45 protein-coding genes and 1 other annotated feature (2 of these 46 cut by a window edge) are annotated in these 57,671 nt (G+C 46.8%); of the genes, 24 read left to right on the forward strand and 21 right to left on the reverse strand.

The genetic code is table 11. From position 1 onward, the window contains the following. From BS19_RS00265 to BS19_RS00275, 3 genes are all read right to left on the reverse strand, one after another. On the reverse strand, positions 1-652 hold the 5' portion of the coding sequence (locus tag BS19_RS00265; protein ID WP_038172504.1) for an outer membrane beta-barrel protein. It extends 2 nt beyond the left edge of the window; 652 of the gene's 654 nt are visible here — the first part of the coding sequence; it begins with the start codon at positions 650-652; its stop codon straddles the left edge of the window (only 1 of its three bases is visible, at position 1). A 154-nt stretch (positions 653-806) separates the two neighbouring features. After that, on the reverse strand, positions 807-1,184 hold the full coding sequence (locus BS19_RS00270; protein WP_038172506.1) for a hypothetical protein: 378 nt from the start codon (positions 1,182-1,184) through the stop codon (positions 807-809). A gap of 211 nt (positions 1,185-1,395) precedes the next feature. Beyond that, complete coding sequence (locus BS19_RS00275; RefSeq protein WP_038172507.1) at positions 1,396-3,741, reverse strand: helicase-related protein; 2,346 nt, start codon at positions 3,739-3,741, stop codon at positions 1,396-1,398. Positions 3,742-3,896: 155 nt separating this feature from the next. Between BS19_RS00275 and BS19_RS00280 the strand changes: the two genes are divergently transcribed. The 3 genes from BS19_RS00280 (at position 3,897) to BS19_RS00290 (ending at position 6,762) form a co-directional block, all read left to right on the forward strand. Further along, on the forward strand, positions 3,897-5,585 hold the full coding sequence (locus BS19_RS00280; protein ID WP_038172509.1) for an NAD-dependent malic enzyme: 1,689 nt from the start codon (positions 3,897-3,899) through the stop codon (positions 5,583-5,585). A 110-nt stretch (positions 5,586-5,695) separates the two neighbouring features. Continuing rightward, positions 5,696-6,016 carry a DUF3392 domain-containing protein gene (locus BS19_RS00285; protein ID WP_038172511.1) on the forward strand — a complete coding sequence of 107 codons (321 nt, stop codon included), beginning with the start codon at positions 5,696-5,698 and terminating at the stop codon, positions 6,014-6,016. Next, positions 6,016-6,762 (forward strand): SanA/YdcF family protein, encoded by a 747-nt coding sequence (locus BS19_RS00290; protein WP_038172513.1) that lies wholly within the window; start codon positions 6,016-6,018, stop codon positions 6,760-6,762. Before BS19_RS00285 ends, BS19_RS00290 begins: the two co-directional genes overlap by 1 nt. Here BS19_RS00290 and BS19_RS00295 read toward each other — a convergent pair. After that, positions 6,743-8,053, reverse strand: coding sequence for a GGDEF domain-containing protein (locus tag BS19_RS00295; protein WP_051686458.1), 1,311 nt, complete (start codon positions 8,051-8,053; stop codon positions 6,743-6,745). The two genes, BS19_RS00290 and BS19_RS00295, sit on opposite strands and share 20 nt — an antisense overlap. A gap of 285 nt (positions 8,054-8,338) precedes the next feature. Between BS19_RS00295 and BS19_RS00300 the strand changes: the two genes are divergently transcribed. After that, entirely contained in the window at positions 8,339-9,163 is an 825-nt protein-coding gene (locus BS19_RS00300) for a DUF2797 domain-containing protein (protein WP_038172515.1), read from the forward strand. 40 nt (positions 9,164-9,203) lie between these two features. Here the strand turns inward: BS19_RS00300 and BS19_RS00305 are convergent, their stop codons facing one another. Beyond that, complete coding sequence (locus BS19_RS00305) at positions 9,204-10,439, reverse strand: cysteine desulfurase-like protein (RefSeq protein ID WP_038172517.1); 1,236 nt, start codon at positions 10,437-10,439, stop codon at positions 9,204-9,206. Continuing rightward, complete coding sequence (locus BS19_RS00310) at positions 10,423-11,079, reverse strand: 2OG-Fe dioxygenase family protein (RefSeq protein WP_038172520.1); 657 nt, start codon at positions 11,077-11,079, stop codon at positions 10,423-10,425. Before BS19_RS00310 ends, BS19_RS00305 begins: the two co-directional genes overlap by 17 nt. A gap of 401 nt (positions 11,080-11,480) precedes the next feature. Between BS19_RS00310 and trxB the strand changes: the two genes are divergently transcribed. The 3 genes from trxB (at position 11,481) to cydC (ending at position 16,057) form a co-directional block, all read left to right on the forward strand. Continuing rightward, the gene (gene trxB, locus BS19_RS00315; protein ID WP_038172522.1) at positions 11,481-12,443 is read left to right on the forward strand and encodes a thioredoxin-disulfide reductase; all 963 of its coding nucleotides are present in this window, start codon (positions 11,481-11,483) and stop codon (positions 12,441-12,443) included. 112 nt (positions 12,444-12,555) lie between these two features. Beyond that, entirely contained in the window at positions 12,556-14,343 is a 1,788-nt protein-coding gene (gene cydD / locus BS19_RS00320) for a heme ABC transporter permease/ATP-binding protein CydD (RefSeq protein WP_038172524.1), read from the forward strand. Further along, positions 14,336-16,057 carry a heme ABC transporter ATP-binding protein/permease CydC gene (gene cydC, locus BS19_RS00325; protein WP_038172526.1) on the forward strand — a complete coding sequence of 574 codons (1,722 nt, stop codon included), beginning with the start codon at positions 14,336-14,338 and terminating at the stop codon, positions 16,055-16,057. Before cydD ends, cydC begins: the two co-directional genes overlap by 8 nt. Before the next feature lie 32 nt (positions 16,058-16,089). Here the strand turns inward: cydC and BS19_RS00330 are convergent, their stop codons facing one another. From BS19_RS00330 to rnm, 4 genes are all read right to left on the reverse strand, one after another. Further along, positions 16,090-18,369, reverse strand: a complete 2,280-nt coding sequence (locus tag BS19_RS00330; RefSeq protein WP_038172528.1) for a bifunctional diguanylate cyclase/phosphodiesterase — start codon at positions 18,367-18,369, stop codon at positions 16,090-16,092. A 235-nt stretch (positions 18,370-18,604) separates the two neighbouring features. Then, positions 18,605-19,543, reverse strand: coding sequence for a 23S rRNA pseudouridine(2605) synthase RluB (gene rluB / locus BS19_RS00335; protein WP_038172529.1), 939 nt, complete (start codon positions 19,541-19,543; stop codon positions 18,605-18,607). A gap of 106 nt (positions 19,544-19,649) precedes the next feature. Beyond that, entirely contained in the window at positions 19,650-20,270 is a 621-nt protein-coding gene (locus BS19_RS00340; RefSeq protein ID WP_038172530.1) for an L-threonylcarbamoyladenylate synthase, read from the reverse strand. Positions 20,271-20,306: 36 nt separating this feature from the next. Beyond that, positions 20,307-21,173 carry an RNase RNM gene (gene rnm, locus BS19_RS00345; protein WP_038172532.1) on the reverse strand — a complete coding sequence of 289 codons (867 nt, stop codon included), beginning with the start codon at positions 21,171-21,173 and terminating at the stop codon, positions 20,307-20,309. Positions 21,174-21,254: 81 nt separating this feature from the next. Between rnm and trpL2 the strand changes: the two genes are divergently transcribed. The 8 genes from trpL2 to BS19_RS00385 all read left to right on the forward strand — a co-directional run bounded on the left by trpL2 (position 21,255) and on the right by BS19_RS00385 (position 29,830). Next, on the forward strand, positions 21,255-21,380 hold the full coding sequence (gene trpL2, locus BS19_RS00350) for a tryptophan operon leader peptide (RefSeq protein WP_038172534.1): 126 nt from the start codon (positions 21,255-21,257) through the stop codon (positions 21,378-21,380). Next, positions 21,327-21,429: a sequence feature (Trp leader region), on the forward strand. Its footprint overlaps the gene before it by 54 nt. A 128-nt stretch (positions 21,430-21,557) precedes the next feature. Then, positions 21,558-23,120, forward strand: coding sequence for an anthranilate synthase component 1 (locus BS19_RS00355; protein ID WP_038172536.1), 1,563 nt, complete (start codon positions 21,558-21,560; stop codon positions 23,118-23,120). 7 nt (positions 23,121-23,127) lie between these two features. Then, positions 23,128-23,724 carry an aminodeoxychorismate/anthranilate synthase component II gene (locus tag BS19_RS00360; RefSeq protein ID WP_038172537.1) on the forward strand — a complete coding sequence of 199 codons (597 nt, stop codon included), beginning with the start codon at positions 23,128-23,130 and terminating at the stop codon, positions 23,722-23,724. Between the two features lie 5 nt (positions 23,725-23,729). Beyond that, the gene (gene trpD, locus BS19_RS00365; RefSeq protein ID WP_038172538.1) at positions 23,730-24,728 is read left to right on the forward strand and encodes an anthranilate phosphoribosyltransferase; all 999 of its coding nucleotides are present in this window, start codon (positions 23,730-23,732) and stop codon (positions 24,726-24,728) included. Positions 24,729-24,752: 24 nt separating this feature from the next. Beyond that, positions 24,753-26,180 carry a bifunctional indole-3-glycerol-phosphate synthase TrpC/phosphoribosylanthranilate isomerase TrpF gene (trpCF, locus tag BS19_RS00370; RefSeq protein ID WP_038172539.1) on the forward strand — a complete coding sequence of 476 codons (1,428 nt, stop codon included), beginning with the start codon at positions 24,753-24,755 and terminating at the stop codon, positions 26,178-26,180. Between the two features lie 54 nt (positions 26,181-26,234). Continuing rightward, on the forward strand, positions 26,235-27,425 hold the full coding sequence (trpB, locus tag BS19_RS00375) for a tryptophan synthase subunit beta (protein ID WP_038172542.1): 1,191 nt from the start codon (positions 26,235-26,237) through the stop codon (positions 27,423-27,425). Next, positions 27,425-28,231 (forward strand): tryptophan synthase subunit alpha, encoded by an 807-nt coding sequence (trpA, locus tag BS19_RS00380; RefSeq protein ID WP_038172544.1) that lies wholly within the window; start codon positions 27,425-27,427, stop codon positions 28,229-28,231. The genes trpB and trpA overlap by 1 nt, the downstream gene beginning before the upstream one ends. 339 nt (positions 28,232-28,570) lie before the next feature. After that, entirely contained in the window at positions 28,571-29,830 is a 1,260-nt protein-coding gene (locus BS19_RS00385) for a dicarboxylate/amino acid:cation symporter (protein ID WP_038172546.1), read from the forward strand. A gap of 77 nt (positions 29,831-29,907) precedes the next feature. Here the strand turns inward: BS19_RS00385 and BS19_RS00390 are convergent, their stop codons facing one another. The 5 genes from BS19_RS00390 to BS19_RS00410 form a co-directional block, all read right to left on the reverse strand. Next, positions 29,908-31,722 carry an ABC transporter transmembrane domain-containing protein gene (locus BS19_RS00390; protein ID WP_038172549.1) on the reverse strand — a complete coding sequence of 605 codons (1,815 nt, stop codon included), beginning with the start codon at positions 31,720-31,722 and terminating at the stop codon, positions 29,908-29,910. A gap of 120 nt (positions 31,723-31,842) precedes the next feature. After that, positions 31,843-34,017, reverse strand: a complete 2,175-nt coding sequence (gene katG / locus BS19_RS00395) for a catalase/peroxidase HPI (RefSeq protein WP_038172550.1) — start codon at positions 34,015-34,017, stop codon at positions 31,843-31,845. Between the two features lie 187 nt (positions 34,018-34,204). Beyond that, on the reverse strand, positions 34,205-34,696 hold the full coding sequence (locus BS19_RS00400; protein ID WP_038172551.1) for a porin family protein: 492 nt from the start codon (positions 34,694-34,696) through the stop codon (positions 34,205-34,207). A 124-nt stretch (positions 34,697-34,820) separates the two neighbouring features. Then, positions 34,821-38,750 carry an ATP-dependent RNA helicase HrpA gene (gene hrpA / locus BS19_RS00405; protein WP_038172552.1) on the reverse strand — a complete coding sequence of 1,310 codons (3,930 nt, stop codon included), beginning with the start codon at positions 38,748-38,750 and terminating at the stop codon, positions 34,821-34,823. A gap of 108 nt (positions 38,751-38,858) precedes the next feature. Further along, the gene (locus BS19_RS00410) at positions 38,859-40,142 is read right to left on the reverse strand and encodes a MipA/OmpV family protein (protein WP_245609245.1); all 1,284 of its coding nucleotides are present in this window, start codon (positions 40,140-40,142) and stop codon (positions 38,859-38,861) included. Between the two features lie 141 nt (positions 40,143-40,283). On the opposite strand from BS19_RS00410, the gene BS19_RS00415 reads away from it, so the two are divergent. From BS19_RS00415 to BS19_RS00440, 6 genes are all read left to right on the forward strand, one after another. Further along, positions 40,284-40,649, forward strand: a complete 366-nt coding sequence (locus tag BS19_RS00415) for a VC1380 family protein (RefSeq protein ID WP_038172554.1) — start codon at positions 40,284-40,286, stop codon at positions 40,647-40,649. A gap of 3 nt (positions 40,650-40,652) precedes the next feature. Beyond that, positions 40,653-42,554 (forward strand): alkaline phosphatase D family protein, encoded by a 1,902-nt coding sequence (locus BS19_RS00420; RefSeq protein ID WP_038172558.1) that lies wholly within the window; start codon positions 40,653-40,655, stop codon positions 42,552-42,554. 172 nt (positions 42,555-42,726) lie between these two features. After that, the gene (locus BS19_RS00425) at positions 42,727-43,209 is read left to right on the forward strand and encodes a tellurite resistance TerB family protein (RefSeq protein WP_051686459.1); all 483 of its coding nucleotides are present in this window, start codon (positions 42,727-42,729) and stop codon (positions 43,207-43,209) included. A gap of 376 nt (positions 43,210-43,585) precedes the next feature. Beyond that, positions 43,586-44,587 carry a C4-dicarboxylate TRAP transporter substrate-binding protein gene (locus BS19_RS00430; RefSeq protein ID WP_038172560.1) on the forward strand — a complete coding sequence of 334 codons (1,002 nt, stop codon included), beginning with the start codon at positions 43,586-43,588 and terminating at the stop codon, positions 44,585-44,587. A 77-nt stretch (positions 44,588-44,664) separates the two neighbouring features. Continuing rightward, the gene (locus tag BS19_RS00435; protein WP_038172562.1) at positions 44,665-45,279 is read left to right on the forward strand and encodes a TRAP transporter small permease subunit; all 615 of its coding nucleotides are present in this window, start codon (positions 44,665-44,667) and stop codon (positions 45,277-45,279) included. 10 nt (positions 45,280-45,289) lie between these two features. Then, positions 45,290-46,699 carry a TRAP transporter large permease gene (locus BS19_RS00440; RefSeq protein ID WP_211252978.1) on the forward strand — a complete coding sequence of 470 codons (1,410 nt, stop codon included), beginning with the start codon at positions 45,290-45,292 and terminating at the stop codon, positions 46,697-46,699. Positions 46,700-46,748: 49 nt separating this feature from the next. Here the strand turns inward: BS19_RS00440 and BS19_RS00445 are convergent, their stop codons facing one another. Together BS19_RS00445 and BS19_RS00450 are read right to left on the reverse strand one after the other, a co-directional pair. Continuing rightward, complete coding sequence (locus BS19_RS00445; RefSeq protein WP_038172564.1) at positions 46,749-47,279, reverse strand: 3'-5' exonuclease; 531 nt, start codon at positions 47,277-47,279, stop codon at positions 46,749-46,751. 86 nt (positions 47,280-47,365) lie between these two features. Continuing rightward, positions 47,366-48,895: a sensor domain-containing diguanylate cyclase gene (locus tag BS19_RS00450; RefSeq protein ID WP_038172565.1), complete on the reverse strand. Its 1,530-nt coding sequence runs from the start codon at positions 48,893-48,895 to the stop codon at positions 47,366-47,368. Positions 48,896-49,222: 327 nt separating this feature from the next. On the opposite strand from BS19_RS00450, the gene BS19_RS00455 reads away from it, so the two are divergent. The 3 genes from BS19_RS00455 (at position 49,223) to BS19_RS00465 (ending at position 54,717) form a co-directional block, all read left to right on the forward strand. Then, positions 49,223-49,855: a DUF2760 domain-containing protein gene (locus BS19_RS00455; RefSeq protein WP_038172567.1), complete on the forward strand. Its 633-nt coding sequence runs from the start codon at positions 49,223-49,225 to the stop codon at positions 49,853-49,855. Next, entirely contained in the window at positions 49,855-51,771 is a 1,917-nt protein-coding gene (locus BS19_RS00460) for an Hsp70 family protein (RefSeq protein ID WP_038172569.1), read from the forward strand. Before BS19_RS00455 ends, BS19_RS00460 begins: the two co-directional genes overlap by 1 nt. A gap of 138 nt (positions 51,772-51,909) precedes the next feature. Continuing rightward, positions 51,910-54,717 (forward strand): Hsp70 family protein, encoded by a 2,808-nt coding sequence (locus tag BS19_RS00465; RefSeq protein WP_038172571.1) that lies wholly within the window; start codon positions 51,910-51,912, stop codon positions 54,715-54,717. Between the two features lie 83 nt (positions 54,718-54,800). On the opposite strand, the gene vopD is transcribed toward BS19_RS00465, so the two are convergent. The 4 genes in view from vopD to BS19_RS00485 are tightly spaced (at most 11 nt apart) and all read right to left on the reverse strand, a layout consistent with a single transcriptional unit that may run on beyond the window. Further along, positions 54,801-55,808: a type III secretion system translocon subunit VopD gene (gene vopD, locus BS19_RS00470; RefSeq protein WP_038172573.1), complete on the reverse strand. Its 1,008-nt coding sequence runs from the start codon at positions 55,806-55,808 to the stop codon at positions 54,801-54,803. Between the two features lie 10 nt (positions 55,809-55,818). Next, on the reverse strand, positions 55,819-57,036 hold the full coding sequence (gene sctE / locus BS19_RS00475; RefSeq protein WP_038172575.1) for a type III secretion system translocon subunit SseC family protein: 1,218 nt from the start codon (positions 57,034-57,036) through the stop codon (positions 55,819-55,821). Between the two features lie 3 nt (positions 57,037-57,039). After that, positions 57,040-57,531 carry a SycD/LcrH family type III secretion system chaperone gene (locus BS19_RS00480; protein ID WP_038172576.1) on the reverse strand — a complete coding sequence of 164 codons (492 nt, stop codon included), beginning with the start codon at positions 57,529-57,531 and terminating at the stop codon, positions 57,040-57,042. 11 nt (positions 57,532-57,542) lie between these two features. Beyond that, positions 57,543-57,671, reverse strand: partial view of a virulence-associated V antigen gene (locus BS19_RS00485; protein WP_038172577.1) — the 3' portion only. 606 nt of this gene lie beyond the right edge of the window; 129 of the gene's 735 nt are visible here — the last part of the coding sequence; the start codon falls outside the window, past its right edge — the gene reads right to left on this strand; the stop codon is at positions 57,543-57,545.

Below are 57,671 nucleotides of genomic sequence, written 5' to 3' on the forward strand. Positions count from 1 at the left end.
AAAAAAGATAACGAAGTGATACTCCCCCTTCGTTAGTTGAAGCGTTACCATTAATTCGTGTCGTTTCAAAATCACCATCACGATGGGTATAAAATCCACCAACAGTAAAGCGTTCGGCAAATTGGTAATCCGCCCTAAAATGGAAGACGTTTTCTTCAAGGAAATCGCTATGGTTGATTTCACCTTGCGCGGCAACCTCCCACTTTTCATTAATGGCATACTTCAATGCTAAGGTCGCACTCAGCACAAAGTCATTGTCGCTAAATAATTTCTGCTGAGTATCATCTTTAGTTTGTGTCGCCCACAAGTAACCTAACCTAGCCCCGACGACCAGATCGAGTTTGTCAATAATAGGGTAGCGATAAGCCACACCTGGCAATAATGTGTATAGCTCAGTGGTGAAGCCTTCAGGATGAATGAAGCGTGCACTGTAATCGAGTGTCACTAACACATTATCAGCGAGTAGATAATTGCCCCCCACCGCTAACGCCGTGACATTGTTATTCACACCTAAATTTTCATTAAGCGAACCGGCACTTAAATCTGCATAGAGAAAATCATAATTGAGTTGATTTGTACCACCATTGGCAGTCGCCGATGCTGCGAAGGCGAGCAAAAATGGCGTGATAAAACGTGTGTACTTTACTTCCATTACAACCTCGTACAATCCATATACCCTGATAAGAGTCAGGTAGTTATGTCATTTAATATAGATCATAAGCGCTGCAAGTTATTGCCCCACAGTTGAGAACTATGATCTGATCCGAGCAAAAATAAAAAAAGACCTCTTGCGAGATCTTTTCAGTTTAAAAACGAATCATGAGCTCATCTTGAGTCAGTGCCAGAATCGATACGCCAGATTTACGGCGCATCCGCTCTATTTGCTCATCCTCTAACTCGTAGGGCATCACCAACTTAAGCTCTTCCACCCCTTCGAATTTTGCCAGTTCAAGCAGAGTGAGAATGTTGGACTCATCACTGCGATTCGCAGACAAGCTATTCATCGCCTGTTGCCACAAACGATCTTCAACCGTTATCGACTCTTTAATGGTGTTTTTCCACGCCAAGCTAAAAATGGGTGCAAAAGTACTCATTGCCTCTAAAAACGTCCATTTTTTAGTGCATGAAGCGCCAAGAAAAGAAGTATAGTCAAAAACAACGCTTGTCTTGCCCAGATGTTCCATATCATCCCCCGTGTTAACGGCAACACAATGTACCCAATATCCAAGATCCGCGTCCTTATGGCAATAGGATATAAAAGAATGGTCTTTTATACCCATTCTTTGTTTGAAAAAGCTATATAAAACGCCATAAAGTAACAATCTATGTACATCTCAGAGATATAAGTAACCGGTTGCGTAATATTTTGTTTATCGAATAATATCCCTGTACACATCAGCGGATGTCGATCACTTTGCTGGCTTTTTTAAACTGAATTCGCCAACCTGGCCACTTGGGTAACTCCCAGCGTTTAGGGTAGCCTTTTCTCAGCCCGTCGCGATAAACCACCTGAACCAACTTCTTATCCATGTGGTAATCAACATCTAAGTTCAGATCACCGAGCAACAGCTCAAACGGGTAACTTTGGGCAAACTCGGCATACTCCCAGTCAGGAATACCGTTAAACGCAAAATCTTGTGGCTCAAACAGCGCCAACTCTTCGATATCACTAATTTCAAGCAACGAGAGTTGTTGTGTAAACCAAGTTTCAAACGTCAGCTCGCAAGCTTCTTGTGGTGTCTCACTCAATCCTAAACCAAGATAGAGTTTCCAATGCTCTATTTCTTGGCCGCGCTGTTTGGCAAAGCCTGGAAATTGTTCGTTAGCCAGCACCGCTTGTACAATGGGGGTGACCGCCAACTCTCCTTTGGCTTCTTGTTGGCAAGTAGCAATCACCCTACCGGCATAATATAACTCACTCTCTACCCAGATCTTATCATCTTGATGGATCACATCGCCTTGCCGCCACTCACCGATGGCCAAATGTTGCAGTTGACTGAAAGCTAAGGGGACGGTGATAGTGGCAAGGTTCAGAGTCTGTTTAACGCCACGACCCGGCACACTGTGAGTATCTAACACCAACACCGCTTCTTGGTCCGATTTCAGTCGGCTTTCTCTAGCTAACAGCACCTCCATTTCACCGTTACCAAACGCTTCGCGACGCTTTTCACGGCGGACAAAAACCAATTCAGGGTGCAACTTTGCAATCGCTTCACTCAAGTGCGCATGCTGATAGCGAGAAGCAACACTCAACTGAGGTAACTCAAACGCCGCTCTCATTTGCTGCGAAAGTAAACGCGCTTCTTTTAGCACCTCTTGGTCAACAGTGAGTGCTGAAAACGTTTGACCACGCAGCAAGGCAATTGCTAGTTGTGCATCACAGCCCAATGGCTCTTGCTGATCCAATTGTTGGCGTTGTTGTTGATCATTATTGAGTCGGTATAACGTCGCTGGCGTGGCTAGCACCGCCGTTAAATCAACCATGGCCTCTTGCAGTGCCTTAGTTGGCATGCGAGTGGTTAAGTCGGCGTAAAGCGCATCAATGGGCAGTGGATAAAGGCGCTGGCCGTGCTCGGTTGCTAAGCCGTGTGGGTCAATCGCCCCCATTACGGTTAATATATGCTGCGCTTGCAAAAGTGACTTTGCCGGTAGTGGTTCAAGAAATTCGAGTTGATCCAATGAGTAACCACAACAAGCCGACGCCAACATCGCCTCAGTGAGCGCTTCACGGTGTAACTCAGGTGGTGTTGATTCTGATAACGCTGCAAATTCACCATATAAACGGATACAGACGCCGTTCATCACTCGTCCTGCGCGGCCGCAACGCTGCTTAGCACTGGCTTTAGAGATGGACTTGAGACTTAGTGTTGTTCTTCCGTTGCGTTGCTCGGTTCTTCGTTCTAACCCAGAGTCAATCACCAGACTTATATTAGCAATGGTTAACGAGGTCTCTGCCACATTGGTGGCCAGTACCACTTTTTTATACTCTTGTTGGTTGAGTGCGATTTCACGTTGCTGATCGGTAATTGATGCATGCAACGGAACGGCGACTATCTCTTTTATTGCTGCCAGTCGGCTCATGCACTGATTTATTTCTTTTTTCCCGGGCAGAAAGACCAAAATATCGCCAGGAGTATGCAGACTATTTTCAACTTCACCAACAACCCGTTGGTCTAAAGAACGGCTATCCGGTAACTGCTTGGTATCTTTTGCCCGATAGCCAATTTCAACGTCGAATTGGCGCCCCGGCGCTTGCAAACGCGACGCGCCAATGTAGTGAGCGAGCTTTTCACCTTCAATCGTCGCTGAGGTAATGATCAATCGATGTGACGAGCGCCCTTTTAACAGCGCGACTATTAGGTCGGTATCCCAACGTCGTTCATGAAATTCATCCACAATGACATGACTAAATTCTGCCAAACGGTTTTCGGCATACCAACGTAAAGCAACCCCAGGAGTAACAAAGACAACTTGGGTGTGCTCATCACAGCAGTTGTCGAGTTTTATCGCGTAGCCTATCGACTTGCCTATTGGTTGACCTGATTGCTGCGCCAGAAACTGTGCCAATGAAGTACAAGCAATCCGTCTTGGTTCGATAACCAACACTCTGCCTTTTTCAGCAGCCCATAACGGCAGACGTGTCGATTTTCCCGATCCAGTTTCCGCTTCGATGATTAAATCATCATCAGTAATGAGTTGGTCAAATTGAGGCTTGAGAATATCGATCGGTAAAGGTGTCATGACAAATACGCAGATTGAGTTGAAGCGGCAAATTATATACGCAAAGTTTGTTAAAATGGAGGAATATTCAGTTTACAATACGACTACGAATCCCTATCATTTTTAGGTTCCTGTTCCCGATGGTCTGTTGACCGAAACCCTACTATAGGCATGTAATGAATAACGATAAACGCCCTTTATATATCCCATATGCAGGCCCAGCACTTCTGAGTACACCTCTGCTCAACAAAGGCAGCGCATTCTCCGCACAAGAGAGAAGCTCTTTTAACCTTGAAGGTCTGCTACCAGAAAATACTGAAACGATTCAGGAACAGGTAGAACGTGCTTATTTGCAATATCGTAACTTTGAAAACGATATGGACAAGCATATTTACCTGCGCAATATTCAAGACACAAACGAAACTCTGTTTTACCGTTTAGTGCAAAATCATATTTCTGAGATGATGCCAATTATCTATACGCCAACGGTTGGCGCGGCATGTGAAAATTTCTCTAACATCTATCGTCGTGGCCGTGGTCTGTTTGTCTCTTACGCCAACCGAGATCGCATCGATGATATCCTCAACAATGCCTCGAACCACAACGTTAAAGTCATCGTGGTCACTGACGGCGAACGTATTTTGGGCCTTGGCGACCAAGGAATCGGTGGTATGGGTATCCCTATTGGTAAGCTTGCTCTCTATACTGCCTGTGGTGGTATCAGCCCTGCTTATACCTTGCCTATCGTTCTTGATGTGGGAACCAACAACCCGCAGCGTCTGGCTGACCCAATGTACATGGGCTGGCGTCATCCGCGCATTACTGGCACAGAATACGATGCCTTCGTCGAAGAGTTCATGCAAGCCGTTCAACGTCGTTGGCCAGAGGCGCTGATCCAATTCGAAGACTTCGCACAAAAGAACGCGATGCCACTACTTGAGCGCTATAAAGACCGCGTTTGTTGCTTTAACGATGACATTCAGGGCACCGCCGCTGTTACTGTTGGTTCGCTACTGGCTGCATGTCAGGCGGCAGGCAGTAAATTATCACAGCAACGCGTCGCCTTCCTTGGTGCAGGTTCAGCTGGTTGCGGCATTGCAGAAGCGATCATTGCACAAATGGTGTCTGAGGGTATTAGTGATGCCAAAGCTCGCTCACAAGTCTTTATGGTCGATCGTTGGGGCTTACTGCAAGAGGGCATGCCTAACCTACTCGACTTCCAACAACGCTTGGTACAAAAGCACAAAAATACCGCCGATTGGCAAGCAGAAAGCAATGGGTTTTCACTGCTTGATGTGATGCGCAATGCCAAGCCAACCGTGCTAGTGGGCGTTTCTGGTGCGCCAGGTCTGTTTAGCGAAGAAGTAATCAAAGAGATGCACGCTCACTGCGCGCGCCCTATTATCTTCCCATTGTCAAACCCGACCAGCCGAGTAGAAGCCACCCCGAATGACATCATACGTTGGACTAACGGTGAGGCCTTGGTTGCCACAGGCAGTCCGTTTGATCCAGTCACTCATGATGGTAAGACCTACGCCATTGCCCAATGTAATAACAGCTATATCTTCCCGGGCATTGGTTTGGGCGTTCTGGCCGTACAAGCAAAACGCGTGACAGATGAAATGCTGATGGAATCGAGCCGCGCACTAGCGACCTGCTCTCCGCTGGCGATCAATGGTCAAGGCCCACTGTTACCGCCACTTGAAGCGATTCATTCTGTCTCGAAGAAAATCGCCTTCGCTGTCGCCAAAAAAGCGATTGAGCAAGGTGTGGCGCTTGAGATAACTGACGAAGCTCTCGAAGAGGCCATCGACGCCTCTTTCTGGCAGCCAGTGTATCGCCGTTACAAACGCACAGCGTTCTAATCCATTAAAACCCAGCAACTGCTGGGTTTTTTCTTTATGATTTACTCTAGACAGCGGCGCACTACTTCATGATATCCTTGGGCTGTTTTCAGTTAACTCTTTAATCAATAATGGAATATTTACATATACTCGGGCGCTATTTGCTGCCTTATCTGAGTGAAATCTCTACGGCATTGATTGCTTGTACGTTAGTGATGGCAGGCGGTGAAATCAATACCATGGTCAGAAGATGGCTGAGAAACTACAACTTCGTGCTCAGAACGATCGCGTTTGTCTTGATCAACGCGTTTGGTTACGGCTTAATCATCATTAAAGCAACGCCCTATTTAACTCGGACACTACGATCATTGGACAGCGGTGTAATGTTCTCTATCGTGCTGACATGTTTTATTATCATCGGTCTTTGGGCGCAAAGGAATCGACAAATCTAGTGCGAAAATTATTCCATCGAGAGACACAATCACAGACTTGGCTTAAACGGCTAATCAAGTTGTTCATCTGGCTATTCGTTAGCCTACTGTTGATCGCGGTAACGCTATTTAGCGTTGATCGGTGGGTCTCTGTTCAAGCACGTGAACAGTTGTTTTCGCAAATGGATCAGGTTGATTCTTTCAATGTTGCTGTGGTTTTGGGCACCAGCAAATACCTTGGTAAAATCCTCAACGAATACTACACCCATCGTATTGAGGCGGCTATCGCACTCTATCAACAGGGCAAAGTCAGTCATTTTCTACTCAGTGGTGACAATGCACATCGCTCATACAATGAGCCCTGGACCATGAAGCGTGATCTACTAGCAGCGGGGATTCCTGAAGAACGGATTGTGTTGGATTATGCAGGCTTTCGCACTCTAGACTCCGTCGTCAGGGCAAAAGAGATTTTTGATACCGATAATTTTTTGATTATTTCGCAGAAGTTTCACTGTGAACGGGCGCTATTTATTGCCAACTCGCACAATATTAATGCCAAGTGTTTTGCGGTTCCTGGCCCTTCACGTCATTCAGGCTTTAAAGTCCGCATCCGCGAAGTCTTCGCCCGCGCAAAGGCGTTACTTGATATCTACATTACTAATACCAAACCTAAGTTTTTAGGCCCTAAAGAGCCAATCGCTATCGACCAACAGTTAGAGTCAGACCAACTGCAAAGCGCAGTGACAACTAATGGTGACACGCACTAACCGCAACTTGGTTCCGACCTCGACGCTTGGCGATATAAAGTGCGTCATCCGCTCTGGTTAGCATCTCGTTAATACGTTCATTACCACGAGCTGCGACACCAATACTGGTTGTCAACACATCACCATGAACCCAGATATGTGACTCCACTCGATGACATATTTTCTCGGCCAGTGCTATTGTTTGCTCAAGATCGAGGTCAGGGCAGAAAATGACAAACTCTTCACCGCCCCAACGAACCAACCTTTGCTCTGAACTCAATATACTTAACACCACCATAGTGAACTCGCGCAGTATGTCATCTCCCATTTTATGTCCATAGTGATCATTAACTTGCTTAAAGTGATCGATGTCGAGATAGAGCACAGTCAAAGAGCGGTGACGATTGCCCTCGCCTTCAAAATGACGCGCTAACCACTCTCGAATCGAATGACGATTCATCGCCCCAGTCAACGCATCGCGATTGGCCAGTTCAGCAAAGTGAATGTTCTGTTCTTGTAGTTCACGATTTAAACGTCGTAAGTGAATCTGTCTAAACTGAGCTTGGGAAATTGCTTGTCGGCTGCGCTTAATTTCCACCATGCTATACACCAATACTAACGAGACCCAGAAAACCAGTAAGCCGAACATCAGGTACTCACCATCAATGTAATTGCCGACAAACTCAATGCCATGGATCTTCATGGTATATCGACCCTCATTCTCTCCAGATCCTGTCGCTAGCTCAAGCAACGAGATATTGGAAAATTCAGGCGCCGAATATTTAATCTCAATATCGTTATCAGCCAGCCACCAAGTCATCACCTGTAGATTAGCGAGCGGGATCTCGACTTGCCCCGACTCTGCGCCGGGCGTATATTCAAGTCCATTGTATTTAAGGCTATATTGATTGTCGGCATTGGAGTAGGCAGGGTTGAAATTACGTAAATAAATTCTCATTCCCGGCTCGTTTGGGCTATCGTGGCGAATAAAGTCGACATTCAGTCTTAATGTATGATAACCATCAAGATCGATGCCCTTCTCGATACTCTCTCCCAAATGAATCGAGACACCGCAATATGGCCACTGATAAGCGTCGGTTTTAAACAACTGGCATTCGAGCAAGTACGTTCCTTCACTCTGCGTCAATGTTGACGTACTTGAACCACCTTGAACTTGGTCATTGGTTGCGAAGAAATCAAATTGATTAGGGTGTATTTTATACACCTGACCGCTGCCATAGACCCAATAAGTCTGCACCAGAAGTACGGTGACCACGACCAATAGAAAGATAATTTTGTGGATTGTTTTCAATCGTAGTCCCTACTGTCCTGACCAGATTAATAATTAAATTAAATGTAACGATGCCAATTAATAAGATACTGGTTCCATTATAGTTCACTTTACTGTGCTAATTATCGATAATTATTAGAAGTGGCTCATAAACTCAGTCGACTGTGAAAAGTATGTGACTGGTCAGCGTTACGGATTAACTATCAGGAGATGTTGTTAGCGTATTTTTTACAGGTTCGATAACAAAAAATGCTACAATCGCCGCCACACAAAAGGTCAACCTAAGAACGAATACAGAGCATTGTCATGTCTTTAATTGCGAAAGGTACGCTCAATAAAATGCGTGCTTCACTGGATGTCAAAGTCATCTATCAACTTCCTGTCGGCGAACAGTTTGTCGACCTGACACCATTTATCGGTCAATCCCTCACGCTAACCCACACTGGCAATATCTATTGCAGTGCGTGTGGTAAGAAGACCAAAAAAAGCTATTCACAAGGCCATTGCTTTGTTTGTATGCGCAAGCTTGCCAGCTGTGACATGTGTATAATGAAGCCAGAAACCTGTCACTACGATCAAGGTACTTGTCGCGAGCCAAAATGGGGTGAGGACAACTGTATGGTCGACCATTATGTCTATCTATCTAATACCTCGAGTTTAAAAGTCGGTATTACTCGCCATACGCAGATCCCAACGCGTTGGATAGACCAAGGGGCAACACAGGGTTTGCCTATTTTTAAAGTCAAAACCCGTCATATTTCTGGTTTAATTGAAGTGGAAGTTGCTAAGCATATCGCGGATAAAACCAATTGGAGAACGCTACTCAAAGGTGATGGTGAACCGATTGATCTTAATCAGCGCTTTGCACAACTATTGCCGCTCCTCAGCGATAAGATTGCAGAGATCAAACAGCAATTTGGCGATGATGCCATTGACGTTCTGACAGAAAGTATTACGCCAATCGAATACCCTGTCGAACAGCATCCGATCAAAATCACTTCACATAATTTTGATAAAACTCCCCAAGTGACTGGGGTTCTTCAAGGGATTAAAGGCCAATATCTGATTTTTGATACCGGGGTAATTAACATTCGTAAATTCACCTCTTATGAAGTTGAAGTCAGCGCGTAAAGTTAAAAGGACCTCAATTGAGGTCCTTTGTTGATTCAGGTTAATCGCCAAGAATGGCCTTAAGCTCATCAAACAGCGTATCGACCTCTTCTAGCGTGTTGTAATGCATAAAGCCAATACGCACCACACCGCCCGATTGTTCTAACTTTAACTGCCGCACTAAGCCAAGAGCATAGAAGTGGCCGTTCCAAACACAAATATTACGTTCACCCAACTTACGTGCAATCGTTTCTGATGAATGATTGTCGAACGTCAACGCAAAGGTTGGGGTTCGAAGCGCACTATCAGCAACCTGTCGACCATATAGCTTCACGCCTGATAACTCAGATAGACGCAGTAGGAAACGCTCGCTGAGCCCAGATTCATGTTGGTTGTAGTAACGATAAGATTCAACCAAACGCTCTCGTAGCGATGAATAACTCGACCCCCATTGAGCAAGGTATTTAACCGCAGATACTAAGCCTGCCAATGCTTCGAAGCTTTGCGTTCCTGTCTCGAAACGACCAGGGCCGCAGTCAGTTGCCGGCTCGACCTTATAGGGTTTTAACGCATGCAACCATTTCGGAGCTACATAGGCGATACCAACGTGCGGACCGAAAAATTTGTACGCAGAACAGGCTAAGAAGTCACAGCCAAGGGCCTGAACATCAACCAAATGGTGCGGCGCGTAATGCACTGCATCAACGTAAACCATAGCTCCGACTTGATGTGCAGCCTCAACAACACGCTTCACGTCAACAATCGACCCTGTGGTATTTGACGCAAACGTCAACGCAATAAGTCTGGACTTGTCATTAATAAGTGACAGCAAATGGTCGATATCCAAGCTGCAATCGAGTTCGTCAACACGGGCTTGATGGACAATCGCCCCTTTGTCATCTGCTGCCTGCTGCCAACTCGACACATTCGAATAATGATCGAGTGCGGTAACGATCACTTCATCCCCCACCTGCCACTCACGACTGATGGCTCGACTGAGTTGGAAAGTCAGTGATGTCATGTTAGCGCCAAAGACAATATTATCTTTCGACTCTGCATTGACCAGTGCCGCGGCATGCTCGCGCGCTTGGAGCATTAATTGCGTCGTTTGCTGGCTTGAGAAATAATGCCCACCCAAGTTTGCGTTGAAAAAACCCAGATAAGCTTGCATCGCTTCTAACACCGACTGTGGCACTTGCGAACCGCCCGGGCCATCAAGAAACGTCACTGGTAAGTCATTATATGTTTGGCTCAGCGCGCTAAATTGCGCCCTTGCTAGATTAGGAGTGAAGCTCATTCACGGCATCCTTCGCAGTCAGTACAAATACATCCATATAGCCTTCTTGGCCTTGGTTGACAGAACGAATTGGTTGCGCGTTATGCCACAGTTTATTGTCAGCCAACATCGCCACTTCACCACTTTGCAGAACTTTTCTAAAAAATGGCGCTTCATTAAAACTGTTGTAAAGCATGATATCGCCACCTTCAATATTGTGACGTCCCATACCGATTAAGGCGATATGTTCAAAGCCATCTTGGTGAACGCCTTCTGGGGCAACCTGAGTTTCGTCGTAAACCGCTGCAATGCGAATTTGGTGAATTTCTATTTCTTGACCATTGACAAGATTATTTGATGTCGCGAACAACTGACACATCTCGCGCATGCCATCACTTTTCAAAGTGGTCTCCTCTACAGGCTCGAACTGGCGTACAACGTTGCCTTGGAAGCGATTGATATCGTCGGTTTGCATAAACTCATTTTTATTTAAATCAAGCACTTCACCGTTTTTAAAGGCAACTACGGAATAACGTCGTAAGCGGAATTTACCGTCAGCATGGCTAGTTTTAGGAAGCTGGGTGAAAGTGGGGGCAAGCTGAGCAATCGCCGTGTCGCTGAGTTTGGTCAGTTGAAGAGTGGTTTCACGCTGATGTAACATCATCATCTCCTTAATGAACGTACATACTTACAAATAAATTAACATCATGTTCACAATCATTATCTGCGCATTTATCTTGTAATTTCAACCTCTATTAGCATCACTATCTATCAAAATATTTATTTAAGCATTAAAGTCCAAAAAATAATAAAAACTCAGTCAAACAAACCAATTTGAAGCGAATGAGTGTAGAAATATTAGACAACTCCACTAGTGGGAAAAATTAATTATTATTTTTCAGATAGTTAGAATACAAGCTTTTATCAGTAGCGTGATCGTTTACGTTCTAGCCTATAACCAATTATTACAGCTTTCTCCCTTGCTAACTCTTTCAAAAGCCGTATATATTCCCTACAATCGAGACAAACTATTCAGCAAGCGTCACCGCTAATGGAGCACAAATGAGCGACGTAAAACATAGCAGCCTTTTAATTCTTGGTTCTGGCCCTGCAGGATACACAGCAGCGGTTTACGCAGCCCGAGCGAACCTAAAACCCGTATTGGTCACCGGAATGCAACAAGGCGGTCAGCTAACCACTACCACTGAGGTTGAAAACTGGCCAGGCGATCCAGAGGGCTTAACTGGTCCGGTTTTGATGGAACGAATGAAAGAACATGCTGAACGTTTCGAAACCGAAATTCTGTTCGATCATATTAACGAAGTCGATCTGAGCCAACGTCCTCTACGCTTAAAAGGCGATAGCGGTGAATATACCTGTGATGCGTTGATAATCTCGACGGGTGCGTCAGCAAAATACTTGGGGCTAGAATCTGAAGAAGCATTTAAAGGCCGCGGTGTTTCTGCTTGCGCGACCTGTGATGGATTTTTCTATCGAAACCAGAAAGTTGCCGTTGTCGGTGGCGGTAATACCGCGGTAGAAGAAGCGCTTTATCTGTCCAATATTGCATCTGAAGTACACCTTATTCATCGACGTGATAGCTTCCGTGCCGAAAAAATTCTAGTCAAGCGCCTAATGGACAAAGTCGAAAGCGGCAATATCGTATTGCACACTGATCGCACCCTTGAAGAAGTTGTCGGTGACGACATGGGTGTTACTGGGGTTCGCATCAAAGATACCCAGTCAGATCTTATCGAACAGATTGATGTTATGGGTGCATTCATCGCCATTGGTCACCAACCAAATACCGATATCTTTGCTGGCCAACTAGAAATGAAAGATGGCTATATCTTGGTTCAATCAGGCCTTGAAGGTAATGCGACTCAAACCAGCGTTGCTGGTGTTTTTGCGGCTGGTGATGTCATGGATCACAACTACCGTCAAGCGATCACTTCTGCGGGCAGCGGTTGTATGGCAGCGCTAGATGCAGAACGTTACCTTGATGAACTTGCAGACGCTAAATAATAATTTCCATTTTTAGCTCAAATCCTTACAGCCCTATGGTATGCCCATAGGGCTTTCTTTTGTATAATGGCCCATTCTAATTCGTAATAATAATTATCATTAAGCCTTCACGATGGATAAAAAGAAACAACGCAGCTTGAACAATTGGCTCAAGCAGCAAAGTAAGCTCGCCAAACGCTGGCTTATGATGGCTGTTGGCCTTGGTGTACTTTCAAGCTTTTTCCTTTTAGCTCAAGCCGCTTTACTGGCTAGCCTATTACACCAATTGATCATCGAACATGTTGATAAGTCTCAACTTGTGCCTCATTTCGTCGCTCTCGCGGCCATCATTGCTATTCGAGCGCTTTGTTCTTGGGGTCGTGAAATCGCAGGGTATCGCTGTGGTGAGCAGATTCGTATTTACATTCGGCAATTGATTCTCGATAAGTTGCATGAGCTTGGCCCTGCCTATATCAAAGGAAAACCTGCTGGTGCTTGGGCAACACTACTGCTTGAGCAAGTTGAAGACATGCACGACTTTTTCGCCCGTTACCTGCCACAAATGTCGTTGGCGGTTTTGATCCCGTTCGTTATTTTAATTGTGGTGTTCCCGGTTAACTGGGCGGCTGGATTAATCTTTTTGCTGACCGCGCCCCTAGTGCCATTATTTATGGCCTTAGTGGGAATGAAAGCCGCTGACGCAAACCGTAAAAACTTTAAAGCACTGCAGCGCTTGTCAGGCCATTTTTATGATCGCCTACAATCCATGACAACCATTCGTCTGTTTGACCGAACCAAAGCAGAAACTGAGATGATGCGTGGCGCTTCTGAAGTCTTCCGCACTCGCACTATGGATGTGCTTAAAATCGCCTTCCTTTCTTCTGCAGTGCTTGAGTTCTTTACCTCTATTTCGATTGCATTAACGGCGGTTTACTTCGGTTTTGCCTTTATCGGCGAGCTTAATTTTGGTGATTATGGCGCAGGAGTTACCCTCTTTGCCGGGCTGTTTATTCTTGTGTTGGCACCTGAGTTCTATCAACCGCTTCGTGACCTTGGGACGTTTTACCATGCCAAGCAACAAGCGGTTGGCGCGGCAGAGAGTATCGTCGAGTTTCTAGACACTGATGTCGAAACCGTGCGCTCTGGACAAACACTTTTACCTATGAATCAAGGGGTAAGCATCACCGCGAGTGAACTTGAGGTGTTCTCACCCGAAGGCGTGAAACTCCTTGGGCCGATGAGTTTCGACATCAATAATGGCCAAACTACGGCGTTGGTTGGCCCTAGTGGCGCAGGAAAAACTAGCCTTATCAACGCTCTGCTTGGTTTTTTACCTTATAAAGGTTCATTAAAAATTAACGGCATTGAACGTCGTGAACTCTCACTGTCAGATTGGCGCAAAAACATCAGTTGGGTTGGCCAAAATCCACTGTTACTGCACGGCACGATTCGTGACAATGTTACGCTCGGCAAGCAGGGTGTGAGTGATCAACAGATCGCCACAGCGCTAGATGAGTCTTTTGCCTCGGAGTTTGTCGATGCACACGGTTTAGACTACAACATTTCTGATCGATCGGGTGGATTGTCTGTTGGTCAAGCACAGCGGCTAGCCCTTGCTCGCGCAATGATTCAAGATGGGTTGTTCTGGCTATTGGATGAGCCGACCGCAAGCCTTGATGCACGCAGTGAAAAACTGGTGATGCAAGGCTTAGATAAGCAAATTAACGGCAAAACCACACTGATGGTGACCCACCAGCTCACCCCGCTGCAGAATGTGGAGCAAATTTTGGTGATGCAAAACGGACAACTCGTTCAAAGCGGTCACTATCAACAGTTAGCCGATAACGACGGCTTATTCAGGCAGATGTTGCAATCTAACCAGACACTTCAACAGACAGACAAGGGAAATCTCGATGCGTGAACTCCTTCCCTACCTTAAACTTTATAAGAAACATTGGTTTGGTCTTTCACTCGGCATGCTACTGGCGTTTTTGACAGTCGCCGCTTCTATTGGACTGTTGACCTTATCTGGTTGGTTCTTATCAGCGGCTGCGGTGGCGGGGTTGACCATTGCAAGGCAAACTTTTAATTACATGCTGCCTGGTGCTTTTGTACGCGGTTTTGCTATGGGACGCACTGCTGGGCGATGGGGCGAACGTGTCGTCAGCCACAATGCGACGTTTAATTTACTGACAGACCTTCGAGTTTTCTTTTTTTCCAAGTTAGCACCGCTTATTCCAGGCCGAATATCAAATCTACGCGATGCGGATCTACTGAACCGACTTGTCGCCGACATTGATGCAATGGATCATGTCTACCTTAGACTGGTTAGTCCGATGATGGTTGGTACACTCGGCATTATGGGTCTAACGGCTTTGGTGTGTTGGTTTGACAGCCAGCTTGGTTTAATTCTTGGCGCCATCCTCTTCGCTCTTTTACTGGCTTGGCCACTGGTGTTTTATAAGCTAGGTAAACGTAATGGCGGCGAGCTCACCCAACACAAAGCCGACTTGCGCATCGCAACACTCGACTGGTTGCAAGGCTATAGTGAACTGACTCTGTTTGGCGCTGAGCAGCGTTATCGCGATGTCATCGTGACGACACAAGAAAAGTTATTGAAGAATCAGTTTTTTAACGCCCATTTCTCAGGCTTAGCACAAGCGTTACTGCTGCTAGCCAATGGTTGGACTCTGGTTCTTATGCTGTGGCTCGCCGCCGACGGCGTTGGCGGCAACACGCCCGACCCGATGATTGCATTAGTCGCATTTGCAACCATGGCGAGTGTTGAATTACTGATGCCAATTGCAGGCGCATTTCAACATCTTGGCCAAACCCTAACCTCTGCGCGTCGCCTCAACGACATTATTCTCTCTGAGCCAGAGGTTCAGTTTACCCAGCAAGATGTTGCGCATAGCGGCGAATTTTCGATTGCCTACCAAGGTGTCTCATTCCACTACCCAGACTCGCAAACACAAGTGCTGAAACACGTCGACTTATCGATTCCTGCTCAGCATCGTATTGCGATAGTCGGTCAAACTGGCTCTGGTAAATCTACCTTGATTCAGCTATTAAATCGATACTGGGATGTACAACAAGGCACGATTGAAATCGGCGGAAAACCTTTGCAACAATGGAGCGAGAGCCAACTGCGAAAAACGATCAGTGTCGTCAGCCAGCGCGTCGATGTGCTTAACGGTACTTTACGCGACAATCTCTTGATGGCAAAGCCTGACGCCAATGACAACGAGCTCATCCAAGTGTTAAGTCAAGTCGGGCTAGAAAAACTGACGCTAGATAACGGCCTTGATGCTTGGCTTGGCGATGGTGGCCGACAGCTTTCTGGTGGGGAGAAACGCCGGATTGGCATCGCACGTGCTTTACTGCATAACGCACCGATCTTGCTATTAGACGAACCGACTGAAGGGCTTGATAAACAGACAGAGCAGCAGGTCATGGCACTGTTCGAGCAGCACTTTAGCGGCAAGACAGTGGTCTTTATCACACACCGCTTAGTTAATCTCGATAAGATGGATTCGATTTGCCTTATCGAACACGGTGAAATCGTTGAACACGGCAGCCACCAAGCGTTGGTTGAACAACAAGGGCGCTACTTTCAACTGACTCAGACCCTTTAAACCCCTAGCGCTGGCAACTCGGGTTGTCAGCGCTAGGCGACATCCTGCTTGGACATAAACTCATGCAACGAAGCCAGATCCATCGGCTTGGCAAAAAAGTAACCTTGGAAGACGTCACAACCGAGTTGACGCAACACCGCCGCCTCCTCTGAAGATTCGACGCCTTCGGCTACCGTTTCCATGCCTATACGCTGCGCCATATCCAGCACACCCGCCAACATAGAGTAAGATTTGTCGCTAGTGAGCATATCTGAGACAAAACTTTTATCGATTTTAACTTCGCAAATAGGCAAGTTCTTCAACAAGCTGAGTGACGAGTAACCAGTGCCAAAGTCATCAAGGGAAATACGAATCGCTTGCTCTTTAAGTGCATTGAGTAAAACAATCAGCGTATCGACATCTTCCGCAAAGACACTTTCTGTCACCTCAAGAATTAACTTATGTGGATCAAAATGGTAGTGATTGAGCTGATTTTTTACGTTTTCAACAAAACGATAGTCTTGCAACTGCTTAACCGAAACATTGATCGCGACGTCGATATTGGCGCCAGTGTTGGCTTTAAGCTCAGCCATATCAGTTAAGGTTTGCTCCAAGATAAAATCACCCAAAATCGGCATATAGCCGGAGTTTTCTGCGACATGAATAAATTTATCTGGCGGCACAAAACCGAGCTCAGGACTATGCCAACGAATTAAAGCTTCAACCCCTTTTAGTTGACGATGGGCATTAATTTGAGGCTGATAGGCCATGGATAACTCGCCACGCTGAATTGCCTGCTTAAGTGCTAATTCAATACGGTTTCTTTCTAGGTAATGTTCGAGGAAACTCGCTTGATAAAACATCAATCCATGGCGAGCTTGTTTGGCATAATGCATCGAAAGACCGACATTACGTTTGATTGCTTCAATATCCCAATCACTCTCTTCCCTTGTCGCAACACTCATGCTGCAATCAAGCGAAATCTCTGCATCACGATAACTAAACGGCTGAGTAAATACTTGCTGGATCCCTTCACACAAGGTCGTTAAAGCCTGTTGGTCAGTTAACGGCGTGACAACCGTAAATTCATCCCCGCCTGAGCGAAATAATCGGTGTTGTTCATCAATGAAAACATGCAAGCGTTTAGCAATACTCTTTAACACCGCATCACCCGCTTGATTGCCAAAGTTATCATTGACCAGTTTAAAGCTGTCAACATTCACTAGGATGAGGCTAAAATCTTGGAACTTATTCAGGCTCGACAAATAACGCTCAAGACAAAAACGGTTGGCAATTCCGGTCAAATAATCGTGATTGGCTTGATAGGTTAGTTCTTGTTGTTTGCGTTGTTCGTTAAGCGCGATACTACGGAACAAGAAAAACATCACACTGATCGCAATAATGTACAGGCCAATAATAATTGGCAGCTTCGATAAGAAACTCTCAATCACCATGCTTTTGTTAATTTCGCTTACGACCCAAAGCTGATATCGGTCAATGTAGGTTGCCGCCCCAATCGTTCCTCGGGCACGGTTTTCAAGTTGGTTGACCACAACATTCTGGTTCGATTTGATGTGATCATAATCAAGCCCGCTTTTTCGCTCTAAGCGCGCAACACTCAAGTCCACTTCTGACTGGCGTAATTGATAGAGATAGCTCTTGGATTGATATATCTTGTTCTTGGGAGCGATTTGGTAATATCTGTCTTCTTCACGATAGAGGTAAATATCAAATTCTTGATTGGCCTGTTGCGTTCTGTAAGCATAGAAATAGTCAAAACCTTTTTCGAGCGATACCGAAATTGAAATCACAAACAGCGGTTTACCATTGTTATCATGCATCAGTTTTCGAAACGGGATAATTAGCTCACCCAGGCCGGGCTTTAAATAAGTGCGCCCTATCACGGTCTGATCCGTTTTTAGGGTCTGCTGAAAGCTATCACGAGTTTGGGGACGAAAAAGTGGGTTTATCGCTTGGTTGGTTAATACTCTGGTCGAGCTAGTCACTGGCGTGCCATCAAGATTAAACAATTCTACCGCCAAAATAGACTCATCAAGGCTGACCGTTGAGTCGAGTATTTGTCGAGTATGCTCAATATCTTGGGTAATATCAAAGCGAATTAAGTCGGAGCCTATAATGTCGAGAATAGTACGATATTGATTTAATGAGGCATCAAACGCACTGGCTGTTAACTTTGTCAGGTTAACTTGAGAGCGTGTGATATCTTGATAAGAGTCTTGATAAGACAAATATGCAGCCACCGCAGAGATCACGGACCAAACCGCAATAATAAAGTAAAACGCCAACCAAATATTTTTCTTGATCAAAGCCATTTAGCTCATATCCCTGCCGAAGCCTACGATTAGATGTGATAACTCTTATAACGCCGCTCAACGATTCATCCATTACCTTGCGCGAGACGTCAATCCGTAGGTTACCAATTAATTCTACGATTGTTCTGATTTACATATCATATTCTACAATTATTTAACTATTTACCAATTTTTCGCATAAAAAAAGCAGCGAATTGAGCCGCTGCTTTTATAATTTTTATGCGCTAATCATGTATTAGCGTTGATTGTTACGAGCATTCTGCTGCCCTGCGCTTTTCTTCGGCTTACGACGAGATGGGTTATTGCTACGACCACCACCGCTGTTCACTCGTTCTTCGTGACGCTTAACAGCACGACGAATTTTTTGACTACGAGAGCGTTCACGTTTACGAGAAGTGTTGGCTTTGTTTTCGTCAAGCAGCGTCTCTTTCTCAGGACGCAGTTCAACCAACTCACGCAAGTAGTTAACCTGTTTCAGGTCTAATTCCATCCAACCGCCGCGTGGCAATTTTTTGTCGAGGTAGATATCACCGTATCGAACACGCTTCAAACGACTTACCGTCGTGTCTTGAGATTCCCAAAGACGACGAACCTCTCGGTTACGACCTTCGTTAATCGCGACGTAGAAAGTGTGGTTCATACCCTCACCACCAGCGTAAACCACGTCTTCAAAACGGGCAACACCATCTTCTAGCTCAACACCACGGACAAGGTTTTTCACTTTCTGCTCGGTCACTTCACCGAATACGCGAACCAAATACTCACGTTCTACCTGTCGACTTGGATGCATTAAGCGGTTGGCTAATTCACCATCGGTGGTAAACAAGAGCAAACCTGAAGTATTGGCATCTAAACGACCCACAGAAATCCAGCGTGAACCGCGGATTTTAGGCAAACGGTCAAAGACAGTACGGCGACCTTCCGGATCATGGCGAGTACACAGTTCACCTTCCGGCTTGTAGTAGGCAAGCACACGACACACCACCTCTTCCTGCGCTTTGGCAGAAACAATATGACCATCGATACGCACTACAGCGCTTTCATCTTCTAGTCGTTCACCAAGCTTAGCCACAATACCATTAACACTCACACGACCCGCTTTAATCAAAGCTTCTAGTTCGCGGCGAGAGCCAAGTCCAGCTCGAGCTAATACTTTCTGTAGTTTTTCGTTCATTTATCTACCTATGTGTCGTCTTCTCAGACGTCGAATAAACAAGTGCGACCCAAAATCGCGGCCGCACATTATCGCAAAAAGTGTGGAGGAAATCACGTACTTTCGATTATTCAAAAGGCGCAGTATCACCCGAGCCAATCCGTGCAATAACAGGCTCACCATCACTAAAATCAACCACAGTGGTTGGCTGCTCGCTCAAGTAACCACCATTTAGAATACAATCCACTGCATGCTCAAGCTTATCGCGAATGTCTTCAGGGTCTGACTCTGTCACGCTGTTTCCCGGCAATATCAACGATGTCGACATTAAGGGCTCGCCCAATGCTTCGAGTAAATCAAGAGCGATGCGGTTATCAGGGACACGAATACCAATCGTTTTACGCTTGGCGTTCATTAGGCGACGTGGCACCTCTTTGGTCCCTTTAAAAATAAAAGTGTACGGTCCCGGCGTATTGTTTTTGAGCAAACGGAACGCGGTATTGTCGATTCGTGCGTAGAGAGAAAGCTCAGACAAATCGCGACAAAGCAGCGTAAAATTGTGCTTATCATCGAGACGACGAATTTGGCAAATACGCTCAAGCGCTTGCTTATTCTCAAGCTGACAACCTAAAGCATAGCCTGAATCGGTTGGATAAACGACCACCCCACCGTTTCGAATGATTGCTACAGCCTGATTGATCAAGCGAGCCTGGGGGTTTTCTGGATGAACGTAAAAAAACTGGCTCATTGTCATTCCTCATTATCGAGTCTCTCGACTCTATAGTTAATCTGTGGGGATGGAGTCTGTTGCAGAAGGCTCAATACCCCAATCTTTCCATACTGGTTCAACACCTTTCGGTAACCACAAATTTCTACCTAGCTCCATCCAAGGTGACGGGTAATGAAAGTCACTGCCTTGAGAGGCTAATAGTTTGTATTGTATAGCATAATCAGCCAAGTTGCGTCTTTCTTGTTGCCCTTGCTGAGGTTGAGCCACTTCCATCGCGTCACCACCCGCTTCAGCGAAGGCGGTTAATAAGCGCTTCAACCATTTTGCCGTCAGATCATATCGTCCAGGATGCGCTAACACAGCAAGACCTCCCGCGGCATGAATTGCTTCAACCGCATCGGCAATAGAGCACCAAGTCGGTGGAACGTAACCGGGATTATTGCGAGTTAAATACTTTTTGAACACCTGTTGCATCGTTTTAGCGTAACCATTATCGACCAGCCACTTGGCAAAGTGTGCTCGTGTGATTGGCGCACTGCCCGCAATCATTTTGACTTCGTCAAGTACTCCTTCTCGGGTCGCCTTTTGCAACCGCTCGGCAATCAACTCGGCTCTCGACTCGCGGTGACGTTGTTGCTTGGTGATTAATGCTTGTAGCGCTTCGCTGTGGCGATCAATGTTCAACCCAACAATGTGAATATCTTTATTTTGCCATACGGTCGAAATCTCAATGCCGTCGATCAATTGTAAGGGCAATTGCTTATCTTGAATGTATTGATGCGCGGCACCGAGAGCATCAACAGTATCGTGGTCGGTAATCGCCAACACATCGAGATCAAAGCTCAAAGCTCGGTCAATAAGCTGCTCGGCGTCTAGTCGACCATCAGAGGCAGTGGTATGGCTGTGTAAATCAATTCTCATAGTTTCATTTTTTTGTTGACTTTTTACCCCTGCACTAGTTAACTAGTACACAAATACGAAGTACTTAATTCAAGGCTCTCTATGTTACAAGACATTAACCAACTGCATAAAGAAAAAGTTGCTGCCAATCCTAACCAACGGATTCAGGCGGATCTTGCTTGGTCGCGTACTTGGACCAGTTGTTGGTGGGCTAACGTGTACTTTTAATCTAAAGAATTCATGTTTTAAAGCCCGCTCTTGAAGCGGGCTTTTTTGTTTTGCAATCTTCCTCACATTCAGGTGTTTAAACATTGGTCAGTTTTGACCAAATCTTGATTGGGTCAACCTACGCTTTATGCGACTATGGTGACAAAGGAAGAATAACGATATCGATAAGGAGGTCTTGTGAACAAGGCCATTGAAATCAGAAAGCTAGCTAATATTGAGCTGATAAGAACTGACGCTCCCTATGCACAAGACCCAACGCAGTTATTTCACACTCTATGTGAAAGTAAGACCGATAGCTTGTTATTGGAATCGGCTGAAATTGATTCTAAACAAGATCTCAAAAGTTTATTGATCGTCGATTCAGCAGTACGAATTGTTTGTTTTGGTCATCAGGTGACGATGACGGCGCTGACCGCCAATGGCCGCAATCTATTGGCCCATATTGCAATGAATATTCATGACGATATTCAGCACCAGTTTAACGGTACTGAGCTAACCCTTAGCTTTAAAGCGCCGTCTGACTTATTGGATGAAGACTCTCGACTACGTGAAGCCTCTTCATTTGATGCCTTGCGCCTGATTCAACATAGTTTCGACATTACCAACCTGCATAAGCATGCCATCTTTATCGGCGGACTGTTCGCCTACGATCTTGTGGCAAACTTCGAACCTTTGGGGGCAGCCAAAGCCAATAATCAATGCCCTGACTACGTTTATTACGTTGCTGAAACACTGCTGGTCATTGACCATCAGACTCAATCTTGCGATGTGCAAGCAAGTTTGTTTGTCGATGACTCACAAAAACCAGCGCTGCAAGCAAGAATCGACGATATCCGTCAACAATGTGGCGCACTAAAGCTCGTACCTAAAGCACACCCAGTTAATCACCTTGATGTGCAGCCAAGCGTTTCTGACCAAGACTTTTGTCAAATCGTGCGTGATTTAAAGCAGTACGTTGTTAACGGTGATGTTTTCCAAGTGGTGCCATCACGCCGCTTCACCCTTCCTTGCCCATCGCCGCTTGCGGCTTATAAAGAACTTAAGCAGAGCAATCCCAGCCCGTATATGTTCTACATGCAAGATGAACTCTTTACCCTATTTGGCGCATCACCTGAAAGCGCGCTCAAATACGAAACTGGTACCAACCAAGTCGAAATCTATCCAATTGCCGGGACTCGCCACCGTGGAAAACGTCCTGACGGAACACTCGATTTTGATCTTGATAGCCGTATCGAACTTGAATTACGCACCGATAAAAAAGAGAACGCAGAGCATATGATGCTGGTTGATTTAGCACGTAATGATGTGGCGCGCATTTCTCAAGCAGGAACTCGACACGTGGCTGATCTGCTCAAAGTCGACCGTTACAGCCATGTGATGCATCTTGTTTCGCGCGTCGTCGGTCAACTGCGTGACGACCTTGATGCCCTGCATGCTTATCAGGCATGTATGAACATGGGCACACTGACCGGGGCACCAAAAATTCGCGCCATGCAGCTTATTCGTAATGTAGAAGGCACTCGCCGAGGCAGTTATGGCGGCGCCGTGGGTTACCTTACTGGCGAAGGGACACTCGATACCTGTATCGTCATTCGCTCGGCATACGTTGAAAATGGTGTGGCCCAAGTTCAGGCAGGCGCTGGGGTGGTGTTTGATTCAGATCCTCAAGCAGAAGCCGACGAAACCCGCGGCAAAGCGCAAGCAGTAATCTCTGCTATCCAAAACGCACATAAGGAGTAATGCAGAGATGGCGAATATTATTTTTATCGACAATTTCGATTCATTTACCTACAACCTAGTTGATCAGTTTCGTTCCCTCGGCCATCAAGTCACCATTTATCGCAACAATATCGCGGCGCAAAAAATTGTCACGGCAGTGACTGAACTCGACAATCCCGTGGTGTTACTCTCACCCGGCCCAGGCGCTCCTTCAGACGCAGGCTCTATGCCAGAGGTGATTCAACTCTTACGCGGTAAAGTACCAATGATTGGTATCTGTCTTGGTCATCAAGCGATCGTCGAAGCCTATGGTGGTGTCGTTGCAGGCGCAGGCGAAATCATTCACGGTAAAGTCTCGATGATGGCGCATCAGCAACATCCGACCTATGCAAATTTACCTTCCCCGCTTGCGATCGCACGTTATCACTCTTTGGTTGCCACTCACGTGCCCAAAGCATTGACCGTTACCGCAGAGGTTGATGGTTTAGTGATGTCTGTAGTACAAGAACAAGACAAAGTGTGTGGTTTTCAATTTCACCCAGAATCCATTATGACCACCCACGGCGCAACCTTACTCGCGAATGCGATTGAGTGGGCCGTTGCCAACCATCAACAGCAAGGATAAGTGACATGGAAGCGATCATTAATAAACTCTACGACCAAGTGCCACTTACTCAACAAGAGAGCCAACAGCTTTTTGACTCGATCATCCGTGGCGAACTCGATCCGATTCTAATGGCATCGGCCCTAACCGCGCTAAAAATCAAAGGTGAAACACCGGATGAGATAGCAGGTGCGGCCAAAGCACTACTGGCAAACGCCAAACCATTCCCACGTCCCGATTATGATTTTGCCGACATTGTCGGTACTGGTGGCGATGGTCACGATACCATTAACATTTCCACTACGGCTGCGTTTGTCGCTGCCGCTTGTGGGTTAAAGGTAGCGAAACACGGCAATCGCAGCGTCTCTAGCAAATCTGGCAGCTCAGATCTGCTTGACTCATTTGGCATCAATTTAGCGATGAGCGCGGAAGATACCCGCTCGGCTGTCGACACGTTAGGGGTGGCGTTTTTATTCGCACCTCAATATCACCTTGGCGTCAAACACGCGATGCCAGTACGCCAAACCATGAAAACACGCACCATTTTTAACATTCTTGGCCCCCTGATTAACCCGGCTCGACCAAATATCGAATTAATGGGCGTTTACAGCAAAGCACTGGTTCGCCCTATCGCTGAAACCATGTTACAGATGGGGATGAAGCGCGCGGCGGTTGTGCATGGCAGCGGTCTTGATGAAGTCGCCATTCACGGTGAGACACTCGTCGCTGAAATTAAACACGGTAACATCGTCGAATATACGTTAACGCCAGAAGATTTTGGCGTTAATCGCCACCCACTTGAGGCGATTAAAGGTGGTGATCCACAACAGAACAAAGCGATTATCACCAATATTTTAACCGGTAAAGGAACCGAGGCGCAGCTTGGCGCGGTCGCGGTTAATGTCGCATTATTAATGCGCTTGTTTGGTCATGAAGATCTTAAGGCCAATACTCAACAAGCGATTGACGCAATGAATTCAGGCAAAGCCTACCAGCTGGTCACTCAGCTTGCGGCGCATGCTTAAGCTAGTAAAGAGAAGGTAATCAACATGACTGAGGTTAAAGACAAGCTCTCTGAGCACGTTTCGCGACAAGAGGCGCAAATGGCTGAGGTACTGGCTAAGATAGTAGCTGATAAGTATCAATGGGTTGCACAACGAAAGCAGTCACAACCCCTCGCCTCATTTAAAGACTCGCTTGAAGCGTCTGATCGCGGCTTTTATCAAGCACTGAGTCAAAGTGACACCGTGTTTATTACCGAATGCAAAAAAGCGTCTCCTTCTAAAGGATTGATTCGTGAAGATTTTGACTTGGATTACATCGCTTCCGTTTACAATCATCATGCTGACGCTATTTCGGTATTGACCGACGAAAAATACTTTCAAGGCAATTTCGACTTTCTGCCGCAGATAAAAAAACAGACCAAACAGCCAATTTTATGTAAAGACTTTATGGTCGATAGCTACCAAGTCTACTTGGCACGCCACTACGGCGCAGATGCTATTTTATTGATGCTTTCCGTGTTAAGTGATGAAGCGTACCAACAACTGTCCGAGGTGGCGCACTCATTAAAGATGGGCGTACTGACTGAAGTCAGCAATGAAGATGAGTTGCATCGCGCTGTCAAACTAGAAGCAAAAGTCATCGGTATCAATAACCGTAACTTACGTGACTTATCCACCGATTTAGACCGAACAAAACAACTCGCGCCTCTGGTTAGACAGCTTGCCCCTGAGGCGATTGTGATTTCCGAGTCTGGTATTTATACCCACCAACAAGTTCGCGAGTTAGCCGACTTTGCTGATGGTTTTCTCATCGGCAGCTCACTGATGGCCGAAGAGAATCTCGAGCTGGCGGTACGTAAGGTGATCTTAGGTGAAAACAAAGTCTGTGGCCTTACTCACCCTGATGACGCAGCCAAAGCCTATCAATCGGGTGCGGTCTTCGGTGGTCTAATTTTTGTCGAGAAATCGCCACGTTTTATTGAGGTTGAAACCGCTCGCATCATAATGAGCGGCGCACCACTGAAATACGTCGGGGTTTTTCGTAACCACGCTATCGACGCGATTACCGCAGCCGCCAGTCAACTCGGTCTAGCGGCGGTTCAATTGCACGGCGATGAAGATCAAGCCTTCATTGCGCAGCTAAGAGCTCAGCTTTCGCCAACCATTGAAATTTGGAAAGCATACGGCGTGGGTGAATCGATGCCTGCCCTGATTGCCGAACACATTGACCGCCATCTACTGGATACCAAAGTCGGCTCTCAGGTCGGCGGTACTGGGTTAGTCTTTGATTGGTCATTAATTGGCGATCGTTCAAAAGTCATGCTGGCAGGAGGCATTACCCCATTCAATGCACAAAAAGCGGCTCAGCAAGGCTGTTTGGGTCTTGACTTAAATTCTGGCGTAGAGAGCTCGCCAGGTAAAAAAGATGCCGACAAACTCGCCCAAGCGTTTATGGCAATCAGAAACTATTAACCAATTTCATCGGCGTGGCATGGTTGCGCTGACTCAAATTAAAGGAACAACATCATGGCAAAACTCGACGCCTATTTCGGCGAATACGGCGGTCAATTCGTACCGCAAATTCTGGTTCCAGCGCTAGATCAACTTGAGCAAGCGTTCATTGATGCCCAAGACGACCCTGAGTTTCGCAGTGAGTTTATGTCTCTGTTGCAAGAGTACGCCGGCCGTCCTACTGCATTGACTTTGACTCGTAACCTCACCAAGGGAACCAAAACTAAACTTTATTTAAAGCGTGAAGACTTACTGCACGGCGGGGCGCACAAAACCAACCAAGTACTCGGTCAAGCGTTGCTCGCTAAACGTATGGGTAAGGATGAAATCATCGCTGAAACTGGCGCAGGTCAACATGGTGTTGCGACCGCTTTGGCTTGTGCTCTGCTTGGCCTCAAATGTCGCGTTTACATGGGTGCAAAAGATGTTGAGCGTCAAAATCCTAATGTATTTCGCATGAAGCTGATGGGCGCCGAGGTTATCCCTGTTCACTCGGGCTCAGCCACATTAAAAGATGCCTGTAATGAAGCCCTGCGCGACTGGTCTGGTAGCTACGAGAAAGCGCACTATCTATTAGGCACTGCCGCCGGTCCACACCCGTTCCCAACCATAGTGCGTGAATTCCAGCGTATTATTGGTGAAGAGACCAAAAATCAAATCCTCGCCCGCGAAGGTCGTTTACCCGATGCTGTGATTGCCTGTGTTGGCGGCGGATCAAACGCGATTGGCATCTTTGCAGACTTTATCGAAGAGCCAAACGTTCGCCTTATTGGAGTTGAGCCGGCAGGTAAAGGAATTGACACTGACCAACACGGTGCGCCGCTTAAACACGGTAAAACAGGCATCTTCTTCGGTATGAAAGCGCCGTTAATGCAAGATGCAAATGGCCAAGTTGAAGAGTCGTATTCTGTTTCTGCAGGTCTTGACTTCCCATCGGTCGGGCCGCAACACGCTCACCTCCACGCTATCGGCCGTGCTGAGTATGACAATGTCACCGATGACGAAGCACTCGAAGCATTCCAAGAAATCGCACGTAGTGAAGGGATCATTGCTGCGCTCGAATCTTCTCATGCACTAGCACATGCACTGCGCATGGCTCGTGAGAACCCAGACAAAGAACAATTACTGGTGGTTAACCTATCTGGTCGTGGTGACAAAGACATCTTCACTGTGCATGACATTCTTGAACAAAAAGGAGCGATCTAATGAACCGCTATGAAGCTATGTTCGCCCGTCTTGGCGAAAAAAACCAAGGCGCTTTTGTCCCGTTCGTAACGGTTGGTGACCCAACGCCAGAGCACTCACTCAACATTATGCAAACCTTAGTAGAAGCAGGCGCTGACGCACTGGAATTAGGCATTCCTTTTTCGGATCCCTTGGCCGATGGCCCAACCATTCAAGGGGCGAATATCCGCGCGTTAGAGTCGGCAACCACACCAGAGATATGCTTTGATGCGATCAGCAAAATCCGTCAGCAATACCCAGAGCTACCAATCGGTTTGTTGATGTACGCTAATTTGGTCTACTCACGCGGCATCGATAATTTCTATCAGCGCTGCGCACAGGCCGGGGTTGATTCTGTTTTGATCGCAGATGTTCCAACTAATGAAAGTGAAGAGTTCGTTATTGCGGCCAAACATCATGGCATTCAACCGATCTTTATTGCGCCGCCCACTGCCTCGGATGCCACTTTGCAGTCGGTTGCCCAGCTTGGTGGAGGCTATACTTACTTACTCTCGCGTGCAGGTGTCACAGGCGCTGAAACAAAGGCGAATATGCCCGTAGCCGATATGATAGACAACCTTAATCGATTTGATGCTCCACCAGCCCTACTAGGCTTTGGCATCTCAGAGCCAGAACAAGTGAAACAAGCGTTGCAAGCAGGCGCTGCTGGCGCGATATCAGGTTCTGCGGTGGTTAAAATCATCGAAAACAATCTCGACCAACCCCAAGAGATGTTAAATAAGCTCGCGAGCTTTGTTTCAGCAATGAAAGCTGCAACACAAAAGTAACGTGTTAGCCATCTAACCACCTATGCGATCAGCTTCTTATCCCCTTGATGAAGCTGATCTTTTTATTAACATTTCCCGCCCTTTCTCCCTCTTGTCGATAACAACCGAAACGTTAATTAGATGTCGCTGAATCATTACCAAGATCAATAGCAATCGTTTGCTTTTGCGCAAAAAATTAGCACCCGTCAATAAAACAGTGATTATTTAGTCAATAACCCTGTTGCTGATATTGCCAATTGTAAAAATTAAGTGTACAAAGCGAGACAGGATTATCATCCAAATCAAATATGATTAATGGAGTGTAATTCCAGGAATTTAAATTTAATTAGCACAGAGGTTATGGAAGTGTTAAAAGAAAAGAGTTTACTAAGCAACATTGGCGTGCAAGTCGTCATTGCAATGATCGTTGGTACTGCCGTGGGTGCCATGATGGGCAGCGACGCAGTCCTATTCGCTCCGTTAGGTGCAATCTTTATCAGCTTGATTAAAATGTTGGTTATTCCTTTGGTAGCAGTCGCACTTATTTCTGGTGCTGCTGGTCTAGGAAACAGCCAATCTGCAGGTAAAGTTGGTCTAACGACCTTAGCTTATTTTGGTCTTACATCGGCACTTGCCGTTGCCCTCGCAATACTGATGGGTGAAGTATTCCAACCAGGCATGGGCATCGACGTTTCTGGCGTTGAAGGCATGTTCTCTGCAGAGTACGCTTCAAAAGGTGAACTACCTACTTTCTGGGCTACCGTCACTGGTATGATCCCAACCAACGTTTTCCAGTCACTCAATGAAGCTAACATCCTCCAGATCTTGGTATTCTGTATGTTCTTTGGTATCGCGATTTCAAAGCAGGCCAAAGAACGTCGTGAACCTATCATCAATGGCGTAAACTGTATTGTTGATGCGATGGTATGGATGATCAACAAAGTGATGGTAATTGCTCCTATCGGCGTCTTCGGTCTTATGGCAGAAGCGGTCGGCACCTTCGGTTTTGGTGCCCTGATGGTAGTATTCAAACTGTTTGTGGTTTACGTTGCCGCTATCCTTATCTTCGGCTTTGTTGTCTACCCATTGATGGTACACATCTTCACCAAAACTTCGGCGAAGAAGTTCCTAACCGCGATGAAAAAACCACAAGCTGTGGCACTTTCAACGGCTTCATCTATGGCGACACTGCCTGTCACGATGGACACCGTTGAGCATGAGCTTGGAGTGAGAAACTCGACAGCATCGTTTGTTCTGCCACTTGGCGCGACCATCAACATGTCAGGCAACGCTATTTACTACGGTTTAGTGGCTATCTTCTTTGCTCAGCTATTTAACATTGATCTTGGTATGGGCGCCTACATCGCCATCATCATTACTTCAACTCTAGGTGCAGTTGGTCAAGCAGGCGTTCCTGGTCCATCATTCTTAGTGGTTGCCGTACTGCTTGCCGCAGGCATTCCAATTGAAGGTCTACCGCTACTGTTTGCTTTAGACCGTATCTTTGACATGATCCGTACCGCGCTCAACATCACCGGTGACGCTGCGTGTGCAGTAATTGTTGACGCTCTGATTGAAGAAGAAGCGAAAGACGTTGAGCTGCAAAAACAGCAAGCTTAATAACGACTAGAACAAGTTTAACGACTTGAACATTTAACAGAGTCACTCATCGAGTGGCTCTTTTTTGTTGTCTTTGTTTAAACGTTAGACTTGGACTTAAATTGCAGTTCAACCAAGCGCTGATAAAGTGGGCTAGTGTTGAGTAAGGTGTGATGGTTGCCAATATCGACCAATTTACCTTGTTCTAAAACCGCAATTTTGTCAGCATGCTGAATGGTTGATAACCGATGGGCAATGATAATTGTCGTTCTACCACGCATTAATTCTTCGAGTGCCTGTTGTACATGGTGTTCACTTTCACTATCTAACGCACTGGTTGCTTCATCAAGCAACAAAATCTCGGGGTCTTTTAAGATCGCGCGCGCAATCGCGATTCGCTGTCGTTGTCCACCCGACAAACGCACGCCCCTCTCGCCTAAAAAACTTCTGTAGCCGTTTGGTAAGTTGTCAATAAACTCATGGGCATGAGCTTTCTTCGCCGCCGCTACAACTTCTTCATCAGTCGCTTCGGGCTTACCATAACGAATATTGTAATAGACATCATGACTAAACAGAGCTGGTTGCTGAGGAACCAATGCCATTTTGTTACGCAGTTGACTCGGCTCACACTGTTTAATATCAACGCCTCCTAAGGCGATTGAGCCTTGCTGAGGGTCATAAAAACGCTGCAATAGCTCAAAGATGGTGGTTTTACCTGCTCCTGAAGGCCCTACCAACGCCAGTACTTTGCCGGGCTCAACGAGGAGACTCAGATCAGATAACGCGGCTTGGTCAGGGCGCGATGGATAATGGAAAGTAACCGACGCAAACTCGATCTGAGGCGTGACTTCTTCAAGCGACACACCGTTACTCGATGGGGCAACAATATCACTTTCAACCTGAAGAATTTCAATCAATCGCTCAGTTGCACCAGCGGCACGCTGCAATTCACCCATCACTTCTGAAATGGTCGCCAGCGATGAGGCGACAATAATCGCATAAAAAACAAATGCACCTAAGTCCCCTGCAGACAAGGTGCCAGCAATCACGTCACTGCCTCCGACCCATAACATCCCTGAAATAGCGCTAAAAACAATGACAATGACGCCGGAAATTAAAATCGCTCGTTGCATCACACGCTGACGACCAATTTGATAGGCTTTTTCTACTTGAGTGGCAAAAAGGAGCTGTTCTTGGCTTTCTTGACTGTAGCTTTGCACGGTTTTGATCTGCTCGATCGCTTCTCCTGCGTAACTACCTACCTCTGCCATTGAGTCTTGGCTTTGGCGCGACAGAGCGCGAACTTTGCGCCCATAGTAGAGGATTGGCACTAAAATAAACGGCACACTGGCCAGCACGATCAAGGTCAGTTTTACGTTGGTGGCAAACAACATGATCAGCGCCCCAACACACATCAAAGCACTGCGCATCGCCATTGAAAAAGACGAACCAATAATACTTTGCAGTAACGTGGTATCGGTGGTGATCCGCGACATAATTTCGCCGCTACCATTGGTTTCGAAATAACTTGGGTGCAGACCAATGACATGATTAAAGACCGCTAAGCGAATATCGGCACTGACTCGCTCCCCTACCGACGAAACCAAATAGAAGCGAAAAAAAGTCCCGACAGAGATGAGCAGCGTGACCGTAAGAATAAAACCAATGGCGCTACCTAGTTGCGTCAATGAACGACTGGCAAAGCCTTGATCAATCAATAATCGTACCCCATGACCCACCGACAAGGTTAATGATGCGGTCACAACCAGCGCGGCCAGGGCGGCGATCACTTGCCAACGATAAGGGCGAACAAATCGAATCAGTTCAGTCAAAATAGTCAAACTTCGCTTTTCGAGCTTGACGTTTTTATCAGCTATTGCCTGTTTTGAAGTCAGAGTTCGCGGTGGGTTCATAACGGTTCCGATGATGAGAGTCACAGGTTTAACATACACACTGCAGCATCAATAAACAAACCGTTCCGATTAAAAAAGGCCATTCATATGAACGGCCTATGGTTACTTACGTGTCAGGTTTTAAGCGATTAAATCGAAGCGATCCGCATTCATTACCTTGTTCCAAGCGGCGACAAAGTCTTGAATAAATTTCTCGTGATTGTCGTCTTGAGCATACACCTCAGCATAAGCGCGTAAAATCGAGTTAGAACCAAACACTAAGTCTACCCGAGTGGCTGTCCATTTTGTTTCACCAGTGGCTCGATCATTAATATGATAAAGATTACGACCCTTTGGTTGCCATTGGTAAGCCATATCAGTGAGATTGACGAAAAAGTCATTACTTAATACACCAGTACGATCGGTAAATACGCCGTGGCGGGTATCGCCATGGTTGGTGGCCAATACGCGCATCCCACCAAGCAATACCGTCATCTCAGGCGCAGTGAGCCCCATCAGTTGAGCGCGATCAAGCAGTAACTCTTCTGGTGAAACAGCGTAATGCTCTTTTTGCCAGTTTCTGAATCCATCGGCAAGTGGCTCTAACACGTCAAAAGAGTCCTCATCGGTCATCTCTGCGCTAGCATCGCCGCGCCCAGGAGCAAACGGAACCGCAACAGCATAACCTGCGGCTTTGATGGCTTTTTCTAGCCCAACATTACCTGCTAATACAATCGTGTCTGCTACACTCGCGCCGAAACTCTCAGCAAGCGGTTCTAGTACAGCTAACACGCGTTGCAAGCGTTGTGGCTCATTGCCTTGCCACTGATTTTGCGGCGCTAAGCGAATACGTGCGCCGTTCGCACCACCGCGGTTATCTGAGCCACGAAACGTACGTGCGCTGTCCCACGCGGTGCTGACCAAATCGCTGACCGACAAATCGGTGTCACTAATTGCCGCTTTGAGGGCTTCAACATCATAGTCATCACGTCCGGCTGGGACTGGGTCTTGCCAAATCAACGCTTCACTAGGGACATCGGGGCCAAAGTAACGAGCTTTCGGACCAAGATCCCGATGAGTCAACTTAAACCATGCACGCGCGAACACTTGTTCAAAGTACGCTGGATCGTTACGAAAGCGTTGTGAGATTTTGCAATATTCTGGGTCAAGCTTGAGCGCCATATCGGCATCGGTCATCATTGGCATTACGCGAATACTTGCATCTTCGACATCGACAGGTTTATCTTCTTCTGCGATATCGACAGGCTCCCATTGCCAAGCGCCAGCCGGACTCTTCGTCAACTGCCAATCGTATTTGAACAGCAGTTCGAAGTAACCATCGTCCCATTGTGTTGGATTGGTCGTCCACGCACCTTCAATACCACTAGTTACAGTGTCACGACCAATACCACGAGAGGTATGGTTCATCCAACCCATCCCCTGCTCTTCAATCGCAGCCGCTTCTGGCTCTGGCCCAAGATTGGCTGCATCGCCATTACCGTGCGCTTTACCAACGGTATGCCCCCCAGCCGTTAGTGCCACAGTCTCTTCATCATCCATTGCCATACGAGCAAACGTCACTCGCATATCTTGCGCCGTTTTAAGTGGATCGGGGTTGCCATCAACACCTTCTGGATTGACATAGATAAGCCCCATCATTACCGCCGCTAATGGGTTTTCTAAATCACGTTGACCGGAATAGCGACTGCCTTCACCTCCACTGGTGGCCAACCACTCTTTCTCAGATCCCCAATAGGTGTCCTTTTCTGGATGCCAGATATCTTCGCGGCCGAAAGCGAAGCCGAACGTCTTAAACCCCATGGATTCATAGGCGATGGTGCCGGCAAGTATGATCAAATCAGCCCAACTGATTTTGTTGCCGTATTTGCGTTTGATTGGCCACAACAAGCGGCGCGCTTTATCTAGATTGCCGTTATCTGGCCAAGAGTTAAGCGGAGCAAAACGCTGATTGCCCGTTGCAGCCCCTCCGCGACCATCAGCAATGCGATAGCTGCCCGCCGAGTGCCACGCCATACGAATCATTAAGCCGCCATAATGTCCCCAGTCAGCTGGCCACCACGCTTGGCTGTCGGTCATAAGATCGGTTAAATCTTGTTTAAGCGCTGCTACGTCAAGCTTTGCGAGTTGTTGACGATAGTTAAAATCTGCGCCTAAAGGATTAGTTTTACTGTCATGTTGATGGAGGATGTCGAGATTAAGCGCGTTTGGCCACCACGCAGTGTTTGACTCACTGGCTTGTGTCATTGCGCCATGCATAACGGGGCACTGCCCTGAGGTTTTCTGTTTATCTGACATTGGTCGATCCTTCTTGTTCATTACTTTTAATTAAGCTGTTTACGATAGAAAGGATAGACAAGTATGCAAATAGGCACACTATGTTTACGTCTATTTCACTGATTGGTAAAACCGATGAGCGATGAAATGGATAAAAAAAGCCAGAGGCATATCGACTCTGGCTGCGGGGTATTTTAGCGTGCGCTAATTATAAGAAATGCAAAGTGGCGTTAAGCGAAAAGTTTTTCACATCTTCTTCTTTCATTGAGAACACATTGTAACTCGCACCTAAAGAGAGCGGCCCTATTACAAAGTATTCTGCGCCAACACCATACATGATGTCGATTTCGTCTTCTTTAAAGCTACTGCCAGTCAACTCATAAGAGTGCAAGCCTACTTTGCCGTACACATGAAGAGGGCCAAAATCGATGCTTGGTTTCGCCGCGAAATACACAGCAGAACCGGTTAGATTACCTGTGAAGTTACCGTATTTTACGTTGTCGAAATCGCCAAAGTCTTGATAACCCGCTTCAAGACCGATCAACGGAAGAATACCAGTACCAACATGAACGTTATACGAGGTTGAAGATTCGTTACCCAAATCCGCTTGACCTACACTCGCGCTGCCGTAGATCCATGAGTCCGCTGAAGCAGTGGTGGACGCGCCAATCAGAGCTAGCGCTAGTAGTGTCTTTTTCATAATAAACCTTCTCTATTTATATGCTGCAGAGGCTTCAACTGGCAAACCTCTGCCGTATTAGTCAAAATTCCGAACGGTATACTTAACCTTATGCAAATTACATACCTAGACGTAAATCACATACCTAGCAAGCTTCAATTGCCATTTTAATACGCTTGTCAGAAACGGGATAAGGGGTACCTAGCTGTTGAGCAAAGTAGCTAACGCGCAACTCTTCGAGCATCCAACGTATTTCTTTAACGTTATCAGGAACTGCCACTCCCTTCGGAATTTTATTAAGTAACTCTTTGTAATCATTAGTGACCGACTCGATTTTTAGCATATGCAAACGGTCTTTGTTGGGATCAATTGGCAGCTTTTCCATCCGGCGCTCAATCGCTTTCATGTAACGCAAAATGTCCGGCAGGCGCTTCCAGCCACACTCAGTCGCAAAGCCCTTAAAAATCAGCCCTTCAATCTGCGCTTTGATATCAGACAGTGCAAACGCCATGGTAAAGTCAATTTTACCTTTAAGCTTTTTATTGATGCTGAACGCGGTGGTCAAAATCGTTTCAACTTGCTGGGCAATCTCGACGACGGTATCACCCAACTCGGCACGAACGTGCTCTTTCAACTGTTCAAACGCTTCAGGTTGCCACACTAAGCCGCCTTTTTGTTCGATCAATTTGTCTACGCCACAGGCAATGCAGTCATCAATCAGATCGAGTACTTTGCCATACGGATTAAAGTACAGACCCAACTTCGATTTATTCGGTAAATTAGCGTGTAAGTACTTAATCGGCGATGGCACATTGAGCAATACTAAGCGGCGCTGTCCGGCCTTCATGGCTTGCACTTGCTCTTGCTCGGTTTCGTAGAGCTTAATCTCAACACTGTCTTTGCTATCAACGATCGCTGGATACGCTTTGACTTCGTAGCCGCCACGTTTCTGCTGATAGACTTTTGGCAGTTCACCAAAACTCCACGTGTGCAAGCCTTGCTGTTCGATATCATCGTCAGCGACTTTCGACAGTGTCTCTTGCACCTTCTCTTTGAGACTCTCTTTGAGTTGATGCAAATCGCGATGTTCTTTTAACTTCCGGTTGCGATGGTCGACGGCGCGGAACGTCACTTTCAAGTGATCGGGCACTTGGTCAAGGTTCCAATCGTCACGCAATACTTCAACACCTGTCATTCGGCGTAACTCTTTTTCTAACGAATCAAGCAATGGTGCTTCCATCGGCGTGACACGTGCTAAAAAGGCATCGGCATAATTTGGCGCCGGAACAAAATTCTTACGAATCGTTTTCGGCAACGATTTAATCAAGCTGACCACTAACTCATGACGTAAACCTGGGATCTGCCAGTCAAAGCCAGCAGGTTCAACTTGGTTTAAAATCGGTAAAGGCAGATGAACCGTGACACCATCGTTATCTTCACCTGGCTCAAATTGGTAACTCAGTTTTAATTTGAGGCCATTTTGATGCCAGAAATTAGGATAATCGAGATCAGTGACATGGCTGGCATCGCCTTTGAACAACATCTCTTTTTCAAAGTTAAGCAGCTCCGGATTGCCTTGGGATGCTTTCTTCCACCAAGTATCAAAATGGCGTCCAGACACAACTTCGGTGCCCACTCGCTGATCATAGAAATCAAACAACTCATCATCATCAACCAAGATATCGCGCCGACGAGACTTGTGCTCTAACTCTTCAACCTCTTGCAGCAACTTACGGTTTTGCTTAAAGAAAGCATGTTTAGTTTCCCACTCACCTTCAACCAAAGCGCTACGAATAAACAGCTCACGACTGACAACAGGATCGATACTGCCATAGTTGATAAGGCGTTTAGGTACGATAGGTACGCCATATAGCATGACTTTCTCATGCGCCATGACCGCCGCGTTTTTTTTCGACCAATGGGGTTCACTGTAACTGCGTTTGATTAAGTGTTTCGCCAAAGGCTCAACCCATTCAGGTTGGATCTTGGCAATAATGCGCCCCCACAACCTCGATGTTTCCACCAGTTCGGCTGACATGATCCACTTAGGCTGCTTTTTGAATAACCCCGACGCTGGGAAGATATGGAAACGAGCGTTACGCGCGCCTTGATATTCGTTTTTCTCTTGGTCTTTAACACCAATATGTGAGAGCAAGCCCACGAGGATCGCGCTATGCACACTTTGATAGTTCGCGGCTTCATCGTTAAGCTTAAAGCCCATTTCACGCATCGCCTGATGAACCTGAAAATACACATCTTGCCACTCACGCACACGCAAGTAGTTTAAGTAGTCTTGTTTACACTGCTTGCGGAACTGGCTGCCCGATAGCGCCTTTTGCTGCTTTTGCAGGTAATCCCAGATATTAACGAAGGTGAGAAAATCTGACTCTTCATGGAAGAAACGGCGATGTTTGTCATCCGAAGATTGTTGTTTATCACTTGGACGCTCACGCGGGTCTTGAATCGACAAGGCCGATGCGATGATCATCAACTCTTTCAAAGCGCCATATTTAGGCGCTTCAAGTACCATACGTGCCAGACGTGGATCAATCGGCAACTTCGCCAATTGACGGCCAGTTGCCGTGAGACGTTTATTTGGATCGCTGGCTTTATCATTAATCGCGCCAAGCTCTTCAAGCAAGCGCACCCCATCTTGGACGTTACGCTTATCTGGCGCTTCAACGAATGGAAACGCTTCGATATCACCTAAGCCCAATGCGGTCATTTGTAAGATAACCGAGGCTAAATTGGTACGTAGAATTTCAGGATCAGTAAATTCAGGTCGAGAATTGAAATCGTCCTCGGAGTAAAGGCGAATACAGATACCTTCTTCGACACGACCACAACGGCCTTTCCGCTGATTGGCGCTCGCTTGCGATATTGGCTCAATTGGCAAGCGCTGTACTTTAGTGCGGTAGCTATAGCGGCTAATACGCGCCGTGCCCGGGTCAATCACATATTTGATGCCAGGTACGGTGAGAGACGTTTCAGCCACGTTAGTCGCCAATACAATCCGACGTCCAGCATGAGGTTGAAAGATCTTGTTTTGCTCGCCAGCCGATAAGCGTGCATAAAGCGGCACGATTTCGGTACTCTTGAGGTTACGTTTCGCCAGTGCGTCTGCGGTGTCGCGGATTTCTCGCTCACCATTCATAAAGATCAGGATATCACCCAGACCTTCATCACACAGCTCATCGACCGCTTCAAAAATACCTTCTAATTGGTCACGATCACTATCATCGTCTCCCGCCAATGGGCGATAACGAGTGTCTACCGGGTAGGTGCGACCTGAGACTTCGATGATCGGTGCATTTTCGAAATGCTTAGAGAAACGTTCTGGGTCAATCGTTGCTGAGGTGATGATCACCTTCAAGTCAGGGCGACGCGGCAGTAACTCTTTTAAATAACCGAGGATGAAATCAATGTTCAGACTACGCTCGTGCGCTTCATCAATGATGATGGTGTCGTACTGGTTAAGAAAGCGATCATGTTGAATTTCTGCCAGCAAGATACCGTCAGTCATTAACTTAATTTGAGTATTATCTGATATTTGGTCGTTAAAGCGTACCTTATAACCAACAAACTCACCCAGTGTGCTTTCCATCTCTTCTGCAATGCGACTCGCCACCGAACGCGCCGCGAGTCGACGTGGCTGAGTATGACCAATTAAGCCATATTTACCACGGCCAAGCTCGACACAAATTTTAGGTAACTGAGTGGTTTTGCCTGACCCAGTTTCACCGGCAACGATCACCACCTGATTGTCTGCAATCGCCTTGGCAATATCGTCTTTCTTCTGGCTAACAGGCAAGATGTCAGGGTAGTTGATCGTCGGCACAACGGCGCAGCGCTGCTCGGCTGCCATCATCGACTTAGCAATATCTAATGCGATCTCGTCAAACACAGCGTTACGTGAGGCTTCTTTTTTTATTCGACTTGCCCCGGAGATGCGTTTGCTTAAACGAAATCTGTCTTTCAACAAGCACTGGTTGAGTGCTTTGCGTAATGAAGCCGCGTTATTAGCTTGAGCCTGATGCTCTGATGCGGCTGTTTTTTTTGGCTGTGACGAAGTCAAAGCGTTACCTATTCTTTTCTATCGATAAAACTGCGCGGATTGTATCACAGATGATAATAAAAACGCCCACAAACCTATACCTGTGGGCGTTGCTTCTATGGTGGGCGGCTAAAAATCAACCTGGAGATAAAGGGTGTTGTAGTTACTGCCCCCTTTTATCCGCCCATATTGCGAGGCTTTTTCAAAAATCGCACTGCGATGATGCAACGAGTAACCAATCCAAACATTGTTCAAGTCGTTTGAATTGAACAAATCGCCAACATTAACGTCGACAGAGAAATCCAAATAGTTCAGGAGGTTACTGGGATTGTAGCCTTTAGATTTCATCTCTTCGTTTTCAACATAGGTAAAGCTGTCTACGTAAGAAAGCCCTTCTGCAACGCCAAACCGCCATTGAGTCGGCCAATCAAAGGTGTAGTACGCTTTAATGGCTGCGACATATTCGGTGACAGAAGACTGCACCTCAGACGACCAGTGATGGACAATCCCCGGCGTAAAGTAGATATCAATCGGTACACCAAATAATTCGTCGGTTAATGGGTGCCCATAAAAAAGCGAGGTGAGCTGGTTGTTGTAGGGATCCTTCTCACGGTTAAGTTTGATAATTTCACCGATATTAGAAGGGGTTGCCCAACCATGCGCGACACGCCAATAACGTTTATTACTCAACTCTGATTTGGGCGCTTTGCTCTTGTCGTTAAAAAATCCGAACCCTAGGTAAAATTCACCTTCAAATCTGTCATCGACTACCTGCGATTGGTAGGCATTGCTATCAAGGTGCGTGACACTGGCCGCGCCAAGCAGATATAAATTCGAGTAGACGTGATAACGGGCTCGGACGCCCGCGTTAACATCAATACCTGCGCCAATGCGCTCGCCGGTATAATCATTAAACGCATAATACTCACTGTTGAAGTCAGCATCTTTGTACCTCACCGTCGCATGAGGCGTCAGTTGCCAGTCACCCCATTGATAGTTTGCCGAGGCACTAAGATTGACGTGAAAACGCATATCTTTGTCACTCATTAACTCGGTGTCTAACTGCCAATTCTGACTAAATTGATAACGTAACTGAGCACCAAAGTCGAACGTATCGCCTTGATGGGCATTTTGTGCTGACGCAGGAATATCGACAAAACGCATACGCATTAAGGCATTGAACTCGATATTATCGCCTTGATATAAATAAGCACCCGCTTGCATCCCATCAATGAACACATGCTCATTGTCAAAAAACATCATAGGAACAAAAGTACTGACGGTTTGATCACCGTTTTCGGTTTTAAACGGAATTGACGCCATACGATAAATTGCGGCGATACCCCAATCTTGCTCCGCTTGCTGGGCATAAGCAGAGGAACAAACTAAGCCACTGACAGCTATCGAGAACATCGATAGCGAACGGTTTTTTATCATTTTCTATCCAAAAGTGACGTAACAACTCAAAAACTGACCAACTAAAGTGCTTAATACTTAGGTTTCTGCGCTATTGGTCGTTAAAATAGAATCTATGATCCCTCAAATCTAACGATTGTGAAAGCATCTGAATTAAAAAAACGACTCGCTCGATTACCAAGCAACTGCGATCCGGACATAGTGACCGGAGAAACTTGGCTGCCAGAACGATTACTTGACGCTGAGCTTGATGGTGGTTTGCTTTTTTTGAGTTTCGATACCGCACCAGAAGAGACACAAGGTGAAGAGGAAGGACGCGGTTTTGTCGAGCACGAAATCAGCATGATACGTCATCGCTTTTTGCAAATCCTTACCGAAAGCTCTGATGATAAAACCAAAGCAGATGCGATGCTGGCACTTTTTTTAATGGGCCATGAACTTTCAAGCTCAGAAGTCATCGAAGTTCTTGAAGACCCAAGCCTACCCGAGGAACCCACTGAGTAACGCATGGATAATAAAAGACCTTTTCTTATTGCTGGCCCCATCTTGCGCAAAACCACTGCCACTGAGCTGGTCTTTTGGTTAGCCACACGTGAGCCCCTTGATGGTGAATTTACCCTCAGTTTGGCGGCCGACCAAACCGAGTTACACCGTCAGTCTTTAAGCCAGTTCGAAGCGTTTAAAGTTGGCCAATATTGCTATGTCACCTTAGTGCGTATTGTTGGTGAGTTCCCGCAAGATACTGCGCTCAATTATCAATTTAATACCCAACACGGTCCCTTGGTTGAGCTATACCCACACTTGCTCTATGGCAATGAGTCACAACTTAGCATTACCATCTCGACCAAAGCCGATTACGTGATGCACGGATCGTGTCGTAACCCTCATGATCCTAGTGACGATGCTTTGGTGCGCGCCGATGAAAAAGTCGCCCAATATTCTATCGACCAACGCCCTGACTTATTAATGATGAGCGGCGACCAAATCTACGCAGATCATGTTGCTGGACCAATGCTCGATGCCATCCATCAAACCATTGAGTTATTAGGGCTCCCGCAAGAGCAATTTCATCAAGCGCCTGTGCAAAACAGTGACGAGCTTTTTGCGCATCCGGACTGTTATTATCGCCGTGACCATCTCTTACCCCATCATTACGATGACGGCACACTGTTAACCAAGCTGTTTCCGAAGCGCAACGCGCCTATTTTTACCTCTACCGATGCAGAAAACCATTTGATTACCTTTAGCGAATTTGTCGCTATGTATCTGCTTGTTTGGTCGCCAACCTTGTGGTCTTGCATCAATCCAACTCGCTTGCGGGACAATGGCTTCTCTCACGTTGGACAGGTTATGGAGCCGCGCCTTCAACAACGTTGGCACGACGAACATCAAATCCTTCGAAGCTTTGTTGATGGTCTTAGCCAAGTGCAGCGCCTGTTCGCCCATATCCCGACTTACATGATTTTTGATGATCATGATATTACCGACGATTGGAATCTCACCATTGGCTGGGAAACGGCCGCCTATCAAAATCCATTTTCACACCGCATCATTGGTAATGGCTTAATGGCCTATTGGCTTTGTCAGGGATGGGGGAACGAGCCCGACAACTTCAATCACGAATTTGTTAATTTGGCACGCCAATTTCTCGACACGCCGAGTGTAGACAATCATGACGCCTTTATCCGCCATTTATATCGCTTTGAAGCTTGGCACTATACGATTGAGCGTTCGCCGAAAGTCGTGGTACTTGATACTCGAACGCGGCGTTGGCGTTCTGAATCTAAAATGAATAAACCGTCAGGATTGATGGACTGGGAAGCCATGATAGAGCTGCAGCATGAGCTTTTGCATCTAGACAAAGTGATTATTGTCTCGCCAGCACCGATGTTTGGCGTCAAGTTTATTGAGACCTTACAACGGATAGTGACTGCACTCGGTAAACCGTTAATGGTTGATGCAGAAAACTGGATGGCGCACCCTGGCAGCGCTAATACAATGTTAAGTATTTTTACCCACACCAAAACCCCGACTAATTTTGTTATTTTGTCAGGCGATGTGCACTACTCATTCGCATACGACATTAAACTCAGGTTTAGACGCAATAGCCCGACCATCTATCAAGTCACCTGCAGTGGTCTCAAAAGCCAGTTTCCTGAACCTTTGCTCGCGTTGTGTGACCACGCAGACCGGTTGCTTTATTCGCCGCGCTCACCATTGAACTGGTTTACCAAACGTAAGCGCCTCAAAGTGAAAAAACGCGATCCAAATACACCTGGGCGTCGTCGCTTAGTCAATAGCAGTGCCATTGGCGAACTCAAGCTGAATAAACAAGGCAAACCAGAACGTATCGCGATTTTAACTGGTGACGGCAAGCAGTGGGAGTTTATGCCGATAAAAGAAAAGTAAGATTTTGGTCAAACGTATTGTGATCCACGACCAACGTCACTATCTATAAACAGAGTGGCACTATAAATAACGTCACTATCTATAAATAGAGTCGCACCTAGATAAGTAGAGTCGTACATCGATAGCTAGAACAGCGCATTTACCTGCACAACCGCACAGAAAGGCATAGACCATGTTAAATTCGATTACTAAACTGTTTAAACAGTTGCTTGAAGGGGAAGATTTAGGCCAACACAGCGCCGCAGACCCCAATTTAGCGATTGCGTGCTTATTGTACGAGGTTGCTGGCGCCGATCATCAGATTGAGCGTGCAGAGAGCGAAGCAAAACATCACCTGCTTGGTAAACTGCTCAATCTCGACCCTAGCCAAACCAACGCACTGCTAACTCGCGCTCAACAATGCAGCAAAGATTCGGCGTCTTTGTACGAGTTTACCTCTCAGTTACGCGAACTTAGTCAACAAAACCGCTACTGCGTGATCCAGGCGATGTGGCAAGTTGCCAATGCCGATGGCACGATCGATCCACTAGAAGAAGCCGTCATTCGTAAGACCGCCGAGTTGCTTTATGTTGATCACCGTGACTTTATTCGTGCCAAGCTTTCTGTCACCGAACTTCCGGCCAACGAGCTTCCAACTAGCGATAAAGACCAGTAGGTCACATTGGCAAATCAACCGAGTCCTCGTACCTTGATTACCTGAGTAACATCACATCGCTATGACAACGCCGCATCAATCCCATCTCGTCGTTCTCACACAGTGAGAGCGACCTGAGCTCAACCTAATCACCACGTAACGTCACCTTAACTTGCCATCCCCTGTAGCACGCTACTCGATGCCGTCACTTCACATCTTGACCTCATTAAGTCGTGAGGAAAGCACCATAATTTGATAACAACTCATTAACTTTACAACGTCTTTGCTATAGTCATATTCGAAAAAAATCAAAACGTTTGCGACACAAATTGTCGGTTTAATACTCCGAATCGCTCCCAATGAGCGAAACACGCGTGCATAACAACAAGGACGATATATGAAAGCACTACAAACCTCCCTCATTACCCTCGCCATCACTGGATTTATGGCTTCGGAAGTCGCCGCTGCAACGGAATGGAATGTTTCTCTGTGGGGAAAACGCCGCGCTTTTACCGAAAACGTAGAAAAGCTCGCAGAGCTAGTTGAACAGAAAACTAACGGTGAATTTAAACTCAACATTTCTTATGGCGGCCTGTCTAAAGCGCGTGAAAACTTAGACGGCATTTCGTTCGGTGCATTTGAAATGGCTCAGTTTTGCGCTTTTTATCATGCCGATAAAAACCCGACCATTACGGTCAACGAACTGCCGTTTGCCAAAGAGGTGTCATTAGCTCGCATTAGTGATATCTACATGAAAGTATTTGAACACCCTGAAGTAAAAAAAGACTTGGCGCGTTGGAATGCGACGCTGCTGATGCCAACACCACTGCCGCAGTACAACATTGTCAGCAAGAGTGACGCACTAAACTCTCTACAAGACTTTGATGGCCTGCGCGTACGTGGGCCAGGCGGAATTATGGGAGTACTGGGTAAGCTCGGCGCAGTCAAAACTGGGGTACCGTTTTCTGAGGTCCGCCAATCGATGGATTCTGGCGTTATTGATGCCGCCTCGTTTGCTCCCCATGCTCACCTGTCGACGAATTCCTACAAAGTGGGCAAATGGGCCACAACTAACCTTAACTTAGGCTCTGCCAACTGCCCAGTGGTGGTTAATACTGAAGCTCTTGAAATGCTCAAGCCCGCTCATCGCGAAGCACTACTCGGTTCCGTCGATGAAGCGCTCGACTTCTATGTGCAAAACTATGAGCAAAACACCACGGCGAAATACCAAGCAGCTATCCGCGATCAAGGTTTGACTTTAGTGACCTTCTCTCCTGAGCAGACCGAACAGCTCAACGAATTGGCCCAGTCAGTGCGCCAAGAGTGGATTGATAAATACAAAGACAAGTTTGACTCTCAAGCTGTGTTTGACCACACCGCGAAACTCTTTGCTGAGTAATTCCCTCACCCGCCAGGTAAGACATTCTGACTTGCCTGGCACACTCTCTATGACAGATTTTTAGATAGGAGACCGCTATGTCGGCTGCTGCTTCTGTATTGGAAGATGATTCGAAGTTAAGTCGTGCAGACCGCTTACTGTTTCGTTTCGAGTCCTTTCTCAACCTCGCTGGTGGCGTGGTAATTTTCTTACTGGTTTTTCTCGCCACCGTTAACGTGTTAGGTCGTTGGTTATTTTCATCACCCATCAATGGTTACGTTGACTGGGTCGAACAAGCCATGGCGTTTATTGCATTTCTAGGCATCGCATACACACAACGCATGGGTGGGCATATCCGAATGGACATCATCATTGGCCGCTTCAAAGGCCGTTGGTTATGGGTCACTGAATTTATGTCTGCTCTGTTGATGTTCACCGTTACGCTTGTACTTATTTACGGCTCCTATTTGCACTTTTGGCGCGCCTATTCGATTGGCGACTCGTCGCTCGATATAAACCTTCCGACTTGGCCAGCCAAGCTAATCGTGACGATTGCCCTGAGCATCTTGGCTGCGCGGTTAGTGTTACAAATGTGGGGCTACGCGCGCGCAGCAGTGAGAAGAGATGAACGCCCTATTGGTGTCCCTCTGATTGAATCAGCTGCCGAAGTGGCCGCAAAAGAAGCCGAAGCAGTAACCGGACACGAGAGTTAGGAGAGTTATCTTGTCAGATTTAATTCAAACCATGGCCACTATGGACAGCATTCAAATTGGCCTTTGGGTATCAGGTGCCATGCTTATTTTTGTTGTGCTTGGTGTGCGAGTAGCCTTTGCCGCTGCCACCGCAGGGTTCCTCGGTTTAGTATGGATATTCAGTGCCAAATTTGGCTTCGAACGTGGCTTTATGGTGGCACTCAAAATGGCCGGGACCATTCCTCATTCTAAAGTATCATCGCTCGCGCTATCGCTGATCCCGACCTTTATCTTGATCGGTTTTCTTGCCTATCACGCAGGGCTGACAAAAGCGCTATTTGAAGCGGCGAAACGTTGGGTCGGTTGGTTACCGGGCGGAATGGGGGTCGCAACTGTATTTTCGACAGCAGGCTTCGCTGCGGTTTCAGGCGCTTCGGTCGCAACATCGGCGGTGTTTGCCAGAATTGCGGTTCCAGAGATGCTCAAACTCGGCTACGACAAGCGCTTTGCCGCTGGCGTTGTCGCGGCAGGTGGCACCCTCGCTTCGTTGATCCCGCCATCGGCCATTTTGGTCATTTACGCCATCATCGTCGAGCAAGATGTCGGTGCCCTGTTGATGGCAGGCTTTATTCCTGGCTTTGTTTCTGCGCTGATTTACGGTGGATTAGTTATTTTCCTTGCGATGACCAAAAAAGATTTTGGTCCACCTGTGCGAGGGTATAGCTGGAAGCAACGCTTTGAATCACTGCCAGCAGCAGCGCCCATTTTCTTTGTCGTCGCAATTATCATGGTGTGTATTTATGGCGGTGTCGGGACTCCAACGGAAGCTGGTGCCCTTGGTGCTAGCGTGATTTTATTGGTGGCTCTTTATCATGGCAGTCGTTGGAAAGAGATTAAAAGCTCAATCATGGAAACCGCCAAGCTGTCAGCAATGATATTCGCCATCATCTGGGGGGTATTGATTTACGTTCGGTTTCTTGGCTTTGCCGATCTGCCGAGTGCTTTCTCAGATTGGATCGTCAGCTTAGAACAAAGCCCAATGCTGACCTTGCTGTTTATCCTACTCGCGTATGCGGTTCTGGGGATGTTCATGGATGCAATTGGCATGTTGCTGCTGACTCTCCCAGTTGTTTACCCTGCAATTATTGCTCTAAATGGCGGCGTGGATGTGGCCGCAGTAGACTCTGCATTTGGCGTTTCCGGGCTAGGTTGTGCGATTTGGTTTGGTATTATCGTGGTCAAGATGGCAGAACTGTGTTTAATCACCCCGCCTATCGGCTTGAACTGCTTTGTGGTTGCAGGAGTGCGTCCTGAATGTTCAGTTCAAGATGTATTTCGCGGCTGTACGCCTTTCTTCGTGGCTGACGTGATCACCATTGCTGTGCTGATCATGTTCCCAAGTATTGTATTGTGGCTACCAGAGATGATTGGCTACGCGTAATAAAATAGCGGTCAATAGCATCAAGGGAGCCATTCGCTCCCTTGATTTTTTACAGCATCGTTAATGCAAGTTTGGCTAAGTTATGGGCATCGACATAACCTGAATGCTGTCGGCCTTCCCACTCGATACCTTTACTTTCTTGCGCGACTTTATGACCAACACGCTTGTCTTTAAGGCGATTTTGAATCCGAAATAGGGTTGCTAAATTAATGAACTCATTAAACGGCATCTCAATGCCCTTTTGTTGGCACTCTTTGGCTAACACGCGATCATCTCGGCCCCAAGCGGCGTAGATTTTGTTCGCACCGCCAAAGTTTTTCACCATCGACTTAAGCACTTCTTGCAAAGGCCGACCCTGTTTCTCAACCGTGCGTGGCGTAATACCGGTCAATTGTGCACAAAACAGCGAGACTTCATCATGTTCTGGTTTGACGTAATATTGTGCACGCTTAACGATCTCGCCCTTAACAAGGTCAATTTCTGCTAGCCCAACTTCAATAATTTCCCCAGTGGTACCGACACCGTTTTCATTCCAACAACACATTTCTAAATCGAAACAAACAATACGGTTATGGTTCATGATTGGCCTTTGTTCAAAGTTCGCAAAACGCGAAATTCTACATCAGAAATCGACAAAATTCGAATCGAACACGTTTAAGCGCTCAGTTATGCGGCAATCGAGACGCGATTTCGCCCTGCTTGCTTACTCTTATAGAGCTCTGCATCACAATGTTGCAGGATGTCTTCTTGGCTTTCATCTGTGCGGATAGCCGCGCCGATACTCAACGTACAGCGAATGTCGTGTTGAGCAAAGTGATAGGCAGCCTGTCCGACCGCATCACAAATCTGTTGTACGTAATCTGCCAGCGCTTGCGGCTCAGTAACATTAGAAATAATACAGAATTCATCACCACCGATGCGCACAAAAATGTCGCCTTCACGTAACTGGCCTAACACTACGTTAGCCACACCAATCAAGACCTCATCGCCTGCAATATGCCCGTAACTATCATTAATTTGCTTGAACTCATCAATATCAAAACCGATTAAAGAAAAGCACTGTTTGCCAGTGACTCTTTGCTGCAAGTGACGACTGAATGCACGGCGATTATAAATGCCTGTTAGCGCGTCATAATCGACTAAAAATTGCAGTTCACGGGTTCGTTCATTGAGCAGCTTCTCTAAATACTCTTGATCTCGCAACAATAGGTACACAATGTAGGTAAGCAATAATGACACAGTAAGCCCAGTCAAACCTATCGACCACAGTACCATTTTGTCGTTGTATGGAACGGTGCCCGCCAGTTTAAAATCAACTACCCACTCGCGGTTTGGTAATCGAATACGCTTCTGGATGTCAATCCCCTGACTCTCTTGCCAGCCATCACTTTGATACAAAATCGGGTCGTCTTCTGCATCAAAGCCTAAATCGGTCACCCGAACCAACAATTCTTGCTCAGTGGCCGTACGTAACACTATTGATTCAAAGTATTTGGTCGAACGGATCGCACCAATTACCACACCAATTAGCTTTTGCGGTTGGTCAACGAAAAAGACCGGATGATAGACCAGCAACCCGGTTTTACTAATGCTTTTGTCGATGCCATCTTGCAATAACCGTACTTTGTCAGACAGACTTGGCTGACCAGTTTTGACAATATGATCAAGAACCAACTGAAAACGGCTTCTTGATGAGTAATAACCCAATGCTTTGAAATTCGCTTCACTGCGTGGATAGACATCAGACGCAGTGTAGATTGGCTGATTATTTGGCAGAATATAGCCGAAGGTTTTAGGTCCATCTTTGGGGATGGTGTAGATCTCATAAAATGGGAATGTTGCACGCACCTTGGCAATGTGTGTATCAATGTCTCTGCTCTCGACACGCTGCATCCATTGCAACGCGATCAATGACTGAGACGACGACAACACTTGCTCCGCGAAAATCGAAAAGCGATCCCAGTCTTCAGGGTGAGTAGAACGAAAGAAATTAGCCCCAGCACCAATAAAGTGCAGATCACTTTCAATCACCTGTTGCAAATTTTCACTCTGTTGTTCGGCCAGTTTATCGACCAAATCCATACTGTGGCTTTGCTGAGCTTGATAAGCAAAATAAACCAAATAGCACGTCAGCATCAAAGTAAAGACTAAGGTAACGGCAGGAAATAAAAACTTCTTTGTTTTAAATTGGCGCATAACGCTGTTGCGGATTAATCGACCGTCCTTGAGAATAACGCGCTATTCTAGCGCTTACTGATTGGCGATATAAAGCTCAATCCTGCCTTTGATATGAAACAATCCTCATTTCGAGGTATAGGCCTCCTTTTTCGGCTAAATTCGGTTAAAAACAAAACAGTTAGCCATCAAAACCCCTGTTTTGGCCTGTTTTTGTAGCCGTACATTGACTTGATTATGATAATATTCACCCCAATCTATCAGAATAAATCGGCTCTTATTTCAACCCAGAGCCCTCACAGAGATTTCGCCTGTCTCTGAAATCAGAAAAATTAGAAGAGAATTGTCATGACGTTCGATTTACAAATGATCCCTCAAACGTTCGATATGCTTCACGCAGGTCTTGCTGCATCAAGCGTTCTATTGCTGCTGATCGCGGTTTCACGCAAATCAACCGTAGTGGAAAAAGTGGTTGAGAAGCCAGTCGAAAAAATCGTTGAAGTAGAAAAGCCCGTCGAAAAAATTGTCGAAGTTGAGAAAATCATTGAAGTAGAAAAAGTGGTTGAGAAGGTTGTAGAAGTCGAGTCGAAACTTGCTACCGCTTCAACCGACTCAGCGCTGCAGCTTCTCTCTCTCATGCAACAAGAAGCGCGCCTTATCGATTTTCTCCAAGAAGACCTGACTGCGTTTTCTGACGAAGAAGTCGGCGCCGCCGCTCGCGTCATCCATACTGGTGGTAAAAAAGTCTTAACCGACTATGTCACGCTTGAGCCTATTCGCCATGAAGATGAAGAGACCCGTATTACTATCGAAGCAGGCTTCAACCCGCAACAGATTCGTTTGACGGGCAACGTTACAGGCAATGCACCCTTCAACGGTACATTGGTCCACAAAGGTTGGAAAGCGAACGCAATCAACTTACCAAAGTTAGCTAAAAACTACGATGCTTCTGTTATAGCGCCTGCTGAGGTTGAGCTGTAATGGAACACCAAAATATCGCCCAGCAAAACGCTAGCTCGAACACAGCGAAATTTAGCGTCGGTATCGACTTAGGCACCACTCACTGCGTGCTCTCGTTTATCGATACGCAACAAGAAGACTCTCGCGTTGAAGTCATGCCAATTGCGCAGCTGACCGCGCCTGGTAACGTAGAAACTCGTAGCCAACTGGGCTCGTTTTTATACCAACCGCACCAACACGAAATGAACCCAGCGTCACGTGTGCTGCCTTGGTCATCACAGCCAAGCGCTCTAGTGGGCGCGATTGCACGTAATCTTGGTGCAAAAACACCGATTCGCTTAGTGGCCAGTGCAAAGTCTTGGTTATGCCATGCCGGTGTAAACCGTCGCGATGCTTTTTTACCCGCAGGTAGCCCGGAAGAAGTCGAAAAAGTGTCACCATTACGCGCGACTGAACTTTATTTAGAGCACTTAAAAAACGCTTGGGATCACGCACACCCAGACCATCCTCTGACTCAGCAAGATGTCACCATTACGGTACCGGCTTCCTTCGACCCAGCGGCGCGAGACTTAACCGCCGAAGCGGCGCGCAATGTTGGCCTGGCTCATCTGACTTTGCTCGAAGAACCACAAGCTGCGCTTTATAACTGGATTGATAACAGCCACGACAAATGGCGTGACGACGTTACTGTCGGCGATATTGTGCTGGTGGTGGACATCGGTGGTGGTACTACTGACCTCTCGTTGGTTGAAGTCACTGAACAAGATGGCAACCTTAGCCTCAATCGTATCGCGGTTGGAGAGCATATCCTACTCGGCGGCGATAACATGGACTTAGCCCTTGCCTACCGCCTGAAGATGAAACTGGCACAGCAAGGCAAAGAACTGCAACCATGGCAAGTACAAGCCATGACCCATGCTTGCCGTGATGCCAAAGAAGCACTCCTTATCGACGCTGAACTTGAGTCAGTGCCGATCGTAGTTCCGAGCCGTGGTTCGAAACTGCTTGGTGCCACTTTAAAAACGGAACTGACTCAAGCGGAAGTTCAGCAAACCTTGGTTGATGGTTTTTTTCCAAAAGTTGCCGTGACAGAGCACCCAGTGCAGCGCAATCGTGGCGCCTTGACTCAAATGGGTCTGCCTTATGCACAAGATGCCGGAATTACACGCCATATTGCGGCTTTCTTGACCAAACAAGCTAATGCACAAGGTGGCAGCGCGACGGCAGAAGCGTTCAATCCTTTTGCTAATATGCCAGGTATGGGCGGCCAGACTGATCAGTCAGCAGATTTTATTAAACCAACCGCCATTTTATTCAACGGCGGGGTGTTAAAATCGACATTGCTAGCCGCTCGCCTTGAAGAAACCATTAATCAATGGTTGCTTGAAACCGACGCCCCAATCGCCAAACGCTTAACTGGTGTCGACTTAGACTTAGCCGTCGCTAGTGGTGCAAGCTACTATGGTGCCGTTCGCCGTGGACAAGGTGTTCGAATTCGAGGCGGTATTGCATCCAGTTATTATGTCGGGATTGAAAGTGCGATGCCGGCTATTCCGGGGATGGCACCACCGATGGAAGCACTATGCGTCGCACCATTTGGCATGGAAGAAGGCTCTAGCGTTAGCGTACCAAGTAAAGAATTTGGTTTAATTATCGGCCAACCGGTCAGCTTCCAGTTCTTTGGTTCGACCGTTCGCCGAGACGACGAAGCCGGCCTTCACCTTGATCACTGGGCACCGGAAGAGCTCGAAGAGTTGCCAGAAATTCAAGTGACTTTGCCCGTTTCTGAAGGGCGCCGTGAAGGTGAAGTGGTTCCTGTCACTTTAGCCTCTCGCGTTACCGAGCTAGGTACGCTCCACCTTGAAGCCATCGCCTCTGATAATGGCCAAAAATGGCATGTCGAATTTGACGTGCGCGATGATGGCAAAGATCACTAAAGCGAACCAACATAATGAGACAACGGCACCACAAGGTGCCGTTTTTGCCAGACGCCAGTCTACTCGTTCGTTTATTGACTAAACGAAGACGAAATTACCCAGATTGGTATGCGATAAATAGACAAAGGGTTTTGTTATATGGCCTCTCCTCGATTTTTAGTCGGTATTGATTTAGGCACAACTAACACCGTTGTGGCGTTTTGTGAAATCACTGACAACCTAGAACACGCACCAGTGTCACTGTTTGATATCGACCAGTTAATCGGGCCGGGTGAAGTGGTGCGCAAACCGCTTTTACCCTCTTTCCGTTACCATCCCGCTCAAGGACAAGTCTCTGAGTCAGATTTAACTCTGCCGTGGCAAAACAAGCCCGTCGATGGCGACATTTCACATGTCATGATCGGCGAGTGGGCACGTGAGTTGGGCGCCAAAGTCGAGGGTCGCCAAGTATCGAGTGCCAAAAGCTGGCTCTCTCATCAAGCGGTTGACCGTCGCTCAGATATTCTGCCTTGGGCGGGCGCCGATGATGCAGACAAAGTCTCCCCTGTGATAGCCAGTGCGAGTTATTTGAATCACATTCGTCAAGCATGGAACTATCGTCATCCAAGCAACCCTCTCGAGCATCAAGATGTGGTCGTAACGGTGCCCGCCTCGTTTGACGAAACGGCGCGAAAACTGACCTTAGAAGCTGCGCAACTGGCGGGGCTCAATCATATCGTTCTTCTCGAAGAACCACAGGCGGTGTGCTACGACTGGTATGCTCGTCACCAGAACAGCGCCGCTGAAGAGCTAAAATCATTACCACTTATTTTGGTGTGTGATGTTGGTGGCGGAACAACCGACCTCAGCTTAATTGAAGCAAAGTATACCGATGATGAGCTTGCTCTGAATCGAATTGGCGTCGGTGAACACTTAATGCTCGGCGGTGATAACCTTGACCTAGCCCTTGCTCATCTTGCCGAGCAGCGTTTTAGTCACAGTAAAAAGCTCAATGCTGCAAGCTTAACAAAACTTATCCAGCAAACCCGTAAAGCTAAAGAGAACCTGCTTTCAACCCACGCCCCGGACGAAGTGAAAATCACGATGCTCGGCAGTGGTTCTAAACTGCTTGGTGGCACAAAAAGTATTGGTTTAACCAAACAAGAAGTACATCAAATCGCCCTTGATGGTTTCTTCCCTCTGTCGGATTTTACCCATACACCGGATAAGAGACGCAGTGCGGTGGTTGAATTTGGTCTACCTTATGTCGCAGACCCTGCGGTCAGCAAGCATGTGGCCGAATTCCTCAATCAACATCAACAAGTCTCCTATTCGGCTCTGGCTCAACAAGATACCAGTAAGCCTGCCATCCCTGTCGGGTTGCTGCTTAATGGTGGGGTATTCAATAGTGAGCTAGTTACCGAGCGCGTAACCCGTCTACTAAGCCATTGGCGCGGTGAACCCGTGACCGTTTTGGATAACCCTCACCCTGATTGGTCAGTGGCACTCGGTGCGGTCGCTTTTGGTAAAGCGCGTCGAGGCGCACAACTAAAAATCGGCGGTGGTGTGGCTCGTTCCTACTTCTTGCACCTACAAGAAAAGAACAAAATGGGTAAAGCACTCTGCTTGCTGGCCAAAGGCACAGAAGAAGGTCACGAAATCCGCTTAAGTGGTCGCCGTTTCGCTCTTACGCTCGGTGAACCAGTTCGTTTCAACCTGTTGACGACAACTCATGACACGCTGAGCAACAATACTGCCATTCAAAACGGAGCCATGGTCGATATCGATGCCGATCTTTTCTCGCCGCTGCCCCCATATATCTCAACTCTTGAAGGGCAAGGTACGGAATTACAAGCCAATCAAAAAGAGCGTGTCGAAGTACAACTTGCTTGCCAGTTAACCGAGGTGGGCACACTAAAAATGGAGTGTGTTAACGTCGACGATGACAATAAGCGCTGGGCACTGGAATTTGAAGTCCGTAATCAAAAAGCGGATGAGATTCAACAACAGAACACGCATCCACGTCTTGCTGAATGTAAAGCGCTGATTTCACGCCTTTACAGTGGCAACAAAAAAAGCGCCGAAGGCAAAGAGATAAAAACGCTCGCAAAAGATCTTGAAAAAATGCTCGGCAAACGGGATGAGTGGGATTTTTCAACCCTACGTCAGATTTTCGATGCTTTTGCGCTGGGAAGAAAACGCCGACGTCGCTCCGAAGCTCATGAAAAAAACTGGCTACGCTTGGCCGGCTTCTCGTTACGCCCTGGTTTTGGCGATGCCACCGATTCATGGCGCATCGAACAAGTTTGGGGACTCTACCAGCAAGGGATCCAGTTCAAAAACCATCAAGGTTGGAGCGATTGGTGGGTATTCTGGCGCCGTATTGCCGGTGGTCTGAATCAAGAGCAGCAAGAGACGATCCTCGCGGATATTGCTAAATATCTGCACCCTGGTGCGATGAAAAATCCACAATCGGCCAAAGCGGCACAAGAAATGGGTTATGAATCAATGTTGCGTTTAGCCGCCTCTCTTGAGCACCTCGATGTCGAAGATAAAACTCTGCTCGCCTCTTGGTGTTTAAGTAAAGCCCTCAACCACAATCAATTTGAACAAGCTCATTGGTGGGCGCTGGGCCGATTAGCAGCGCGTACGCCACTTTATGGCAGTCAACACAATGTCATTGCTCGTGAACAAGCTGAGCAATGGCTACCGAAGCTACTTGAACAAAACTGGCAAAAAGAGCCGATGATCGCTTTCGCGTCGGTCATGATGTGTCGTAAAACCGGCGATCGACTGTTTGATATCTCTGATGACTTCCGCCAACAAGTGGTCGATAAACTCAAACAAAGCAAAGTGCCTGAGTCGTGGTTATCTCTTGTTGAAGAAGTCAAAGAGCTCTCAGCCAGTGAGTCGAAACGTGTCTTTGGTGATGCTTTGCCGAGCGGCTTAACCCTTGTTAACCACTAACTGCAGGCTAAATAAAATGGTACAAAGGCGCACTGAGTTGAGCGCCTTTTTATTGTTGAAACTGTTTAAAATATTGAAACGGGTTAAACTGCCGATCCCGACGCGCGCCACGCTTGGTTTTCGCTATCCGAAATAGCGCGAAACAACTCTCGTAGCTCTTTTAACAAGCTGTCTTGAAAGCCGAGATTTTCATCCGCTTTCTGTTTTGCGGCCTGCGCTCGAGCGGCAAGGATTTCATCTTCTTTGCCACGAGCCTGAGCTTTGGTCTGTTCAACATTAGATGCCGCATTAGACATCTGACTTAAAGCTTGCAGTACGGCATTGTTAGCTTGGTTTTTTGCCATCCGATGCTCAAACTTACGACTATTTACTTGCCGCTTTGACAGCATATCAGCAATATTATCTTGCCCTGTATTATGCAATTTCACTAACTGTTCTTTTTGCGCAGCAGACAAGTTTTTTGATTTCAACATTTGTTCTACTTGCTCAAGACCCGCTTTCTGCGGTTTCAACGCATGGTTGTCCGCAACTTGTGCTTTTATCTTACCCACCGCTTTAACATTACCACCCCCCCCCGTAGCAGCAGTCGCACCTGCCAATACGCCTGAGACAACCGCTGTCGCTAACAGTGCGTTAGCAGCATTTTTCATTTCATTCGCTTGATATTGCAAGCTTGCCACATTGGCTTCTACAGCAATCTCACGCTGTAGCGTTTGTTGGTTACGACTCAGCTTTGATACTTGATAAAGCAAAGACAACAAACTGAGCACTTGCGAAACCGATTCAGACACAGACTTCACCATTGGTTGCCCTTTTATTGTTTTATCTAGGGTTTGCGTTAGTAAGTTCAGCGTTGGTGCCACTGCATCCACCAGCTTCTCCGCAACTTTACCCTGGTGACTGGTGGCAAGTGTTTTAGGCACATCAAGTTGTACGCAAGCAGAAAGGGGGGCCGAATTGTTACTGGTACCCTTTACCGCGCTCGCTTCGGTTTTGGTTGCAGCTTGCTGCGCTTTAACCGTTATTTTTACCTCTTGGCCTAAAGCGTATATATTCGCCGTACTTTTTGTATTGCTAATTAAATCTACCATCTTCGACTCCTTATACTGTGGCGGGGCGGTTTAACACTATTTTCATCGATTCGCTCTTGGACTCAATCATTTGCATAATCATCGTCATGACTTCCTGAAAACCTTGCATGATTTTCTCAATTTCTGTTTTTAGCTTGTCGATCACCGCCTGGCTTAATGTCATCTCCGCGCGCATTTCTATAAGTTCAGATTGAATATTGGCAACATCAGCTTGATGGCTAGCATGCAGGCTATCTGTCGAGCCTTTTCCCACATTAACTGTAAGATCGACGGTTTCAGCGCCATATCGAACTCCTTTCGTCACCGTTGAAGCCGCCTCGGAACCCATGTCGGCAACTTTTGCCATATTCGTTGCCACCTTGGTGGCCATTTCACAGACTTTTTCAGCAACTTTTGTGGCACTCTTAGCCGCCAGTTTGGCGATACCGCCTGCAGCGGCACCGCCAAAAGTAACAACAGCGCCAATAACGGCGACAGCAATGTCTAACGCCAAGACGACTTTATTTAGCGCATCAACATTGATGCCTGCTTGTTTTAAAGCATCTTGTACCTCGGGCTCTTGCAGTGTCATGCTAACGACCCCCATCACACCACCGGCAATCATTAGTGCTCCTGCGGCAGCACCAACTCCCGTTGCGACCATAATCGCCCCGACGACAACGGAAACCACGGCACTAATCCAACCGAAGATCTTGGCAGCTAAACCCGACTTTTTCGCCTCTTGTGTGACTTTTTGAGACTCTTCAATCTTGTGTTGATTGTGGTTCATCTCTTGTTTGTGGTTTGCTTTTGTAACCTCGATCTCCTTGAGCTTCAGACTCGTCTGCGCCGTTTTGAGATTATCAATGATTGCCGCGAGCTCAACTTCAAAATCATCCACTGAACCTGCAACAATCTTAACCGCCAAAGCGCCTGTTTGAGCAGCGCTGGCATCAAGGGTATTCGCCATGGCATCAACCATTTTTTGTAGCTGTGCCATGTCCTTGATAGTCAACTCGTTAACTTTCTCATTCATCGCCGCATTAGGGACATCCAACTGAACTGGAAAGTTGACGAGATTAAGCGGCTCACAGGGTTGATTGTTAACGTTTCTAACCACAACAGCAGACTGCACAGCTTGGTAAGGCTGAGTCTTATCTAGCCTTCTTTTCTGTGCTGCTTTCTCGGTTTTCTCAGCACCAGAGACGTATGTCTGGCTGTGAGCGCGGTCAAGTACAATAGAACTCATTGCCTAGTTACTCCTTTTCTTTTTTAGCGCTTTTAACATGATGTCTGCGCGTTTATGCAAATCTGCATAGTTTGATTGCCCGGCTGACACCTCCTTTGCTCTGTAGAACCCACTTTCCGCTTCGATGAATTGCTCAAGCTTCAAATGACACTGCGCCGAATGGAAAGGAGGACGAGGATCGTTGATATCCATCAGTGCCGCGTAGCTATAGGCATCAATTGCCTGCAGATACTCACCTAACTCTTGACGAGCCGCGCCTAAGCCGATGAAAAATCGAGCTTGATAGTGATCGAGCATACTCAATAGCTGAAAGACTTGGGCAGCTTGTTCAACTTTACCGGACTGAAAAACGTTATAACCGACTGCATAGATATGCTCGATGGTGTCTGTTGACACATCGTGAAGCATTTTTATCGTGCCACCCTGTTCCAGAAATGACATTAGCTCCTCAGCTTGACTGTGAGATGGTTCGATCGAGACGTTTTCATTACTCATGGAGAGTATCCTTAAAAGGCGCGTAGGATTTGTTCTAAAATGCTGTGATATTTCTGCACAAACTTGTTCATCGCCTCAACGGTCGCATTGAGCTGCGAGCTTGTGTCGTTCAATTCAGTGACTTTAAGCTGCACATCATC

Origin of the sequence: Vibrio pacinii DSM 19139 (assembly GCF_000711795.1) — a bacterium.
Taxonomy (GTDB): domain Bacteria; phylum Pseudomonadota; class Gammaproteobacteria; order Enterobacterales; family Vibrionaceae; genus Vibrio; species Vibrio pacinii.

What these genes read in the sequence shown, in the direction of transcription:
- BS19_RS00270 (WP_038172506.1), bottom strand. Translation starts at nt 1,184, where the DNA reads ATGGAACATCTGGGCAAGACAAGCGTTGTTTTTGACTATACTTCTTTT.
- BS19_RS00275 (WP_038172507.1), bottom strand. Translation starts at nt 3,741, where the DNA reads ATGACACCTTTACCGATCGATATTCTCAAGCCTCAATTTGACCAACTC.
- BS19_RS00280 (WP_038172509.1), top strand. Translation starts at nt 3,897, where the DNA reads ATGAATAACGATAAACGCCCTTTATATATCCCATATGCAGGCCCAGCA.
- BS19_RS00285 (WP_038172511.1), top strand. Translation starts at nt 5,696, where the DNA reads ATGGAATATTTACATATACTCGGGCGCTATTTGCTGCCTTATCTGAGT.
- BS19_RS00300 (WP_038172515.1), top strand. Translation starts at nt 8,339, where the DNA reads ATGTCTTTAATTGCGAAAGGTACGCTCAATAAAATGCGTGCTTCACTG.
- BS19_RS00305 (WP_038172517.1), bottom strand. Translation starts at nt 10,439, where the DNA reads ATGAGCTTCACTCCTAATCTAGCAAGGGCGCAATTTAGCGCGCTGAGC.
- BS19_RS00310 (WP_038172520.1), bottom strand. Translation starts at nt 11,079, where the DNA reads ATGTTACATCAGCGTGAAACCACTCTTCAACTGACCAAACTCAGCGAC.
- trxB (WP_038172522.1), top strand. Translation starts at nt 11,481, where the DNA reads ATGAGCGACGTAAAACATAGCAGCCTTTTAATTCTTGGTTCTGGCCCT.
- cydD (WP_038172524.1), top strand. Translation starts at nt 12,556, where the DNA reads ATGGATAAAAAGAAACAACGCAGCTTGAACAATTGGCTCAAGCAGCAA.
- cydC (WP_038172526.1), top strand. Translation starts at nt 14,336, where the DNA reads ATGCGTGAACTCCTTCCCTACCTTAAACTTTATAAGAAACATTGGTTT.
- BS19_RS00330 (WP_038172528.1), bottom strand. Translation starts at nt 18,369, where the DNA reads ATGGCTTTGATCAAGAAAAATATTTGGTTGGCGTTTTACTTTATTATT.
- rluB (WP_038172529.1), bottom strand. Translation starts at nt 19,543, where the DNA reads ATGAACGAAAAACTACAGAAAGTATTAGCTCGAGCTGGACTTGGCTCT.
- BS19_RS00340 (WP_038172530.1), bottom strand. Translation starts at nt 20,270, where the DNA reads ATGAGCCAGTTTTTTTACGTTCATCCAGAAAACCCCCAGGCTCGCTTG.
- rnm (WP_038172532.1), bottom strand. Translation starts at nt 21,173, where the DNA reads ATGAGAATTGATTTACACAGCCATACCACTGCCTCTGATGGTCGACTA.
- trpL2 (WP_038172534.1), top strand. Translation starts at nt 21,255, where the DNA reads ATGTTACAAGACATTAACCAACTGCATAAAGAAAAAGTTGCTGCCAAT.
- BS19_RS00360 (WP_038172537.1), top strand. Translation starts at nt 23,128, where the DNA reads ATGGCGAATATTATTTTTATCGACAATTTCGATTCATTTACCTACAAC.
- trpD (WP_038172538.1), top strand. Translation starts at nt 23,730, where the DNA reads ATGGAAGCGATCATTAATAAACTCTACGACCAAGTGCCACTTACTCAA.
- trpCF (WP_038172539.1), top strand. Translation starts at nt 24,753, where the DNA reads ATGACTGAGGTTAAAGACAAGCTCTCTGAGCACGTTTCGCGACAAGAG.
- trpB (WP_038172542.1), top strand. Translation starts at nt 26,235, where the DNA reads ATGGCAAAACTCGACGCCTATTTCGGCGAATACGGCGGTCAATTCGTA.
- trpA (WP_038172544.1), top strand. Translation starts at nt 27,425, where the DNA reads ATGAACCGCTATGAAGCTATGTTCGCCCGTCTTGGCGAAAAAAACCAA.
- BS19_RS00385 (WP_038172546.1), top strand. Translation starts at nt 28,571, where the DNA reads ATGGAAGTGTTAAAAGAAAAGAGTTTACTAAGCAACATTGGCGTGCAA.
- BS19_RS00390 (WP_038172549.1), bottom strand. Translation starts at nt 31,722, where the DNA reads ATGAACCCACCGCGAACTCTGACTTCAAAACAGGCAATAGCTGATAAA.
- katG (WP_038172550.1), bottom strand. Translation starts at nt 34,017, where the DNA reads ATGTCAGATAAACAGAAAACCTCAGGGCAGTGCCCCGTTATGCATGGC.
- BS19_RS00400 (WP_038172551.1), bottom strand. Translation starts at nt 34,696, where the DNA reads ATGAAAAAGACACTACTAGCGCTAGCTCTGATTGGCGCGTCCACCACT.
- BS19_RS00410 (WP_245609245.1), bottom strand. Translation starts at nt 40,142, where the DNA reads ATGTTCTCGATAGCTGTCAGTGGCTTAGTTTGTTCCTCTGCTTATGCC.
- BS19_RS00420 (WP_038172558.1), top strand. Translation starts at nt 40,653, where the DNA reads ATGGATAATAAAAGACCTTTTCTTATTGCTGGCCCCATCTTGCGCAAA.
- BS19_RS00425 (WP_051686459.1), top strand. Translation starts at nt 42,727, where the DNA reads ATGTTAAATTCGATTACTAAACTGTTTAAACAGTTGCTTGAAGGGGAA.
- BS19_RS00430 (WP_038172560.1), top strand. Translation starts at nt 43,586, where the DNA reads ATGAAAGCACTACAAACCTCCCTCATTACCCTCGCCATCACTGGATTT.
- BS19_RS00435 (WP_038172562.1), top strand. Translation starts at nt 44,665, where the DNA reads ATGTCGGCTGCTGCTTCTGTATTGGAAGATGATTCGAAGTTAAGTCGT.
- BS19_RS00445 (WP_038172564.1), bottom strand. Translation starts at nt 47,279, where the DNA reads ATGAACCATAACCGTATTGTTTGTTTCGATTTAGAAATGTGTTGTTGG.
- BS19_RS00450 (WP_038172565.1), bottom strand. Translation starts at nt 48,895, where the DNA reads ATGCGCCAATTTAAAACAAAGAAGTTTTTATTTCCTGCCGTTACCTTA.
- BS19_RS00455 (WP_038172567.1), top strand. Translation starts at nt 49,223, where the DNA reads ATGACGTTCGATTTACAAATGATCCCTCAAACGTTCGATATGCTTCAC.
- BS19_RS00460 (WP_038172569.1), top strand. Translation starts at nt 49,855, where the DNA reads ATGGAACACCAAAATATCGCCCAGCAAAACGCTAGCTCGAACACAGCG.
- BS19_RS00465 (WP_038172571.1), top strand. Translation starts at nt 51,910, where the DNA reads ATGGCCTCTCCTCGATTTTTAGTCGGTATTGATTTAGGCACAACTAAC.
- vopD (WP_038172573.1), bottom strand. Translation starts at nt 55,808, where the DNA reads ATGGTAGATTTAATTAGCAATACAAAAAGTACGGCGAATATATACGCT.
- sctE (WP_038172575.1), bottom strand. Translation starts at nt 57,036, where the DNA reads ATGAGTTCTATTGTACTTGACCGCGCTCACAGCCAGACATACGTCTCT.
- BS19_RS00480 (WP_038172576.1), bottom strand. Translation starts at nt 57,531, where the DNA reads ATGAGTAATGAAAACGTCTCGATCGAACCATCTCACAGTCAAGCTGAG.